Source organism: Paraglaciecola mesophila KMM 241 (assembly GCF_000315015.1).
GTDB classification, from domain to species: Bacteria; Pseudomonadota; Gammaproteobacteria; order Enterobacterales; family Alteromonadaceae; genus Paraglaciecola; species Paraglaciecola mesophila.
On the sequence record NZ_BAEP01000075.1, the window covers coordinates 57,672 to 115,342 of the forward strand.

The following is a 57,671-nucleotide window of genomic DNA, read 5'->3' on the forward strand; positions in this document are numbered from 1 at the left end:
ACTGATGCAGGAAAGGCAATAGCCGATACATGCGAGGTAGGGGCACTAATGTGAGATTCGTTGATATTACCATCGTCTGTGTAAAGCGCTTGAACCGTTATTGGAAAACCAATTTGTTCATCAGTGAGTGTCAATGTTGATGAGTTCGCGTCCGCAATGGCTACGCCGTCAGCATACCAATAATAAGTGATTGCGCTTGAGATCCCGTCGGGATCATTTACAGATGCACTTAAGGTTTCACCAGATAAGGCTGTGCCTGACAGTGAAATAGAGCCCAACGTGTTGGGGTTATTGTTCGAGTCTGTACCACAGCCTGTTATCGCCGCTGCAATCGCACAAAGTGCAAATGTTTTAAGCTTCATGATGGCTCTATTCTCCGTGTTATTGGTTTTTAGTTGTGCCTTTGTAGTTACCAAAGAGTGGTTCATTGGATTACCAAAAGTTATTTTATTAATACCAAATTGTTAACCTGTTGGTTATATAAACACATTCATGAAACATCTTTCAATGGTTAGATGATAATTATTTACATTTAATTTACATTTTAGGTCGAATTGCTTTCGAGTATTTTTTGTCACGGTAAGTGACGCCTTATTGAAAATGTGAGACGTGATTTCTCAGCTCAAAAATGAGCAGTATTTACGACGGCTAGTGAAGCGCTCTCAATGGAAGATATAACAGAGATGTCAGACGATGAGGCTGTAGGTCTGATATTAAAAATAAACACCAGAAGCGTTGATAATTGACGGATTCGTGGCGCGTAGGGCCACCATTTCTACTGAAGATTAATCTCGATAGCCAGGATGTTGATTTTTGAGATGATAAAATGTGGCTTGAACATAGTCTCTTGGATCGCCACCGTTGTTTTGATTGTAAACACCGGCTTTGAAATACATATATTGATTACTTTTACCATAACCACTGTCAGTCATATCAAACGTCTTCGTTATATTCGGCTTTGATTGGCGTATCAGCGTGACAAACAGCACATTATTCTCGACACTGATTTTATAGCTAAATTTTTCGTTCAATCTGATGCCATCAGTAGGGTCTGGCAATGTATGTGAGCGAGAGCCAATAAGGTTTACCCAAGTGTCATCACCATCATTCTCTTCGTGAGCGAAGTAAATTGAGCCGAATTGATTGTTAGGTAACTTGCGATAATACAGTCTAATAGGCTCATCATCAGTAGCATGTATTTGACCTATAATGACCCGGCCTACCATCTTTTCATCACCCGTAATCGAAACACGATTAACCGCTAATGTTGCTTCTAAATTGCCTTCAACGGCAGCTGCTTTTCCTTTAACAGAGCCGTGAGCACCGGCAAAAACCCAATTGTTCTTGGTAATGCCTTGGGTTTTAACGCGCATGTTGCCACGCCTAAGCATTTCGCGAAGTTCGGTGCGAGCGTACTTGGTATTTTTGGACGTTTTTGCTCCCACATTGGGGCAGGCGAATACCATGCCGCCATCATCTGCGGTGTAGAAAAGGGGTTTTAATTCGAAACCACTACTTAGAGGTTTCTCATAGATGGTGTCTGCTTTTAGGTCTTTATTTAGATCTGTCGGTAGGGTTAAGCTCCAATCTAACAAGTCAAAATTATCGCTGGGAGGCTTGTCTGCGCCGAGACGGTTTGCCTCACCTAATAACATGCCATCGGGGAGTGAGCTATGTGATTCAGGTAACGTACTCGGAGAATCGCTCACCTCAGCCATGGCTGTTGCCGAACAAATGACAACAGTGATGAGTAAGAGAAGTTGAATTGTGTATAAAATACTTTTTAGGGTTGATCTCATATCTCTTCTCGTCGGATTTTATTAGTCAATTGTTTCAAGTAAATTGTCTCGAATAGATTATATTGACTCAGCGATAAAGTAGGTTGTTCCGCTCAACTTTTCAGGTCTGATTCGGTTAATTCTATGTCAAACACCTATGCAAAATCGCCATTGCAATTATTCTTAATGTGAACAAAATGTTGTGGGTAAGTCAATGTTGTGCTTTCCAATTATAGGTAATTGGTTTGTTGTATTGGTCTTACCGTGAGTTTTCATTCTCTTCGTTACAGCATGGCTCACGGTACAAAATTTATTATCGAGCCACTTAATTCAAGAAAGCTTTACAAACATCACATTGGTATATTGCATTGCGTTATCCCACTGGTTTTACTCATAAATTTCGCGCGATAAGCTGAACACGTCGAAAGGTGCTTCTGAAAAGAAAGGGATGAATTAGGCGATAATATGCGTACGATAACCATCGGAAATGACAAGTAAAAGGTAATACTTTGCACGAAATACTCTGGCTTCTAAGTATTTGGTGATGATGCTGGGAGCCTTGACAGCGTCGACTTTTTAAAAAATAAAGATATAACCAACACATTTTGAATTACTTGACTAAAGTTTAAGGGTGAATGACTGTAAATCATTGATAATAAGAAGTTAAAACCTTTAAAACCGCACCCATAGAGATACCAATGAAAATCTCAAGCAAACTCATGCTTATCGTTATGTTGACCATTTTCGAAATCACGCTCACGTTGTTTTCGATACTTGAGATCTCCAAAGGGGCAAAGTTTCACCAGCTCAACTCCTTGCATCTCAAGTATACAGTTCAATTTTCAACGCATATTTCGAAGTTGGAAAAAGACCAAATTGAAGAAAAAGAAAGTGACATTGAGCAGTTACGTATTGCAGTCAAAAACGTTCGGCAGCAACCCATTGAGTGCTTAGATACCGTGGACTTTGTTAATGGTTTCATAATGCGTCAAATAGGTACCTTCCACGCAGTAAAAATATGTGAAAAAGACATCAATGACGCCAATTTTGCATTGAGCGTTATAGATAATTACGCTCAAGGTTCGATTGACCGAGAGAGGTTTATTGCTGATTTAAAAGAAGTTAGCCAGAGATTTAATCAAAACTCTTCTGATTTTGAGAAGCCTGTTGCAGATACCGTTTCGTTTATTATGCGCACCATGGTCCCTTTTGTAATCTGTCTTTCCTTGTTTAATATCCTTTTTATCACCTATATGTCGAAAACGATTTCTTCGTCTATTCGAAATACGATCAAACTGCTAAGACGCTCTGACGATACGCAAATACTGTTTGAGCAGATTGAAAAACGCACAACCGGAGAGCTAAAAACGCTATTAAAGGTCGCTAAAAAACGTATCGCTAATGAAATGCTGACTGCCCAGATTAATCAGAAGCTCGAACGCCTAGTAGAAGAGCGCACCACCAGCCTGCTAAGAGCAAATGAAGAGTTAGCGCAATTTGCCTATCGGGCTTCCCACGATCTCAAAGCGCCATTAACCTCCTCAAAGATGCTGACCCAGTTTATTGTCGAAGACATAGAGAACGGCAACTATGCCAATGCCATCATAGATACCAATAAAATTCATGATCAAATGGAGCGCCTCGAGACCTTGGTAATAGGTATTTTATCGTTGACGTCAGCCGATGCAGAGAATGGTCACTTCTCTGATATCTCATTGGATGCGATTATCGAATCAATAGAACAGAGACTTTTTGGGCCTGAAAATATCTCAAGGGGATTTATTCAATTAACTGATGCCACGACTCAGCCACTAATCAGTGACGAAGTGCGTATTACGCAAATATTAGAAAATTTGATAACAAATGCTTGGAAGTATCGAGATGAATCTAAAGCGACCACGCCGTATGTAAAGGTCTCTGCTATAGAATTACATGACGCATTTCAATTGAGCGTTGAAGATAACGGCTTAGGTATTCCAAATGATCGAAAAGATGAAACCTTTCAGATGTTTAAACGTTTTCACCCCAAGGTAAGTTCCGGTTCGGGCTTGGGTTTAGCGATTGTTAAGAAACATGTGGATATTTTAAAAGGCACCATAGTCGTAGATTCATCGCCCCGTGGTACTTCTTTTATGATCACATTGCCAAAACAGGTGTAGATATGAAATCAGTTAAAGTACTTATCGTAGATGACAGTGAACTAGACAGGTATATTTTGCGCCGTCAGTTAAAGGTGCTAGGTGTTGATAAAGTGGAAGAAAAAGATGATGGCTCAACTGCTTTGGATTACCTGCGAGATTACGAAAGGAATATAAGGTTACACCCCGACAAATATCCGCCCATTGTAATCTTTTTAGATATAAATATGCCTAAAGTAAACGGGTTCGATTTTTTGAAAGAGTTTGCCATTCTTCGTACACAGTTAGCGATATTGTCTTGTGTAGTCGTGATGTATTCATCTTCCGAGCGCCGAGAAGACAAAGAGCGGGCGTTAAAATATGAGTTCGTGCAACGTTATTTAGTCAAGGGAGAATTAAACGAAGAGGTGCTTGATGAAACCATTCAAGCGCTCGGCTAATGATGCCAAATAGCTGAGAAGGAAGGCAAATGTTAGAGATTGAACACTACATAGGAAGACCTAGTTTGGCTGCAGAAGATGGTGAATGGCAGCTGAATTTAGCCCCCTCCTTGCAAGTCAACCTCAACAATATTTGCGAACTTGTTTTACTCACACTTGAGCCACGCTATTGCCGATTGGCATGTCATTATCAGAATATCAATATCTCAGTCGCCAAAAGCGGAATTGCCACAGCGCAAATGCTCGCGGATACTCATTCTTTTCGTCAATCACTGTATTATCGTGGTCAGTTAAGCACCATAGAAATAACAGATGCGAATTGGGTGTGTATAGGCGACGATTATCATCGCGTAAGTATACCTATTGTTCTTAGTGACGCTCGTGGTGGCGAAGTACCCTTTGGTTATTTAGAGCTTTATTACAGCCAAAAACATGAATTTCTGCCCAAAGATATATCGACCCTAAATGTGTTAGTGCGAGACATTACGAGTCATCTAGAGCAGCACCAGCATACTATTAAACTTGACCAAGCACGCGAACTTGACCAGCTTGTTTCTGAATATAATAAAGATTGGATCTACGTCAAGGATGCCAAGTTTAGGTTCATTTACGCTAATCAGGCGTTCATGTCACTTTTCCCTAAAGATAAGCAGCAAGATGTTATCGGCAATACCAATGTAAAAGAGCCTAGTGGCCAAGAGGCCCAAGAACTGCTTGCGCAGGATGAAGCAGCGTTCAAAGATGGCCAATACGTTAGTACCCAAGACGTGTACACATCAGCAGGCCAAAGGATGGTATATGAAACAGTAAAGAGACGATTTTACAACACCAGCGGCAAACCCCATATATTATGCATTTGCAGAGATATCACTGAGCGGGAAAACCTGATTCGGCAGTTAAAACATGCAAATGACGATTTAGACGATTTCACCCATATCGCTTCTCATGACTTAAAAGCGCCTTTAAATGCCATTCGTCGACTTCTAGGATGGATTGAGGAAGATTGCCACAACATTTTGCCAACTGAATCGCAAGAGAATCTTCGCCTAGTCGTCCATCGTGCGAATAGAATGTACCAGTTATTAGAAGATTTACTTTCATTTGCCAAAATTGGTCGTAAAGATACCACGACAAAACGCATTGTATTGAAAACTCTGGTAGGGGATTTAACACCACTACTAGACGCCCCAAAAGAGTTCACTATCAATGTGGCGCCTGCAGAACTAACAGTCGCGCTCGTTCCCTTTAAAACGATCATGCTAAATTTGCTAGGCAACGCGGTAAAGCACAACGACAAAACCAGCCCACAAATCAATGTTGGCTTTCGCGAAATACAATATTTCTACGTGATAAGTATTGAAGATAATGGCCCAGGAATAGATCCAAAAAACTTTGAGCGCATCTTTCAGTTGTTTCAAACACTGAAATCCAGAGATGAAGTTGAAGGCAGTGGGATAGGACTCTCTGTTGTACTTAAGCACCTAAATCAATATGGTGGCAGAATAGAAGTTGACTCTGATGGCGAAAATGGAACTACATTTACTGTGTATTGGCCTAAACCTAAACATGGAGCACAGCAGGGATGAGCACATTTTTCAGTAATGCAAGACTTGATGCATCCTTTGAGGGCGGCGTATGAAGGTGCTCATTGTTGACGATGATGCTGTAGATAGGCGTGTGGTAAGAAGAACGCTTGGCGCGTCCGGTGACTCTTATCATGAAGTTCAAGAAGCGAGTTCTGTTGCCGAAGGGCTTGAGCTACTTGATGGCAATCAGTTTGATGTCATCTTGCTTGATTGTCGTATGCCTGACGTGGATGGTATTGAAATGGTGACTGACATGCATGCTAAGCCAGATATGGGTAACACCGCGGTAGTCATGATAAGCGCCTCAGACGACACTAATTTAGCGCTGCGGTGCATCGAGGCTGGCGCTCAAGACTTCATACCTAAAAATGAGATCACGTTAGCCAAGTTAGAACGGGCCATTCTGCATGCAAATAAGCGCTTCGAGATCGAACAGCGCATGCACATGAGTTATTTAGAAGTAAAAAAAATGGCCGAAATGGACCCCCTGACAGGCCTATCAAATCGCTACCATTTTGAAGAAATGTTGAAAGTCATGATCGCCAATAATAAGCGCGATGGCAGCAATGTAGCCCTTTTAGCATTGGACTTGGATAATTTTAAACACGTAAACGACACCATGGGGCACGAAGCTGGTGACAGTGTCCTTAAGCAGTCTGTAAAGAGAATCCGCAGTTGCTTACGCAATAATGAAGGATTCGCGCGCTTAGGGGGGGATGAGTTTGCCATCATTTTAGGAAATATAACCCATGTGGCGGATGCAAGCAGTGTCTGTAATCGCGTGCTCAATTCGTTCAAGTTGCCGTTTAATATTCAGGGAAAAGAGGTTATCTGCGGTGTAAGCATAGGCGTTGCGCTATGCCCGGTAGATTCGAGTGATTCACAAGCACTATTAAGATGTGCCGATATTGCGATGTACCGAGCGAAACAAAATGGCAAAAACGGCATTAGTTTTTACGAGCCACACTATCAAACTGAATTTAATCAGCGTTTCATCATCCATAACGCTTTGAACAATGTGCTTAAAAACGACTCATTTAGACTATTCTATCAACCCATTTTCTGTGCAAAAAACGGCAAACTCTTAGGCTTTGAAGCGCTTATTCGCTGGCCAGAAGCAGAAGTTTTTTACACCCCAGATGTGTTCATCCCGGTTGCAGAGCAAAGTAAATTGATTGATGGAATTGGCCAATGGGTCATCGAGACGGCTATGAACCAACTTGCACTGTGGCACCAACAGTTCGATGCTAACCTGACCATGTCTATCAATATCTCACCGGTACAATTGCAAAATGAGAGACTACTCAGCGAGTGTCAGCGCGCCCTTGACGCCAATAATGTGTCAGCAAGTAAAATCATATTAGAGATAACTGAAACTGCATTGATTAAAGATAACAGTATGGTTACGCACTCTTTGCGTGTGTTGTCCAAATACGGCTTCAAAATCGCACTGGATGATTTCGGAATGGGATTCTCGTCGGTAGCGCACTTAATGGACTACCCAATTGATATCGTCAAATTGGATAAGAGCATGCAGGCGACGACGCAAGTTTCAGATAAGCGCTTAAGAGTATTCGAGGCGTTGGCACTGATGCTTAAAACCTTGGATTTTATTGTGGTTGCTGAGGGAGTAGAAACAAAGAGCCAAATGAGTTTATGCCAAAAATTCGAATTAGACAGGTTACAAGGATACTTGCTGGGCATGCCAATGGACGCCACTAAAACAGATGTATTTCTGGCTCAGCAGTATCAGATATAGCGCAAATAAGATAAACACGCTTTGATTTTTTAAAAAACGTTTAGCGCATTTTTCAGTGTCTTTATCTGACCAAGTATATCCTTATTTATAATTATAACTTGTTGTTACCTATCAATTTGTTGGAAAGTTCACCCGCTTGAGTTAGTCTAAAGTATTATCTTAGTAGTATTGATGTATTTATGTTCAAAAACGGAATGATCTGGGTTGTACTATCCGTCTTGTTTAGTGCTGGGCTGCAGGGAAGTGAAAAGCCATTTTTTAGTTTTACCGCTGCAGATTTTAGCAAGCAGCTATCTCAGAAAACAGTTCGCCAAGTGTATCAAGACAGCACTGGTTATTTGTGGTTCGTTACACAAGAAGGCTTAAGTCGATACGACGGCTATCAGTTGCTTAATTTCTCTCATGATCCAAGTCAATCAAACTCCATAAGTTCTGATAACGTTCGAACGATTGTTGAAGACAAACAAAAGCGCCTATGGATTGCGACAGATGGTGGCGGGTTGAATTTATTTAATCCAGCAGACCATACTTTTACGCTATTGCGAGAAGGAGGTAATAGGCTTGAATCGCCCATGTCTGATAAAATTCGAAGTCTATATCTAGCCCAAGGAGGAGATATTTGGCTTGGTTACAATAACGGTAACTTCAGTCGGTTTGATCCTGAGAATAATAAATTCACGCATTTTGAAACCCGCAGTTTACTTTCTAGCATAAAACAAGATGCATTTATTACATCAATTACAGAAGATGCTGGAAATATTTATTTAGCGACTGATGGAAATGGCTTGTTAATATTGGGGAAAAGTGACTACTTACTTTCTCATATTCACTCAGAAAGTGAAAAGCCTCTCTTTAGTAATCGGCTGACAAATGCATACGTTGATTCTGCGCAACGTCTCTGGCTTGCGAGTTATGACGCAGGTGTTAGTCAATTAGATTTCGTAAGGAATACATACATATCCTGGCACCACGACGATAGCAGAGAAAGTAGCATCGCCTCTAATTTAGTCCACACCATATTTCAAGATCAGCAACATCGGATTTGGTTAGGAACAGAGGAGGGCCTTAGCTTATGGAATGCTCAAAATAAATTTACTAATTTCAGTGAAAAAAGTGGGGTCAGCAATAACAAGGTACTGTCCATTTTGCAGGATCCCTCAGGTTTGATGTGGATTGGCACATATGGTGGGATAACCAAAGGTATCGAAGTACCATTCGAGTTAATCGATAAAGGTTTAGCGAGTAATACCGTTCTGGGATTTGCTGAAACGCATTCATCTTCCGGCATTAGATCTATATGGGTTGCGAGTTATAAAGGATTATCACAATTAAATAGTGATGGGGTCGTTATGCAAGTGCTTAATACTGAAAGCTCACCACCCCTTAAAGACCCTCGCATAATGACAGTTAGGGGCGATAACAATATTTTGTGGTTTGGCACCCGTGGCAGTGGTTTGGGACGGCTTAATGTTGATACTCAAAAATTAGAATATTTTCAACATGATCCGAAAGATCCGAATAGCATCAGTTTTGATGGTATCTCGAGTATATTACCTGATAAACAGGGGAACCTGTGGGTTGGTACATTTGGCGGTGGGTTGAATTTTTTGCCCGCCAATAGTAAGGGATTTAAACATTTTCGCTATGAAGCTAACAATTCAAATACTCTAAATAGCGATCGCGTGGTAGCGCTCTGGCGACTACAAGACGGTATGTTAGTTGTAGGCACAGTGTCCGGTTTGAATGTGTTTGACCCTGTTACATCTACTTTTAAGCGTATTGAACATCAACAAGATAAGCTGGAAAGCTTATCTGCTCCAACGGCGTGGGCTTTTTATCAAGACCATGATGAAAACCTCTGGGTTGGTAGCCAAGGAGGCGGCTTAAATCAATGGCGCAAAGAGGATGTCAGTGCATTAAAAAATCGCTTTACTCATTTTGATAAGCGCAGCGGTCTACCAAGTAGTCACATTTATTCGATTCAAGGTGATGAAAGTGGATCGTTATGGCTAAGCAGTACCGCCGGTATTACGCGTTTTAATCCAAACAACGGCACTATGCGTCACTTCGATTCATCCCAAGGTATAGAGGACAGCGAGTTTAATTTTGGCGCAGGTTTTACCGATAGTCAGGGCATCATGTATTTTGGTGGTAACTCGGGTCTCGTCCGCTTTCATCCAAATGAAATAAAGGAAAGTAAAAAAGTGCCCCCGGTGGTGTTAGTTAGAATAAAGAAGCTGAATGAAAAAATAGGCGTTGATGTAAGGTACCAAGAGCAGAATGAAATCGTTTTACATTATCTGGATTACTATATTTCTTTCGAATTTGCTGCGTTAGATTTTAATGCGCCTGAGCTCAACCAATATCGCTATAAGTTAGAGGGCTTAGATCCTAAATGGGTCGAATTAGATCATAGCCGCCAAGCAACCTTTACTAATTTACCAGCCGGTCAGTACGAGCTTAAAGTACAAGCCAGTAACCATTTAGGTTTGTGGAATTCACACGGAGTGTCTTTGCCAATCACAGTGTTACCACCACCTTGGAAGACAACGTGGGCCTACTGTTTTTATACATTCTTATGCATTGTTATTTTATTAAACGCCATGCGCAGATACCGTTTGAAACGATTACGACGAGCTCAGCATCTTATTGATTTAGAGGATAAAGTGAAAGAGCGTACCGCTGATCTTAGATTAGCCAATGATAAATTGGAGCAGATTAGTTTCACCGACCCGCTTACTGGACTTAAAAACCGCCGTTACTTGAGCCAAAACCTAACCGCAGATATAGATTTCGTGCTCGCAAGATATGAAGAACATCTGGCTACCGGTGCAGCACAAGCGATGAAAGATACTGACTTAGTCTTCTTTTTAGTCGACTTAGATCACTTTAAACACGTCAACGATCAATATGGTCACAGTGCTGGTGATAGCGTTTTGGTCGAAGTGAAATCAATTTTAGAAAGTGTATTTCGCGAGACTGACTATTTGCTGCGCTGGGGTGGTGAGGAATTTCTTATTGTTGCGCGCTTTGTCAACCGAAGCAGGGCGGTCATACTGGCCGAACGTTTACGTCGTTCGATTCAAGAGCACTCATTCAAGGTCGAAAAAGACATTGTACTAAATGTCACCTGTTCAATTGGTTTCAGCGTGTTTCCATTGCTGTCGAGCAATCCTACTTCACTTAATTGGGAGCGCACGATTGATGTAGCTGACGTGTGTTTATATGCCGCTAAAAAGTCAAACAGAAACACGTGGATAGGCTTTACTGACTTGACGTGCGATGAACAGGACGTGTTTAGTGCTGTAATCGATAAGACTGAATCGTTGATCAGTTCGGGGCAACTAATGCTAGCGAGTTCTATTGATGAAGTGGATAAAATTCAGTGGCGATGAACCTAATTATTTCATAAATATTCTCCCGCTTTTTTCCTCAATTTTGGGGGTATAGTAAATGCCATATATCCCTTAGTGGTGCAAAGTGTAAACTCACTTCCGTTTCTTTTCGTCCCTATTACTTGCTTACACAACCTTTACTCGGCTTTTTAATTTAGTGATATTGACTGCCAGCCAACTATCTTTCCCGTAGCTTCAAGTTGATTTGAAATAAGTGAATGCAACCATAAGTCTAATTGCTATCATTTTATTCATTCATTAATTTCACTCTAATGCATTCATAATTTTCATTTAAAAATAAAAGTCAACAATATCAGTTATATATAAAATGGCACGCAGGTTGCAATCACATAGTTGCAGCGATAGTGCTAACTAAATTGACTTCAAATTCGACGAGTGGATTTGAAAAGGAATATATAATGAAACCAAAATTCAACAAGCAGAGAGCATTACTTCTAGCGGGTCTAGTCTGTTTTAGTTCTGTCTCGAGTGCAGGCCTGGAAGTCAGTAGCTTAGTTAAAGACATCAAATCTACCGTCGTGCCTGGTTCGTTAGGTGTCTCAGAGCTCGTTAACACAGTGGATAGCTTAGTGGGCCTGAATAATGAAGTGATTATTCAAGGGGCTGAAGTGAGTGTCTTAATTGACGTGATTAACACCCTTGGTGGTGTAATAACCCATGAGCTACCACTCATTAACGGCATTGGCGTTCGAGTAAGCGACGCACAGCTTGTTTTGCTTAATCAGTTGACTGACATTATCACTATCAAAAAGAACGAAGCCGTCTATACATCTAGTGCATTAGATCACTGTTTGGTGTATGGAAGTCACGTCGCAGAGCTAACCAATAGAAGTATTCGCTGGAACTTGTACAACGCCCGTGACATGGAAGCGAATATGCAAAGCATGTCTTTTAAATGGCCTGAAGAGCTAGGGCATATCTACTCAGTTAAAGTGAACGGGGCCACTGTTTATTGGCGGTTGTACAGCAAACAGACTGGTGAATTGTCGATAAATATTAAACGACTAAAACGTTTCGCTAAACTAGATTCGTTTGAAGGTGTGACGGTCGAAGTGTCTTTCGCCAATAAAGGCGTGCAAAGTTATCAACAACGAGATTTTTCTTTAGATGTTCAATTCAAAGAAGGTTGCGATCGCAGCCTAGTAAAAGGGTATGACACCCAAGCAAATGAAGGCGACAGCAATAGTTATTATGTTAATAACATTGGCGCTGACGAGCTACATGATCGCGGTATTACTGGTAAGGACGTAACAGTAGCTGTGATTGATAGTGGTTTGTGGGGCGCCCATAGTGCATTAGGAAATGATACGGCGAACAATACCCGTATCAAAGCGGCATATGATGCATTAGAAGATACCGAAGTGAGCCTGAGTAACCTCACTGATGAAAACAGTCACGGCACCCATATTACCGGTATTATTGCCAATAGTGACCGTGCAGTGGTGGACGGCCAAATGCGTAGTTACTATCAAGGTGTTGCACCAGATGCAAACCTCGTGGTGGTAAAAGCCTTTTACGAAGATGGCCATAGCACGTATTTAGACGCATTACGCGGCCTTCAATACATAGCGGATAACCACGAAGCATTGAATATTCGCGTGGTAAACCTTTCTTTTGGTGCGCCGCCTCGCTCAAATTATTGGGATGACCCCATTAACCAAGCGGTGATGGCGTTATGGGAAAAAGACGTTATTGTGGTGACATCAGCGGGCAATACTGGTCCAAGTGCAATGACCATAGGCGTACCCGCTAATGTGCCTTACGTGATAAGTGTCGGTGCAATCAGTGATAATTACACTCAAGACAATGCCAATGATGACACTCTATTGTCATTCTCTTCACAGGGCCCAACGCATGAGGCATTTATAAAACCTGATATGGTGGCACCTGGCGGACATATGTTTAGCCTGGCGAATGAAGACATGTATGTGCCTGCTAAATATCCGCAATATATGGTGGGTAAAGACCGCTTCATCATGTCGGGTACGTCTCAAGCTTCAGGTGTGGTCAGTGGCGTAGTCGCGTTGATGTTGCAAAACGATCCAAGTCTCAGTGCGAATGATGTGAAATGTCGTTTGATGACTAGCACCACTATGGCCCAAGTGAATGGCAAGCTGGCTTACAGCCCATTCCAACAAGGCTCAGGCAGCGTAAATGCGATTAAAGCTGTTGAGTCGAATGAGTCAGGTTGTGCCAATAATGGCATGGACATAGCGGCAGATTTGAGCGGTGAGCAACATTATATGGGAGCAGCTCGAAAAGATGATGAGGGCAACTACTACATTCAAGGTTTCGAGTTTGAAGTGTGGGAAGAAGCCTTCATGTGGGAAGAGGCCTTCATGTGGGAAGAAGCCTTCATGTGGGAAGAAGCCTTCATGTGGGAAGAAGCCTTCATGTGGGAAGAAGCCTTCATGTGGGAGGAAGCCTTCATGTGGGAAGAGGCCTTCATGTGGGAAGAAGCCTTCATGTGGGAAGAAGCGCATATGAACCAAGAGAACTTTATGTTGCAAGAATAACGAATTAATACCCTAAAGGTACCCATTTAGCCCCTTGTCACTGCCTGCCTAGGTTCGTAGCGACAAGGGGCTTTTTTATTTTTAGTGATTAAACATCTTTCTGAACAAAGGAAATTTCCAGAGCTTAATTAGAGGGATAATAGCTGGTTATGAAGTTATGAAGTTATGGGAGGTTGCCAAGTTGCTGTATCTGTTGGCAATTCTACTGCGATGGGGTAGTCTGTTTTAATAAAAAATAATAAGTCGCTGCACACATATGGTCATGAGTAAGGTATTTGGCGTTCTGTTTCTCCTCACGTTCGCCATGGGTATTCACGCTGCTGAAAACCCTAATTTCAGCTTTACATCGGCTGAATTAAACCAAGAACTAACGCAAAAAACCGTACGCCAAATTTACCAGGACAGTACTGGGTATCTGTGGATCGTGACGCAAGAAGGCCTCAGTCGATACGATGGTTACCAACTCATTAGCTTTGTGCATGACCCTAGGCAACCGAAATCCCTCAGTTCAGATAATGTACGCGCAATCTTAGAAGATGAGCAGCAAAGACTATGGATTGCCACTGATGGCGGGGGGCTGAATCTTTTTGATTCTGCCAAACAGACCTTCACCATTTGGCAAGATACTGAAGGTTCTGATTCGTCACCATTATCAAATAGACAGCAATCTCTTTATCACGACGCAGAAAATTATATCTGGATAGGTTATCGCAACGGTAACTTTAGTCGCTTTAACCCCCAAGATATGACATTTGAACATTTTGACACCCGTGCTCTGTTGCCTGAATTAGACAAAGATGCCGCGGTCACGTCGCTAGTAGAAGATGGTAACTGCATTTGGTTGGCCACCGACGGCAATGGCCTGCTCAAACTAGACAAAAAGACCAGAACCCTAACGCGTGTTCATACAGGCTCAAGCGACCCGTTGTTCAGCGACAAATTAACGCAGGTTTTCATCGATGTTCAGCAGCGCCTGTGGATAGCCAGTCACGATGCTGGGGTGAGCATGTTGGACCCTCAGCGCACACAATTTACAACATGGCAGCACGAAAACGAGCAGGCAAGTAGCCTTGCGGCAAATTTAGTACACAGTATTTATCAGGATAAGCGTCAGCGAGTGTGGCTGGGCACAGAGTCTGGTGCAAGCTTGTGGAATGGGCGTGACAAATTTACTACCTACACCACCGAAAACGGACTGAACGACAATAAGGTTCTGTCGATATTGCAAGACCCTTCAGGATTAATGTGGTTTGGAACGTTCAACGGAATCAGCAAAAATATAGAAGTTCCCTTTGAACATATTACCAAAGGCTTAGCCAACAATGTGGTACTGGGATTTGCTGAGACGCAGTCATCAAAAGGCGAGCGCGCCATTTGGGTGGCGACTTATGGTGGTTTAACACGGTTAAATGCCCAGGGTGAAGTACAAGAAGTTATCAATAAAGACAGTACGCCAGCGTTACTTGATGCCAGAGTGATGACAGTGCGTGGTGATAACAACATGCTGTGGTTTGGTACCCGAGGTGGAGGGCTAGGACGCCTCAATGTCGATACTCAGAAAATCGATTACTATATGCACGACCCTCAAAACAAGAAAAGCCTGAGTTTCAATGGTGTTACCAGTGTTTTTCCAGACAGCGCGGGCAATATTTGGGTCGGGACGTTTGGCGGCGGGCTTAATTACTTAGCGGCGGGCAGTTCAGAATTCGTGCACTATCGCTACGACGAAAATAACCCTCGCAGCCTGAACAGCGATCGTGTTCTTGCCATTTATCAACTTTTGGACGGAACCATAGTCGTCGGCACCGTAGCTGGCATAAATATGCTTGATCCGATCTCGCTGAATTTTGACCATATCGAGCACCAACCGGACGATTTCGATAGTTTATCTGCACCTATGGCGTGGGCTTTTTACCAGGATTCAAAAGCACAACTTTGGGTCGGAACTCAAGGCGGCGGCTTAAACAAGTGGTCGGCGAGTGATATCGCTCAGTTGCGAAACCACTTTACCCGTTTTGACGGTTTTAGTGGATTACCAAGTAGTCATATTTACGCCATTTTGAATGATAAAAATGACAACTTGTGGTTGAGCAGCACGGCGGGTTTAACGCGGTTGAACCCAGAAAGTGGCAAGGTTCGCCATTTCGACACCTCACAAGGGCTCAAAAATAGCGAGTTTAATTTCGGCGCAGGATTTAAAGACAGCCAAGGCGTAATGTACTTTGGCGGTAATGAAGGCGTAGTGCGTTTTCACCCTGATGATATAAAAGACAACGATGTTGTGCCGCCTGTGGTATTGGTGCGCATTAAAAAGCTCAATGAACAAGTCTGGTTCGATGTGCCTTACCAGCGTCTTCAGAATTTGGAGTTAGACTACACTGACTATTTCATTTCATTCGAATTTGCCGCTTTAGATTACAACGCGCCTGGCCTAAACCAATATAGATACAAGTTAGAGGGCCTCGATCCTAGTTGGATTGAGCTTGAGCACAGGCGCTTGGCGACCTTTACCAATTTGCCCCCAGGTGAATACGTTTTAAAAGTACAGGCGAGCAACAACCAAGGCTTGTGGAATACCCAAGGGGTTGAACTGCCCATATCCGTTTTACCTCCCCCGTGGAAAACACTATGGGCTTATAGTGTGTATTGCTTAATAGCGTTGATGATTATTCTTAATGTTATCTGGCGCTATCGTAGAAAACGCCAGATGGAAATACAGCAACTCATAGAGCTAGAAGAAAAAGTTGCCGAGCGCACCAAAGAATTGAGTCATGCAAATACCCAGCTTGAGCAAGCAGTAATTGAAACTGAAAAAGCTCGCAGACTCGCTGAACAAGCCAGTAAAGAGAAGAGTGACTTTTTAGCCATCATGAGTCACGAAATACGTACACCCATGAATGGGGTATTAGGCATGACCGAGGTCTTGTTGAGCTCAGATTTAAAACCTAAGCAGCAACACTTTGCTCAATTGGTGTACCGCTCTGGCAGATTATTATTAGATTTACTTAATAACATTTTGGACTTTTCAAAGTTAGAGGCAGGTAAAGCCACGTTGGAATCAGTGCCAATTGACTTAGAAGCCCTAATAGAGGAAGTGTGCGACTTATTTAGTGAGGCCGCGTACAACAAAGGCCTCAATATTAACGCCATTTTATCTCCTGAGCCATTGCCACAAGTTTACGGGGATCCTGCGCGCTTGCGCCAGATCATCGCCAATTTAACCAGTAACGCGATTAAGTTTACCGAAAGGGGCGAAGTCAATGTCAGTGTTAGGCGAGTGGCCTGCCATGATACCGAACATGAAGAGAGCGATAACGAGCACAGTGGATTTGTCTTTTGTGTGCAGGATACCGGCATTGGCATGGCGCCTGATCGTCAGCAAAAAGTTTTTGAAATGTTCACGCAAGCAGATGCGTCTACCACGCGTAAGTATGGGGGAACAGGCCTAGGTTTGGCCATCTGTAAGCAACTTACTGCACTTATGGGAGGGCAAATAGGCGTTCAATCCAATATAGGTGAAGGCAGTCGCTTCAGTGTTGCAATTGATTTGCCGCTTACTGGCACCTCGCTAAACCAACCTACACCGATAATAGCGTGCCCGACTGTGTATTTGGTTAATTTAAACAGTGGGTTGGGGCATGCGATAGAAACCATGTTAACTAAATTAGATATTAACTTGGTACATGTGCAACGGGTTAAATCTGAACTTGCCTCCGCCAAGCAGGGCTTATGGATCAGCCAAAGTGAATACCAGTCGTCTATCCAAGAAGCGGGTATACCTTTGAATAATTGGATTTGCTTAGTACCCACTTCCCAGTGGCAGGAGAACGACGAGCGCAACGTTTTGCCCCTTCCGGTGCATTTTAGAGGCTTGCATAAGAGTTTAAATAGAGCGCTGGGCATTGAGAACATCCCGTCAAGTCGAGCTGATGAAGGGCATCGTAATCATCAGCATTTTTCCGCTAATATTTTAGTGGCAGAAGACAGTTTGACCAATCAAGAAGTCGCTAAAAGTATGCTAGGGCTATTGGGCTGTGAAGCCTGGTTAGCTGACAATGGCGCAGAAGCAGTAGAGCAAGTGAAGTTGCAACAACCTGATTTGGTGTTGATGGATTGCCAAATGCCGGTGATGGACGGTTACGCTGCGACTAGGGCTATTCGCCAGGACTGGCCAGATATTCCTATTATCGCGCTGACTGCAGGCATGGGGGACAACCTTAAGCAACAGTGCTTGGACTCAGGCATGAACGATGTCATGCCGAAACCGTATTCGTTACAAGAATTAGAGCAAACCCTATCGCGCTTCTTGGTATCGCCTACTGCTAAAAAAGGGCTAACCCCGAATGAAGACTCACCTCGCGAAGCACAAAAAGAAACCGATGATACCCAAGCGCAGCTGACGCTTTTGGATATGTCGACAGTGGATACCTTACTCAATATCTCTCGAGATACAGGTAATCCCGTATTTGCGAAAGTACTTGATGCATTTACCCAAGAGGCTGAAAAACTGGTCAAGCAGTTAACGCACGTATCGCAAGCGACGCCGATAGATTTAGCCGCTACTGGGGAAATTGCCCATGCCCTTAAATCGATGTCAGGTAACTCTGGCGCAAAAGCCTTATACGAATTGTGTAGGGAGTTAGAGGAGAAAGTAAAGAATAATGAAGTACAGGAAGTGCTTTCGTTAGCTGAGCGTATTCAAGCTACCTTTATCATCAGCTGCGAAAAATTGGAGACGTTTAGACATGTCGATTGAAGGAAAAGTTAAGATTTTAGTCAGTGACGATGATCTCACGGCACGGATCTTAATGAAGGAAACACTCGCCAGTGACAGCATAGAAGTGCTGGAAGCCGAAAATGGTGAGCGCGCGATAGAGCAATTCGAACAACATAACCCTGCCTTGCTGTTACTCGATGTTTCCATGCCTAAAATGAACGGTTTTGAAGTCTGTGATTACATTCGTAAGCATAAAAATGGTAAGCATATTCCCATCATTATGGTGACGGGCTCAGATGATATTGATTCAATCCATAAATCTTATGCAGTGGGCGCCACAGACTTTATAGCAAAACCGATTAAATGGCCCATTTTAGGAGAGCGAGTTAAGTATATTTTACGAGCGAGTCAAGCGTTCGCAGACTTAGTCACTCAGCAACAAGAACTCCATCAGTTAGCGTTTTATGACTCTTTGACCGGTTTACCGAATCGTCAATATTTGATGCAAGATTTAAAACGCTTTTTAGCTATGGCTAAGCGCAACGATTATCAAGCCGCTATGTTGTTCATCGATTTAGACCGATTTAAACGCATCAACGACACTATGGGTCACAGTTACGGTGACAAGCTGTTACGCAAGGTCGCACATCGCTTACAAGCCAATTTACGGGACAGTGATACCTTTGCGCGCGTCTCCACTGAGCAAACCATTGAAGCCCCTCAATTATCTAGCTTTGGCGGTGACGAATTTACTATTTTTCTTAGTCGCTTAAATGATCCAAACGAAGCGATGCTGGTGGCGGAGCGCGTTATTCGCAGTTTCAGCACACCGTTTCAGTTAGAGCAATACGAAGTGGTGGTTACGCCCAGCATTGGTATTTCCATGTTTCCCAATGACGGCGAAGATGCCGAAATGCTGCTGAAAAATGCCGATACCGCCATGTACTTTGCTAAGCAGTCTGGTCGCTGTTGTTATAAGTTTTATCAAGACTCCATGAATTCCAAAGCTGCGGCGCGTTTGCAACTTGAACAAGACCTGCGCCAAGCGCTAAAAAGTAACGAAATCGTACCCTTTTATCAGCCGCAAGTGTGTGCCAAAAGCGGGCGCATTGTCGGGGTAGAGGCGCTTGTTCGTTGGTTACCATTAAAGGGGGGGATTATTCCGCCAGATGAGTTTATTCCTATTGCTGAGGAAACAGGGCTTATCAATGAACTGGGCAGATTAGTGCTTGAGCAGGGTTGTTATCAAGCCAAGCAGTGGCTAGATTCAGGTCATTCAGTGCGCATGGCCATCAACGTGTCTGCGCATCAATTTAGGCAGCACGATTTTACTCAAACAGTGGCGCAGGTTTTAGAGCAGAGTCAGCTTCCGCCTTCATTATTGGAATTGGAGTTGACAGAATCGGTGATCATGAGTGATGCCGAGGAAAACATTGCCCGATTGGTTGAGCTTAAATCCCTTGGAGTTTCTCTCGCTGTAGACGACTTCGGAACAGGATATTCGTCGTTAAGTTACCTCAAGCGTTTTCCGATCGATATTCTAAAAATTGATCGCTCTTTTATGTGTGATGTGAATTCCGCCCCAGATGATGTCGCTATAGTCGAGGCCATTTTAGCCTTGGCTGAGAGCTTAAAGCTCGGGGTTATCGCCGAAGGGATTGAGTACACGAGCCAAATTGCCATTCTTAAAAGTAGCAACGAATTACTGCTACAGGGGTATCTATTTTCACGGCCTGTGGCGGCAGAATATATTGGGCCACTGCTCAGCCAAAACTTTACGCATCTGATGGCAGAATTATGATTAAAATGTCTCCTGCCTTTGCCCATTTAGCGGACGAATTTGAGCGTATTCTATTGTATGTGGATAAGCCGAATACAGCCCACATTAGAGAGCTGGAAAAACACACCGCCAACAGTGAATTTATGTTTGATGTTGCGCCCCTGAGCCAAGCGGTGAATGCGATTAAGGGTTCTCAACAGGCACCCTTGCTAGTTGCGTGCGATAGTGAAGAACATGCAATCGCATTAACCGACAAATACGAGCTGCTTGAACAACAAGTCTATTGGTTGACTGGCGACACATCTGCCTTGCGAGATAACCAACCCATTCCTGGGCATAAATTCGTAGATTGGCGAGCAAGCGGTGTATTAGCCATGATGCTCTCATTATTGAGGCAGCAGTCCAGTATTAGCCAAGATAAGGTGTATGTTGAACATAAATTGAATTTGTTGTCAGATTGTTTGGGGGACCTGTCGCTAACCTTGAATGCCAAGGGGGAAATCAAAGACATCAACCCTGAGTTACTGTCGATGCTGGGAACCAAAGGACTATCAGCCATAGGGCAAAACTGGCTTAGCAGTTTACATATCCCCTCTAGTACTGCGAAAAAGCGCATGCAGCATATATTGTCTGACTTAGGGCTTACGCACTCCATGACGCGTTTACCGCCTTTTCCCATTCAGTTAGATAAAACGGTATTGATGGTTGATGGATTTGTAGGGCCGCTACCTGATAACGAAACGCTACTCATTTTACGCCAAGTAGCGCAGTGGCAAAGCCAAGAATGGGTTGCTCAGCTCAGTGAGCAGAGTACCCCAGTGACCTTGTTGTTGATTAACCCTGATGAATTTGCCCAGCTTAACCGCACACACGGTCGTGACGTGGGTGATCAGGTGCTTAAAGAGGTAATGCAATGTATCTCGGTAGTATTAAGAGGCAATGATTTTGCCAGCCGTTACAGTGGGGCAGTGTTTGCCGCGCATTTACCAGAAACAAACGAGAAACAGGGCCAGATCCTCGCCACCCGTATGCTTCAAACGCTGCGCTCTACGTCATTCACAAGTAAAAAGCTGAAACTGGAATTTAGTTTAGGCCTTGCTTCACTTGATTCAGAAGAACAACTAGGTGAGCAATCACCGCTTGAATTGTTTCGCCGAGCGAATGCTGCGCTGCAAGCGGCGCGTAGCATAGGGGGCGGCAAGCTTGTGAGTTGGCAGCCTCAATTTGATGCGAATATTTTGGCTAATCTTGACCGCATGAGCGGCAAATTTTCACAAGCACCCAATGACGATTTCAGATTGATGAACTTGCAATGGGATATTATTCATCTTATCGGTAGTACTCATTCCTTACAGGCTTTCTCTACCCAAGTGTGCCAATTGCTAGCCGGAGGTTTACAAAGCAAATTTGCAGGCTTGTACACGCAGCAAGGCGATGCATTATCGTGTTTGGCCAGTAGCACAACCATTGCAGACATTGAGGTTAAGCGTATACACCAATGGGTTAATCGCAACGTAACGAGCACCTCTTCAGGCACACGATTAGCGCAACCAATCACTGAATTATCTGATTTTCACTGTACGATTATTCCATTAGAAACCAGAGACCAATGCTTAGGATTTTTAGTGGTGTGCTGGTCGCCCCAAGGGAAGGACAACGCACAAAAATGCGCTGAGCAGTTAGAACAAGTGACTCCTAACTTGGCGGCTGCTATTGACCGTATTATGCTACTTGAGCAAGATCAAAATCGCCGCTCTGTAGCAGGTAAAGAACCATCCCCAGAGCACGAATTGCTGTTTGAATCAGCAGCAATGCGTACCCTAATGCAACAAGTACAACTCGTCGCTCCCACTGACGCGTCCGTACTAATCATCGGGGAGTCTGGAACAGGCAAAGAGGTGATTGCACAGCAGTTGCACAATCACAGCCTGCACCCTGATAAGCCGTTTATCACGGTAGATTGCTCAACCATAGTTGAGCACTTAATTGAAAGTGAGCTGTTTGGTCACAGAAAAGGTGCCTTCACTGGGGCGACAACTGACCAACCTGGCAAGATTGCCCAAGCGGATGGCGGTACCCTTTTCTTGGACGAAGTGGGTGAGCTACCTCTGGACATTCAATCAAAATTACTGCGTTTTGTTCAGGAAAAAACCTTTGTTGCGGTAGGTGACCAACGCATTAGAAAGGTTGATGTGCGCTTAGTATTGGCCACAAATCGCAATTTGCCAGACGAAGTAGCGCAAGGGCGCTTTAGAGCAGACCTTTATTATCGTATTAATGTATTTACCCTTAACTTGCCAACACTAAACGACAGAGGGGATGATCCTCTGCTCTTGTGTCGACATTTTTTGCGGAAATTCAGCCAACAATACAATAAAGATATTTTGGATTTCTCTGCTGCTGCAATAGATAAGCTTAATGCATATACATGGCCAGGCAACGTGCGAGAGTTACGTAATTGTATGATGCGTGCTGTCATACTTTGCGCCGGTGATTACGTTGAGGCTGAGCATTTAATTTTGCAGGAACAGGGTGACGACGTCTCGTTAAAAAGCAGTGCTAGTTCACCTGCGCAGATGCCAGATTTACTCACAGCGGGGACTAAACCTAATAGGGTAAAATTAGAGCGGGTTTCGGCGCTCCTGACGCAAGCAATTGCCATTGCATGTCAACAAAATCAGCTGTTCTCAATCAGTGGTTGGTTGGAAAAGCAGTGGTTAAATCAATGCGTGGTGAAGTGGGGCAGTCTTTATCAGGTCGCTTTGCAGCTTGAACAATCAGAATCTACCATCAGGCGGCGCTATGCCAAGCTGAACAAACAGGATTTTGCTCATCTCGATCTCGCTGAGTTAACTCTGCAGTGCAGTCGAGTTTTTACCGAGATACTTGAACATAAGCCACACAGTGCATCGTGGCCAGCAATTGAATCTTCACTGCAGCAATTGGTGTTACAGCAAGATTTGAGTCAACAACACAAAGCTAAACTGCTAGACGTCACTCAGCCCACGTTACGCAAAATCATTCAGCAAATCCAAACGGCTGTGTGATCTTAAGTGAAGTGATCTGAAATGGAAGCGAAGTGCAACCATGGCATACCTATGGGCATTGCGCTTTTATAACAAAGCGCTCGCACATGCTCATCGGTCACGTGCATATAGTATGGCTAGGCGCCGTGAACTTACTACATCAGGCCTTTCAAATAATTCTCGGCGTGAAATTTGCTAAGCACTTCTTATTGAAAACCAGCTAACGAATAACAGACAGCCACGTAGAGTTGCTTAGGGGATCGTATTCTGACATTCGTTAGTCGCTACACGCTATTTAGTGCGTGCCAGCACCCCGTCGATGTTCATTCTATGCTCGGTCAATACACACAATACCTACTTAACATCCTTAAATGGAATGCCGAGTGTATCTGCTTGGCTACACGCTCAAGAGGAGTGAAAAGCATGATCAGCCTGCGGGAGATCAAATTTTTAGTTAGCGGCTGCTTAAGTGCGTTTGCTGCGATTTTGTTGTTTACGGCTGTGACTACAGCAGCTCAGGCAGCGCAAAGCTCTAGCGAGGCGTCGACAGCAAGATTAACTGCCCAACTAATCGACGGTGAAAGTTTGTCTGCTTATAAAGCCATTGCTGTGAAAGGTCAGGGGCCTGAAGGTGGCACAGTCGATGTTAAACTGCTCAAAAACGGTACGACCGTTACTATGGCCAGAGCGCAAATAACCTCCCAAGGTCAGTGGCAAGTATCACTAGCTCAGCAACCTCCTGGGGGGCCTTATCAGTTTCTTATTAGCGACGGTGAGCAGACCCATTATTTGCATGACATATACGTGGGTAATGCTGAGCCTAATATGCGAAATCCAAAGGGGGACATTATTCTCTCCACTCGCTTAAACGATGATATGTTGCTTCAACCCGGTGAAAAAATTAGCGTTGGTGGCCTTGCCGAGCCAGGGCGAACCGTTGATATAAAGCTGATTAAGGAGCAAGAGACCTACACGATGGCTAGAGTGCAAGCAGGCAGTACTGGTCTGTGGCATGTGACTATGCCGGGGCAGAAAGCTGGCGGCCCATTTAAGTTGACTGTTACTGATAGCACACACTTTAAGACAGTAAATGGTATTATTATTGGTCATGCAGATGTAAAGAAAGCCACTCCTGTTAAGCCAGACGTTGCCGTGGCCAAGGCAAGTGCGAAAAACAAAGCTATTTCAAGAGCTATTCCAAAAGCTATGATAGATAAAGAGCCAACTCAGGCGATTGAAAATGTGTCGCTAGCCAATGCAAGTCCCAAACGGGCACCCACTGCAACCGTGCCAGATGTGGCATTAGTGAAAGAACCCAAGCGCCCAGTAGAGCCAATTCAATCAGTAGAAAGGGGTAAAGAAAAAGCCCAACCTGCTTCACCTTCAACCTCACGTTCAACTCCGCCTTCAACTTCACCTGTGAAAAGTGAATGGCTGCAACCTCAGTTTGATGATTCCCAGTGGCCGCTCATGAATCTAGCGTCTATGGAAGGGGCTGCTAAAGGTGAAACCCTTATTGCGCGAAAGCACGTGCACTTCGCGATTGACCCTGAAGTGGTGAGCTTAAGTGTTGGAAAGGCAAATCAAATCAAGCAAATTTACATCAATGGGCAGGCCTTAAATAACCAAGATTGGCAATACAACCCACTGAAGATTGCCGTGCCCAGTGAGCTATTTCGCTCAGGCGACAATGTCATCGCCTTGGTGTCACACCAACAATGGGACAACACTCAGTTTATTGGAAAATCTGCTCGCTTTAACCTCAGTATTGACCAATTCAACCTAGAACTATCAAGCAACTGGAGCATATTTCAAGCGGGTGAATAAACTGAGTTATACCTCAACTAAAGTGCCATTTTGATCATCGCAGGAAGACATCGTCGGCGCTTATGGCTCAATTCCCCTTTGGTTGTGTTTCGCCTCAAACAACACTTCTAATTCCTCAAGCTCTTACGAGAGCAAGAGATGCATCACCGATACTTGAGCTTTATCAAGTTTTCATTGAAAGTCTTTCTCTTTGTAGCGGGTTTTTCAATTTAGCAATGAAAGATAGTATTTCATCACTGACTTAGGCGGGCCTGTTGCGACAATTTGAAGTGACAGACGCTGCCTTTAAAACCAATGAAATAATTGAATATAAAGGACATGCCCATGCTCACTTTGATCGTAAAATTTGAAGTAAAGCCCGAACAACTTGAAACGTTCAAACAGGTTTTAAACGACAATAAACTAGGTTCAGTGAATGAACCGGGTATGCTGGAAATGCGCTTCTTCGAGGGCAAGGATTCACCAACGACTATTTTCGCCTATGAGCGTTGGGCAAGTGCTGAAGCGCACCAAGCGCATGTGAATCAGCCATACGCCAAAACCTTATTGCAACTAGCTGAAACGGCTCTGGCTTCTCCTCTTGAGGTAATGAACCTAAAGGATACCGCAGCAGCTCCGTTGCATGAAAACAACCCCAAGCAAGTGCAACCACAAGATGAGGTATTCAGTATTTTCTTCATCTTTAAAATTAAACAAGAGTTTCGCGCTCAATTGCTACAGCAATTCACGTCGCATGTTCAGTGCACCCGAAGCGAAGAGCCGGGTAATCTTGTGTTTGACTTATACACCGTCGAAGGGCAAGACGATACGCTGGTAATTTATGAGCATTGGCGCACTGAGTCTGACCTGTGGGACATTCATTTTCATCAGCCCTATGCCATTGAAACGGGCAAAGTGTTAGAGCAAGCAATAGTGGGCGACATGAAACAGTACATGAACTTCGTCAACGAGTTTTAAGTCAACTGCTATAGACGTAAATCTCTGACAAATTTGCAAAATTGTGTGTGACTTCCTATTGGCCATAGCCGAGTTATTTAACTCTCTATGGTCTTTTTTGTGCTTGATTTTTATACCATGAAAATTGGACTAGGCCTTCGGGCTCTGATATAAAAAGCTTACGGATCAGTGAGCTAGGTACCTGCGATGGGTAGGCTAGGGATCATGCAAAGCCGATTATTTAAATAGGGATATTATGCACTTACAAACGCGAATTGTGGTTGCCTTGGTATTTTTGGGCATATTGAATGCCCACGCCCAAGATGCTTCACCAAGTCAACAATCAAGCGAGTCTCAGGTTTTAACCGAACAGGCTCAACAAGAGCTAGATCAACAAGCGCTAACACCCCAAGAAATAGAACAACGAGAATATGTAAAGTGGGCCAATGAGTTATGGGACTCTATGGAGCCGCAAACAGGTAATATATCGTTACCTGGCGATGTCGCAGAGCTAAACGTGCCAGATGAGTTTTATTTTTTAAACGCCGCTGATTCACGTAGAGTATTAGAAGACATATGGGGAAATCCACCAGGCAGTGCTGAGACCATGTTAGGGATGCTTTTTCCGGCAGGCGCGACTCCGTTTGAAACCAGCTCTTGGGGGGTCACTGTTGAATATGAGCAAGACGGCTATGTTACCGACGACGATGCCGACGACATCAATTACGATGACTTGCTGACTCAAATGAAAGAAGATACCTCACTCAACAGTGAAGAGCGCGTTGCACAAGGTTACGACGCTATATCATCGGTAGGCTGGGCTGCGAAGCCCTACTACGATAAAGCGTCGAATAAGTTGCACTGGGCAAAAGAGATTAAATTTGGTGATGCGCCGGTTAATACGCTTAATTACAATATTCGGGTATTAGGCCGAAAGGGAGTTCTAGTACTGAATTTTATTGCGGGCATGGATCAATTACCGCTGATTAATCAAAACCTGAATAGTGTGCTGGCTATCGCTGACTTTAAAGAGGGGTCGAAATACGCTGACTTTAACCCAGATATAGACGATGTAGCAGCATATGGGATTGGTGCGCTGGTTGCTGGCAAAGTGCTTGCGAAAACGGGGCTAATTGCAGCAGCATTGATATTTTTGAAAAAGTTTGGAGTGATCATCGTTCTGGCGATAGGCGCTTTTGCTCGAAAACTTTACAAGGGTAGAAAAACCAAGGCCCCAGACAGCAGTGGAACATGAACTGCCAATATTGCTAATAGAAGAGCAACAAACAAAAACGCTGCCATTTGGCAGCGTTTTTCGTTTATACCTTTGTGGGTAAAAAATCTTGGTAAATTCTCTACGAAAAAGACAAACGATATTCGGTCACAGAATAATGTTCTTCATTGGCCTTAAGCGTGGCGCTGGGGAAATGACTTTGATTAGGTGAATCTGGGTAGAACTGAGTTTCAAAGCAATATGCTTGTTTACCTTGATACTCTGTTGCGCCTTTTCCAATGGGCTCTGAGCCAACGTAATTTGCGGTGTACAGCTGCATGCCAGGCATAGTGGTCAGAACACTCATAGTACGTCCACTTTTTGGCTCGAAAGCCTTAGCGACCAGCTCTGGCGCATTCATCTTGGCTTGATAAGCATCTAAGCACCAGTTGTGATCAAAGCCATTACCAAGTTTTATCTGCTCATGGCTGGACTGCAATGGGCTCTTAAGTGTCGTCATTTCACGTAAGTCAAACGGCGTGTTATTAACATCAGCCAACTCCCCCGTGGGGATAGCGTGCTCATCGGTTGGAGTGTAATGACTGGCCAAAATTTGTACTTGATGATCTTCAATGGAGCCGCTGTTATGACCCGCTAAGTTAAAATAACTATGTTGGGTGGGATTGAACACCGTGTCTTGCGATGCTTTTGCGCGGTAGGTTATTTTCAAACCCGTTTCACCCAAAGTGTAAGTCACATAGATTTCTAATCGACCGGGAAAGCCTTGATCGCCATCTTCACTGACAAGCGTTAGCATCAAGGAGGCCTCAGCGTCATTATCTAGCGTTTGCGCTTGCCAAACTCGGCGATTAAACCCGTCAAATCCACCGTGTAAGCTGTTACCACCTTGATTCACATCTAACTGATAATTAACATCATTCAACGAGAAGTGGCCTTTGGCGATACGATTCGCGTAGCGCCCAACGAGTGCACCTACGTAAGCTTGGTCAGCGATATAATCTTCCAGAGTATCGAAGCCAAGCACGATATCCACTGGTGCCTGAGACTCACCTGCTAAGGGTGTATCTACTGCGGGCACTAACCAGCGACGAATAATGCCGCCTAAATCAAGAATGTCCACTTGCATCCCAGCGTTGTTACGCAGACTGTACTCAGTGACTTTCTGTCCGTCAGGCAGCGTTCCAAAAAGGCGATGTTTGATCATTTCGTATAACCTAAGGTACTTTGCACTGCGTTTTCCCAGCCTGCGATTAATTTTCTGCGCTGAGAAGATGGCATTTTAGCGTCAAAGCTGTTTTCTACTTCGTTCATACTGGCTAGCTGTTCACATGACTCGTAAATACCCGCTTTAAGCCCGGCAAGGTAAGCCGCCCCTAGGGCCGTGGTTTCCATAATTTTGGGGCGCTCTACTGTGACATCTAAAATGCCAGCCAAGAACTGACATAGCCAATTGTTGCCAACCATACCGCCATCAACGCGAATTTTATCCAGCGATACGCCATCTTCTGCCATGGCATGCAGTAAGTCAGATGTTTGATAACACACTGACTCAAGGGCCGCGCGAACAAAGTGAGCATTAGTGGTACCACGAGTCAGGCCGAATACTGCCCCGCGAGCGTCTGGTGCCCAGTGCGGCGCGCCTAAACCTGCAAAAGCGGGCACCATATACACACCGTGATCGTCATCCAGTGATTTTGCTAAAGCTTCGGTTTCTGATGCACTTTTAATTACCCCTAGACCATCACGCAACCACTGAATGGCAGCGCCAGCGATAAAAATTGAGCCTTCAAGGGCGTAATGGGTTTCACCTTTTATGGTGTAAGCCACGGTCGTAAGAAGTTTGTTTTTAGAGTTAAAGGCTTTGGTACCAGTGTTTAGCATCACAAAGCAACCCGTACCATAGGTGCTCTTAATCGCGCCTTCATTGAAGCAACATTGACCTATGCTGGCGGCCTGTTGGTCGCCTGCAACACCTAGGATCGGCAAAGAAAAACCGAATAAATCTTCGGTAGTATGGCCAAAGTCATCTGCGCATTCTTTGACCTCGGGTAGCACTGATTTAGGGACGTTAAACACTTCTAGTAGTTTCGGATCCCACGCCATGTCATGAATATTGAATAAGTTGGTGCGACTGGCGTTGGTGACATCTGTGGCGTGCATTTGCCCATCTGTTAAACGCCAGATCAAAAAAGAATCAATCGTGCCAAAGGCCAAATCTCCAGCATCAGCCTTTTCACGTGCCCCTTCGACGTTGTCCAAAATCCATGCGACTTTCGAGGCAGAAAAATAAGGGTCGAGCAATAGGCCCGTGCGTGAGTTGACTACGTCGAATAGGCCTTTATCCTGCATTTCTCGACAGGTTTTTGCGGTGCGTCTGTCCTGCCAGACGATGGCATTGTAAATAGCTTGGCCGGTGTTTCTATCCCACACAACGGTGGTTTCGCGCTGGTTCGTTACACCAATGGCAGCAATACGAGCCCCTTTTGCTATTGCTTCTGAAATAGCCTGGCGACATACCACAATAGTGGATGTCCAGATATCTTCTGGATTATGTTCCACCCACCCATCATTTGGGTAATGCTGAGTAAATTCTTGTTGGGCTACGGCAATAATGCTTGAGTCGGGCGCAAAAATAATGGCTCGTGTTGAAGTAGTGCCTTGGTCAATAGCTAATATACAATCTTTGATCCGCATCGCAATTCCGGTCCTTTTACAGGTTAACTTTGTTGAGATTTTCTGTTCTTTTCATCGTCTAGCGCTTTATTGAGAAGAGTTTTTGCTTCTAACAAGAGGCTACGCATTTGGTTCTCAGCGGACTGATGATCACCCGCTAAAATATAATCTAGGATCTCTTGATGATCCTCCACACTTGCACGGTCTACACCTTTGTGGCGGTTGGTAATACGAATACTGAAACGTAGCGCAACCTCAATGGTATGGCGCATATTCCAGAAAAAGCGATTTCCGCTGGCTTCTAAAATGCCAACATGAAAAGCAATATCAGCATCGAGGTGATCGTCTTCTCCCCTTGCTGCTGCTTCCATACGCTCAATGGCTGCTTTCAGGGTTTGACGGTTTTCATCCGTTAAGTTTTGCGCCGCCAACCCTGCAGCTGCAGGCTCAATGGCTAAGCGCATATCGGCGAATTCTGAAATAATCGGCAATGAGCCTTTTCGATCCAGTAGCCAATTCAAAATATCAGGGTCTGACAAGTTCCACTGTGACTCTGGTAACACTATGGTACCGCGTCGAGGACGGGCATCCAGCATGCCTTTTGCGGTCAGCATTTTAACGGCTTCACGCAATACGGTGCGACTTGCATCAAACGATTCGCACAGCGCAGCTTCTGCCATAAGAGGCTCGCCTTGGGGGTACTCACCTAAAGCAATTGCCTTGCCCAACGATTGCACTATGTGACGGGTAAAATTCCCGCTAAACATTCTACTTGCCATTATTTTTTCCGCGTTTCATTGTTATTTTAATTAATGAGCTGACAGTGCCAGTTTCGCCGAGGTGGTGTTATTGCCGCCGAGGCACTGTACATATTGGCTCCGCTATTCCCTTAAACGGTGTGTGATAAATCATTACCGCCCCATTGTTTCTATAGATTTCATCATCCTCACGGGACAGCCCCTCACGTGCGGATGTAATAATTAGATGATCAAGGTCTGGGCCGCCAAAGCTTACGCATGACGGCTGTTGGCAATCAACGGGTAGGGTGAAATCTAATTTTCCTGATGGGGAGTATCGTTTTACACAAGCGCTTCCCCACTGAGCATTCCAAAGGTAACCCTGATTGTCAATGCACGAGCCATCTGGAAATGCGTTACCTGTCGTAGCAAAAAAATTCTCCAATTGACTTGGCGTGCCCTGTATATGCTCAAAATCACTGCGCCACACTTGTTGCTTAGCTGAATCAGCGAAATACATTGTGTTACTGTCGGGGCTGAATGCCAGCCCATTGGCGATGGAAATGCCTTCCAACATAATGCGCGCTTGGCCATTGGTGTCTAGGCGGTAAAGTTTGGCTTGTTGGTCCCTTGGAAGTGTGGAGACATCCACATTGTCATCTTCGATTACTGAGCCGGCCCAAAAACGCCCTTGGCGGTCAACTTTGCCATCATTCATACGTGTGTAAGGTAAATCAGTTTCCACTTTGCTAAGCCATTGGAGCTCTTGTTTAAACGGATTAAAAAATGCAAAACCCGTTTCAAACGCAGCTATGAACCAATCTGGTTCTGGCGTTAAGCCAAAAGAACATAACCTTTCAGGGCAGGGGTATTGAGTAACCTTGTTGTCAAAATCCCAGCGATAGAATTGTTTGCCTAGTATATCTGTCCAAAACGCACATTGTTGTCTGGTGTCCCAAATGACGCCTTCGCCCAATTCGTTTTTCACAGCTAAGCAGCGATATAAGCTCACGTCTTTTGACCGATTTACTTGTTTCACGTTACGTTTGCTCGCTTGAAGTATCAGCGGCGAGGTCGCGCCATTTTACTGAAGCTAAGGTTTGCAAGCCTAATAAGGTCGCATCTTCATTACTAAAATGTTCAGTGCTGATCCCTATATACTCTAGCGCTTCGACATACAAAGCACAGATATGATCCGAGCCAATGACGGCTACATGCGAGAAAATATCAAAATCTTGCATCGCCGCTTTTACATCTGACCCAATCAGTAAGCCTGACAAATAGCCGGCAGCTTCTGCGTTGGTGCGTTTATCGATAATTTGATACGCCCGAGTAGCAAACAAGGTATGCAGCAAGTTACTCGATTGATGCATGCCAACCCGTAATCCATTGGTAAAACTGCTTTTGCACCAGCTGGGCACAGAAGCAGGGCTAAGCAACACACTGTGTTGACTCAGCACTTCATAGAGTTCTCCCACTGGACTGGTCACAAAAGAAGTGATGCTTTCATCTTCACATAATGCCCATTTGGTATGGGTACCGGGCAAACAAATTAAGCGTTTATCGGTAGTGCTAGGTAACTGAGACAAAAAGCCGAATACTTGGGTTTCTTCACCGCGCATAATATCAGGCAGGTGATGGCGGTTCTGACAAGACACACCAGGTAAAATGGTGATGTTTAAACCGCGAGCTGAAAAATTTTTACTCAACGCCAGTAGGTTATTTTTATCTGTGGGACAAGGAACATAACTGGTTTGTTTCCAGCCTGTGTCAGAGCCTACGGCACCAATCAAAAATACCGGTACATTTCCGTATAATTCTATCCAAGGTTGGCATAGCTCAAAAAAACGAGACTCAGGGTTATTAATGTATTTAATTCCCATGCCCTTGGTGCGCGCCAAAACGGTGAGTTCTTGTTGATGAAAGCGGCACAGGTAAAGACGGCACACGCTTGTGCCCCAATCACCCAAAATAATAATATCAGACTGCATATTCATCACGTTCGCCCTGCGTCAATAATAAACTGCTGGCCAGTAATCATTGCGCTGTCCTCTGCTGCTAAAAACAGCGCCATATTCGCCACATGTATGGGTTCTAGACTGCCGCGCAGGGCGACGGATTTTTGCCATTCTTTATCTGCTTCTGGCGTCAACCAAAGAGCGAGCTGACGGTCAGTGGCAACCCAGCCAGGTAAAATAGTGTTGACCCGGATACCATATTCGCCATATTGATTCGCCAAGGATTTACTCAAACCATTTAACGCCGATTTAGCCGCGACGTAGCCGGGCATTTGTTTTGGTCCAATCAGCACATTAATAGAGCTCATATTGATAATATTGCCATTACGTTTGTCGCGCATTAAGCGAATAGCACTTTGACAAGCAAAAAATGTCGAGTCGAGGTTAACGGCCATACAGTCGCGCCAACCCTGCTGATCAATATCAAGGGGGGAGTGGCGTGTGTCATTGGCGACATTGTTAATTAACACGTCTAACCGCCCGTGACTGTGTCCAATTGAGTTTATAAAGGCTTGTAGTTCATCTATATGCGTTGTATCTAACTTTTTAAAAATAGGGGCTGCACCCAGCTCTTCATGCAATTTGCTGCACAGTGCTTGAGCGGCCTCTTCTTGCACATCAACGAAAAGAACTCGGGCTTGTTGGCGCATAAACGCTTCTACCATAACCGCGCCGATACCTGTAGCACCGCCGGTTATCAGAATAACTTTGCCTTTCAGGCTTGGGTAAGTTGCGTAATTGGACATAACTAACTCATTGATATTGATAGGGCTGTCATTATAAGCAAACACGTGGTTCAATCGCCAACGCAGAACAGTTTCTTGTGTACATATATATTATAATATTATTTATTTTCAAATTTAACTCATTTTATTTACATATTTCCCCCTTTTTATGTGTGGCTTCCTTGCTTGACTGATTAAAAATCCCCCGTTTTATCTGCCTTTGCATGCTGGTAGCGAGATTTATTTGCCTTTGGTGATGCCAAAAAGCGTCACTTTTAGTAAATCCTTTCACATATCAGTCACTTCAACCAACGCCTTGATTTCTCTGGCTTGGGGCAACGTCAAATTGCCTGTTTTATCCCTTGACATGATGGACGTGAGGTACCTAAACTGTGCATCGTGGGTAAAAGTGGCAAAAAGTGGATCAAAAACTCATTTTTAGTGAGAAATGGTTCTAAATCAGTAACAAATTATAAAAGGCTAGGGAAATGTTCCGCGGCGCTAACGCAATCAATCTTGATGTAAAAGGACGGGTAACGATACCAACGAAGTATCGTCAGTCTTTGCTGGATGATTGTCAGGGGCAACTGGTGTGTACGATTGACACCCAGCAACCTTGCTTGCTGCTTTACCCACTTCCTGAATGGGAAGAAATTGAGCTGAAACTTTCGCGCCTGTCCAGTATGAATCCTCACGAGCGCAGATTACAGCGTTTACTGCTCGGTTATGCAACCGAAGGGGAAATGGATAAGAGCGGTCGCTTTTTATTGACGGCGCCGCTGCGAGAGCATGCCCATTTAGATAAACAAATTATGTTGGTAGGCCAATTGAACAAATTCGAAATTTGGGATCACAGTGTTTGGCAACAACAAATACAACAAGATGTTGCGACTGAGCAAGAAGCAGCCTTTGAATTAACTGAGCGCTTGCAGGATTTCTCACTCTAATGACTACGCAACCATCACACCTATCTGTACTACTGCAAGAATCCATTGACGGTTTAGCAATTAAACCTGATGGCATTTACCTGGATGCCACATTCGGGCGCGGTGGTCACACTAAGCAGATCTTGTCTCAGTTATCGTCAAACGGTCGCGTGATTGCACTTGACCGTGACCCGTCAGCGATAGAAGCGGCAAAAGTGCTGGCGAATGACGCACGTTTTAGTATTCATCATTGTAACTTTTCAGAAATGGAAGACGTACTTACTTCCCTAGAACTGCACGGTAAGGTAGACGGAATATTGATGGACTTGGGCGTGTCTTCGCCTCAGCTAGATGAGCCAGAGCGGGGCTTTAGTTTTATGCGTGAAGGGCCATTAGACATGCGTATGAATCCGACCAAAGGGCAAAGTGCTGCCCAGTGGTTAGCCCATGCTGAAGAGCAAGACATTGCACAAGTCATCAAAGAATTCGGTGAAGAAAAATTCGGTAAGCGTATTGCCCACGGTATTGTTAACGCACGTCAAGAAACACCAATAACCACCACTGCGCAATTGGCTGAAATTATTGATTTGGCGGTACCCGTTAAAGACAAGTTTAAGCATCCGGCGACCCGCAGTTTTCAAGGTATTCGTATCTATATCAACAGTGAATTAGATGAAATTCGCACGGGCTTGAAAGCCGCGTTAAATAGCCTGAATTCTGGTGGCCGCTTGTCTGTGATCAGCTTTCACTCGTTGGAAGACAGATTAGTAAAACGTTTTATTCGAGAGCAAAGCCGCGGTCTTCAAGTTCCCCATGGTTTACCCATTATGCAGGCTGAAATAGATTCTCATAAAGCCATGAAAGCCATTGGCAAAGCGATAAAACCCTCAAGTGAAGAATTGTCTCGAAATGTCCGTGCCCGTAGTTCGGTTCTCAGGGTTGCCGAAAAACTATGAGTACCCAAGAAACTAACTTCAAACTCGTCGGCTTTTTGCTTGCTGACCTAGCCCGCCATCCCGTGCGGGTTTTGTTGTTTTTGTCACTGTTAGTTAGCGCCGGTGCCGTTATCTTAAGTGCACATCATAATCGCCAAGCGTCGATTGCGCTTGAGCGCTTGATGCAAAACAAAGATCAGCTAGATGTTGAATGGCGAAATCTGATCTTGGAGCAAAGTGCGTTAACTGAACATAATCGTATTGAGAACTTGGTGTCTAAGCAATTAGGCATGCGCCGCCCGCAAGCCGATGAAGAAGTGGTGGTGAGAATAAAATGAGCCGAGTCAGCACCAACAAAAAACGTAATCAACAAGCGAAGCAAAATGTCGCACCTACTGCTTTGCAGTGGCGCTATTTGCTCGTAATTGGCGTGATTATGTTGGTGTTTGTTGGCTTATCAGCTCGGGCAGTATATATCCAAGTTATTGACCCTGACTTGCTTATTCAGCAAGGGGACAACCGCACATTACGCACTCAAAATATGCCGGTACACCGAGGTTTAATAACCGATAGAAACGGCCAAAATTTAGCGGTAAGTGTGCCAGTAAGGGCCATTTGGGCAGACCCGAAAACTATCGTTGAAAACGGCTCATTGAATGACAAGCGCCGCTGGCAGGCTTTAGCAGACGTGTTAGGGCAGGATTACACCAAGCTCGTTTCACGAGTGAAAAATCCGAAAAAACGCTTTGTGTACATTCAACGTCAAGTTTCGCCTGCGATGGCTGATTATGTGGACCAGCTTTCCATAAGTGGTGTGTATTTGCGAGATGAGTCTCGCCGTTATTACCCAACAGGGGAAGTGTCGGCGCAGTTGATTGGATTCACCAATGTTGACGATCAGGGCATCGAGGGCATTGAAAAGTTATATAACGAATGGCTGAAGGGGTCACCCGGCAGTCGTAAAATTCGTCGTGATGGCAAAGGCCGTCAGGTGGAAATTTTAGAGCAAGAAGCCGGTGAAGAGCCAAAAGATATTCAGCTAACAATTGACCAGCGCATTCAGGCTTTTGCCTATAAAGAATTGAAAAAAGCCGTGCAGTATTACAAAGCCACTTCCGCTTCAGCTGTAGTGGTTGATGTGCAAACAGGCGAAATATTGGCCATGGTTAATAACCCGTCTTATAACCCGAATAACCGTAGCGGCGTTTCTGGCCACAGAATTCGTAATCGCGCGATTACAGATGCCTTCGAGCCGGGTTCATCAATTAAGCCTATAGCGGTACTTAGCGCATTGGAATTTGGCTCAGTAGAAATGGACAGTGTTATTGATACCTCTCCCGGTTGGATGCGCGTAGGCGGCAGCATGGTGCGAGATTCTCGCAACTACGGCGAATTGGATTTAACCGGGATTATTCGTAAATCGAGTAATATGGGCACCTCAAAGTTGGCTTTATCTGTGCCAAAGCAATTCTTGATAGATCAGTATTACAACATGGGGTTAATGAGCGATACCGGCTCGAACCTTATTGGTGAAAGTAGCGGTATATTTCACGATCGCAGCCGTTGGTCAGAGTTTGAATTATCGACGTTATCATTTGGCTATGGCCTGTCCGTGACCACGGCTCAATTAGCCAGAATGTATAGCGTATTGGGCAGTGGCGGCATTAAACGCCCACTTAGCATGATAAAGAGTGAGCAAAAAGCGCCTGAAGAGCGAGTACTCAGCGAAGATATCGCCCATGAAGTACTGACCATGATGGAAAGCGTTGTCAATGAAGGCGGCTCAGGCACGAAAGCCCGTGTTCCTGGTTATCGCGTAGCAGGCAAAACGGGCACCAGTCGCAAAGCGGTCGCCGGTGGTTACGGCGAAGAGTATGTGAGTATTTTTGCGGGTGTAGCGCCTGTATCTGACCCGCAGCTTGCGGTAGTGGTGCTGATCAACGAACCTCGCGGTGATTTATATTATGCGGGTGATACCGCAGCGCCGGTGTTCTCAAAAATCATGTCTAATAGCTTGCAAATGTTAAACGTACCCCCTGATGACAAATCAGTGTCCTCATTGGCCTCAATTACGGGGGCGTCTAATGCTGGATAGCAAACAAGTGCAAACTAACCAAGCTCAATTAGAGCAAGCTCAAGTAAAGACGGCGCGGAGCATACAACCGCTATTGTTAGAATTTGGTATTCAAACTGCAGATATCACGATTGAATCTTTGGTGCTAGATAGCCGTGATGTGGCTATTCACAGTGCATTTATTGCGCTAAAAGGTCATGTGCGTGACGGGCGAGATTTTATTCCCCAAGCGATTAGCCTAGGCGCAAAAGTCATTATTGCCGAGTGTGAAACCCAAGCAGAGCATGGGCATACGAGCATGCGCGAACAATCGTTAATCATCAGCTTCTATGACTTATCCGCTCAGTTATCAGCACTTGCGGCTGCATTTTATGATTACCCAGCCCAGTCCTTACAAGTGATTGGTGTTACGGGCACCAACGGCAAAACATCAACAGTACAATTAACCAGTCAATTGGCAGCGCTACTGAATAAGCGCGCCGCGTCAATTGGCACATTGGGCTCAGGTGTGATTGACCAAGCAGGGACATGCGCATCACATAATGACACTGCGAACACCACGCCAGACGCCATTAGCATGCACAAATTGATGGCGCAATTTGCACAAGACCAGGTTAAACAAGTCGCCCTTGAAGTGTCTTCTCATGCATTAGTACAACAACGCGTTGCTGCGCTTAAAACAGATGTGGCTGTGTTTACGAACCTAACACGAGACCACCTTGATTATCACGGCACTATGCAAGCCTATGCGCAAGCAAAACGCGAGTTGTTGAAGCAACCTGAGCTTAGATATGCGGTACTCAACGGAAATGAAATTGAGAGCAAGCACTGGCTGGCGCAGTTACCTTCAACGGTAACGCCTGTTATTTACGGGGTCGCTGACGAAAGCTTAATGTTGACTGACTCTGAGCATCAATGTCTAGCCAAGGATGTAGTGTATTCGAACCAAGGGTGCCGGTTTAGATTGCTGAGCTCATGGGGGGAATGTGAGATTCAATTATCTCTACTAGGGCGCTTTAATATTTTTAACGCACTGGCTGCAATAGCGAGTCAGTTATGCCTAGGTGAATCGCTAAATGATATTGCTAAGCTTGCGCATTTGTTGGTGCCGGTCACCGGTCGCATGGAGCGTTTTGGTGGGGATAACTCGCCTACCGTGGTGGTAGATTACGCCCATACACCAGATGCCTTAAAGCAAGCCTTAGCGGCGCTTCGTCAACATAGTGAAGGGCGTTTGTTGGTTATTTTTGGTTGCGGTGGCGACAGAGACAAAGGTAAACGCTCTCTAATGGGAGAGGTTGCTGAAACTTACGCAGATGAAGTGATCATTACCAATGACAACAGTCGTTCAGAAGAGCCTACAGCGATTGCAGACGATATTTTAAGTGGCTGTGTACACCCTGAGAAAATTCAGGTGGTACTCGATCGCAAGGCAGCTATTGCACAGGCTGTATCGAACGCTACAGCGAATGACATCATTTTAGTGGCAGGTAAAGGTCACGAAGATTACCAAATTATTGGCAACCAAAAGGTTGCTTACGACGAGCGTGAATACGTACAACAAATGTTTGAGAGGAACATCACATGATCCCGGTTTCATTGGCGTGGATTGCGCAGCAAGTGCAGGGCGAAATTATTCGCAGCGAAAAGAGTATTGCTGAAGACGCCATAATTCAGGGTGTCAGCACTGACACGCGTCATATAAATTCAGATGATTTATTTATTGCCTTAAGCGGGCCCAATTTCGATGGCCATAAATTCATCGAACAGGCCCAGACAAGTGGGGCAATAGCGGTAGTTGTTAGCCGTCAAGTTGATACACCGTTAGCCCAAATATTGGTTAGCGATACCAAAGCGGCTCTGGGTCTATTAGGACAGGCAGTAAAGCGTGAGGTAGCACCAAAAACGGTGGCTATAACAGGTAGCAGTGGTAAAACCACAGTCAAAGAAATGGTTGCTGCTATTTTATCTCGGCGCGGCAAAGTACTCGCCACTAAGGGCAACTTCAACAACGATATTGGAGTGCCTCTTACCTTGTTGCGTCTTGAAGCTCAGCATGAGTTTGCTGTGGTGGAGTTAGGTGCTAACCATCTTGGGGAAATTGCTTACACCACTGAGTTAGTCAAACCTGATGTGGCTACGATCGTTAATGCTGCTGCCGCCCACCTTGAAGGATTTGGTAGCTTATTAGGTGTGGCACGCGCCAAAAGTGAGATTTTCAAAGGCCTGGGCAAAGATGGTTTAGCCATTTTCAACGCCGACAGCCAATTCTATGCGTTCTGGCACGGTAAGTATGAACATCTACGTAATCAGCGTTTCTCGACCAAAGGTGAAGCCGATTATTACGCTCAGGATGTTGTTCTTGGTTTAAACGGTTGTGCAGATTTTCTCATGGTTACGCCGATCGGTAAGGTGTCTATCACTTTGCCTTTGCCGGGTATTCATAACGTTAGTAATACCCTTGTCTCTGCCGCATTAGCGATAGAGGTAGGCGCTAACTTACAGGACGTGCAAGCAGGTCTGCAGTATATGGCGCAAGTTAGTGGCCGCTTACAAGTTAAGCAGCTAACTGGTCAGGTCAAAGTACTTGATGACACATACAACGCCAACGTGGCCTCTGTAAACGCAGCCATTGACTTACTTGGCAGCTTCGCTGGGCGCAAAATTTTAGTGCTAGGCGATATGGCTGAGCTAGGGGAGCGGGCACGCTTTTATCATCAACAAGTAGGGGAATATGCCAAGGAAAAGGGCATAGACGACCTGTATACCCTTGGCGTACTCAGTCAAAGCGCCAGCGATGTGTATCACAAAAGCGGATACCATTTTAGTGATAAAGACAAATTAGTCGCGGCATTAGCCGAGCATTTAGCAACGGAGAAACGAGATATCAGCATTCTAGTAAAGGGCTCCCGTAGTGCGCGTATGGAGTTGGTAGTGGAAGCTTTGGAGGCATCCCCCGTGGGAAAGTTTGAACGCTTTAGGGAGCTAATGGCATGCTGATGTTACTGGCCGATTGGCTACAACAGTTTGAGCCAAGCTTTAGGGTCTTCTCGTATCTGACGCTTCGTGCCATTTTGAGCACGCTAACGGCCCTGTTGATTGCCGTGTTAATTGGGCCGCGCATGATCCGTTGGTTGCAAACCATGCAAATTGGCCAAACGGTGCGTGATGACGGCCCTCAATCCCATCTGGCCAAATCAGGCACGCCTACTATGGGCGGCTTACTGATTTTGGCGGCGATTGTGGTCAGTGTTTTGTTATGGGCTGACTTAACCAATCGCTATGTTTGGGTGACCTTAAGTGTCGTCGTCGGTTACGGTATTATCGGCTTTATTGATGACTATCGAAAGGTCGTGCGTAAAGACCCAAAAGGCTTGATTGCGCGCTGGAAGTATTTTTGGCAATCCGTTATTGCTATTGGTGTCGCCTTGTATTTATACGCCAGCCAGCAAGACCCGGCTGAAACCGCCTTGCTCGTACCTTTTTTCAAAGATGTGATGCCGCAAATGGGCTTGTTCTTCATTGTAATGACTTATTTTGTGATTGTCGGCACCAGTAATGCGGTCAATCTAACTGACGGTTTAGATGGCTTAGCTATCGTGCCTACTGTTCTAGTGGCTGGTGCATTCGCGATTTTTGCTTACACCACAGGCAACATTAACTTTTCCGCTTACCTGAATATTCCGTATTTACCCTTAACCAGTGAACTGGTGATTGTATGCACAGCCATTGTCGGTGCAGGCCTTGGCTTTTTGTGGTTCAACACTTACCCAGCCATGGTGTTCATGGGCGATGTTGGCTCACTGGCACTTGGCGGCACGCTAGGGATCATCGCTGTGTTAGTGCGTCAAGAAATCGTGCTGGTGATCATGGGCGGCGTATTTGTGGTGGAAACGCTCTCGGTTATTTTGCAGGTGGGCTCATTTAAATTGCGCGGCCAAAGGATTTTCAGAATGGCGCCAATTCACCACCACTATGAATTAAAAGGCTGGCCAGAGCCTCGCGTTATCGTGCGATTCTGGATCATCTCCATCATTTTAGTCTTGGTTGGCCTAGCCACCTTGAAATTACGTTAAAGGATATTGCGTTAAATGGCTGCTAATCCATTAGCAAATAAAAATATCATCGTTGTTGGACTCGGTTTGACCGGTTTGTCCTGCGTGACGTTTTTAGTTGCTAAAGGTGCCAATGTGAGCGCAGTGGATACCCGTGAAGATTTGGGTGTCAGCGTATCTGTTCCCGTGTTTCTCGGTGAACTGGATAGCGCCCGTTTGTGCGCAGCAGACATGCTGGTGGTCAGCCCAGGTTTGAGTTTGAAAACACCGGCCATAAATGCTGCCATTGACGCGGGCGTTCAGGTGATTGGTGATATCGAACTGTTCGCCATGTTCAACAATACACCGGTGTTAGCGGTTACCGGCTCAAATGGTAAATCCACGGTGGCAACACTTGCCTATGAGATGTGTTTAGCGGCAAGTAAGAAAGCGCTATTAGGGGGGAATATTGGTATTCCTGCCCTGGAGTTGTTGGAAAAAGACGCAGACATTATTGTTTTAGAGTTGTCTAGCTTTCAGCTGGAAACCACCTATACCTTGCGCCCTCACGTGGCTTGTATGTTAAACCTCAGCGATGATCATTTGGACCGCCACGGAGATATGCTGAGCTATCAGCGCGCAAAACTGCGGATTTATCGCGATGCACGTTTCAGCGTGTGCAACCGTGACGACGCTGCTACATGGCCTATGACGATTAATCCTGATGTTATGTTTGGTTTGAGTAGCAGCGAACGTGGCCTGAGCTGGAATAAAGACAGCGCGCATATCTTACTGGACGGCAAATACTTCCTTGATAGCCATGCCTGCATGTTGGTAGGCGAGCACAATATGCTCAATATTCAAGCAGCCACTGCCATGACGATGTTGGCGGGTATAGACCATAGTGCAATTAAGCGTGCAGCAACCACCTTTGCCGGTTTGGCACATCGCTGTCAAACCGTGGCGGTGAGTAATCATGTGCGTTGGATAAATGACTCCAAAGCGACCAACGTTGGCGCCACTATTGCCGCCATTGATGGCCTAGCACCGACCTGTACAGGCAAATTGATCCTTATCGCGGGTGGCGACGGTAAAGGGGCTGATTTCTCACCACTTGAGGAGCGCTTTAACACGCAAGTCAGTGAGTTAATTACCCTAGGCAAAGATGGCCCTAAGTTGGCTGAATTAAAAGCAAACAGCCATCAGGTAGCAACCTTAGACGATGCCGTGCAATTAGCTGCTACGTTAGCAAAAGGTGACGCAACTGTGTTGCTGTCACCAGCTTGTGCTAGCTTGGATATGTTTAAAAACTATCAGCAACGCGGGGACTTATTCGTAAAAGCGGTAAACACCCTTGTGGCAAAGCAAGGAGGCCAGCGATGAACACATCGACTTTCGCGACGCCTCTTCGCGCTATGTTTGCTCAGCGTCATGATGCTGCCCCAGCTGTGGTGCGTCCTTACGATGTGAGTTTAATTTTATTGGCGCTGTCGTTAATGGCGATTGGCTTGGTTATTGTGACGTCTGCATCTATGCCGGTGGCGTCTCGCTTGTTTGACAATCCTTTTCATTTTGCTATCCGCCATGGCATCTATATCGTATTGGCGATTGGTGCGGCCTTGACCGTGATGCAGATCCCGATGCAGTGGTGGCGTACCAGCAATGCTTGGTTATTGCTGTTAGGTCTGGTGTTATTGATTGCCGTCTTATTAGTTGGGCGCAGTGTTAATGGCAGCACCCGATGGTTAGTGATAGGCCCAATTACTATTCAAGCTGCTGAGCCCGCCAAGCTGTTCTTTTTCTGTTATTTAGCGGGCTATTTGGTCAGACGTTACGAAGAGGTGACTGAAAACATCAAGGGCTTTGCCAAGCCATTAGTGGTGTTCTTTGCCTTTGCCGTATTGTTACTACTTCAACCTGATTTAGGTACCGTGGTGGTCATGCTATGCACCACCATTGGGTTGCTGTTTTTGGCGGGTGCTAAACTGTGGCAGTTCTTTGGCTTGGCGTTTACCGGCGGCGCAGCAGTGACCTTCTTGATCATGTTCGAAGAATATCGCATGAAGCGAATTACCTCGTTTTTAGATCCTTGGGCCGACCCATTTGGTAGCGGTTATCAGTTAACCCAGTCCCTGATGGCGTATGGACGCGGCGATGTATTTGGCCAAGGCCTAGGTAACAGTTTACAAAAGTTAGAATATCTACCTGAAGCACACACCGATTTTATTATGGCTATCTTAGCAGAAGAGCTTGGTTTTGCTGGGGTGTTAACGGTGCTGGCACTTATGTTATGCATAGTGCTCAAAGCCATGAAAATGGGTAGCAAAGCACTGCAAAATGAACGTCCGTTTGATGCCTATCTTGCGTACTCCATTGGTATTTGGTTTAGCTTTCAAACCGCTGTTAACGTTGGCGCGAGTGCAGGTATTCTGCCCACTAAAGGGCTCACGTTCCCGCTATTGAGTTATGGCGGCTCTAGTTTGATTATTATGGCCGCAGCAGTGGGTTTATTGGTGCGTATCGATTTTGAAATGCGGGTTGAAGGTATTCAAGCCATCGATCGAGGTGGCAAAGCGAAAGCGGCTAAATCGAGTAGTAGAAAAAACAAACCGAAAACAGCCAGTAGTGCAGGTAAGAAAAAAGTCTCGACTGTGCTCGACGATGTGGCTTACGCCGTGGTCGATGACGTGCAAGACGCAGAACAAGATATCGACTCTATAATGGATGACTTTGCCCAAGACGAATCTACGCAAACACCAAGTCATCAAACCAAACGTGCTAGCAAAAGCACTAGTAACCCCCCCCGTGGCAACGACGAAGAGCAGGAGGGTGGCTATGTCTAATCCTATTGTATCTGATTCTGCTATGGCGAATACCTTGCTTGTGATGGCTGGTGGCACAGGCGGTCATGTGTTTCCTGGTTTAGCTGTGGCACAGGCTCTCAAAGAACAGAACTGGCATATCCATTGGCTTGGCACCGCACAGCGAATGGAAGCAGAGTTAGTACCCAAGGCTGGCTTTGAAATCAGTTTTATTGATATCGCCGGTGTGCGTGGCAATGGGGTGGTGCGCTTGCTAACTGCGCCTTTCAAAATCATCAAAGCGGTTATTCAAGCAAGGCGCGTTATCAAAGAGGTTAAGCCCGATGTCGTCATCGGTATGGGCGGTTTTGCAAGTGGTCCTGGCGGCTTAGCCGCTTGGTTAATGGGCAAACCCTTAGTATTGCATGAGCAAAACGCTGCGCCGGGTATGACCAATAGATTACTCGCCCGGATTGCCAATAAAGTACTGACGGGATTTGCTGGCACATTCGATGCGCAAAAAGCAGCAGAGAGTCAGGGGCATGACGTGAGTGATTCCGCAAAATACCAGTGGGTAGGGAATCCAGTGCGCGCGGGCTTTGCCGCTATTACGCCTAAGCAAGTATCCGGTACTAGCCGCGCTACAAATATCCTTATTCTCGGTGGAAGCTTAGGGGCTAAAGCGTTGAATGAGAATGTACCTCTAGCGTTAGCGAAGCAGAATGAAATCAAAGTACGTCACCAATGCGGCAAAGGCCATTTAGACTCAGTAACCCAGTTGTACCAAAATCAGTTAGGCAACAACGGTGATTGGCAGGTGGATGAATTTGTAGAGGATATGCCACAGGCCTACCAATGGGCTGATTTGGTGATATGCCGTGCCGGCGCTTTGACCGTGGCTGAAGTAGCGGCATCCGGTGTGGCAGCTATTTTCGTGCCTTTGCCCCACGCTGTGGACGATCATCAAACCAAAAATGCGCAAACATTAGTCGAGCATGAAGCAGGCTATTTGTTGGCGCAAAATGAATTAGTACAAGGCGGGTTAAACTCATTGTTAGAAGCCTGTCTTGCAAAACCAAACATGCTAGTGGAAATGGGTCATAAGGCCCGCAAGTTAGCGAAATTAGATGCAGTACAACGAGTCACTCATTGCTGCCAGTTGTTAGTGGAGAAAGCGCAATGATCGCACCCGATAAAGTTCATTACCATGTGCCAGAGATGCGCCGAATTAAAAATATTCACTTTGTGGGTATAGGCGGTGCTGGTATGGGTGGTATCGCCGAAGTGTTATTGAACGAAGGTTACCAGGTATCCGGCTCGGACCGTCAAGCCAATGGAATGACTGATCGCTTGTCAGGCCTTGGCGCGACTATTTTCTTTGGTCATCAAGCGAGTAATGTTGAGAGTGCCAATGTGGTAGTGGTGTCCAGTGCTATCGACCCAACTAACCCAGAGGTAAACGCCGCCAACGAAATGCGTATTCCGGTTATTCGCCGAGCAGAAATGCTGGCGGAATTAATGCGTTTTAGACACGGCATTGCCATCGCGGGAACGCACGGCAAGACAACGACTACTAGCTTGATAGCGACCATCTTTGCTCAAGCAGAACTTGACCCCACCTTTGTTATTGGTGGCCTGCTTAATAGTGCAGGTACCAATGCTAGATTAGGCTCGAGTCAGTACCTGATTGCCGAGGCAGACGAAAGTGATGCTTCCTTCGTGCATCTTCAACCTATGGTGTCTGTGGTCACGAATATTGAGCCTGACCACATGGAAACTTACCAAGGTGATTTCCAGAAGATGCAAGACACCTACATTGACTTTCTTCACAATCTACCTTTTTACGGTTTAGCCGTGTTGTGTATTGACGATCCGGTGATCACGCAATTGCTCCCCCGCATAAAACGTAAATACCTGACCTATGGCTACAGCGAAGTAGCGGATGTGCGTGCGACTAATGTTAAGCACACATTTAATCAAAGTGAATTCACTTTAAAGCGCAAAGATCATCAAGACATACAAGTTGTGGTCAATGCACCAGGTAAGCACAACGTACTTAACGCTCTTGCTGCTATTGCCGTGGCGACTGATGAAAATATTGAAGATGCTGCGATCACAGCCGCGTTAGCTAATTTCTCAGGCATTGGCCGTCGTTTTGAAATGTTGGGTGAGTTTGCCACAGGTGAGGGCGACGTGCTGCTGGTTGATGATTACGGTCATCACCCTACGGAAGTTGAAGCGACTATAGCGGTAGCACGTAATAATTGGCCTGACAGACGGCTCGTTATGGCTTATCAGCCTCATCGATATTCACGTACCCGTGATCTGTACGAAGATTTTGTGCGCGTACTATCACAAGTAGACGTGTTGTTGCTCCTTGATGTGTATTCCGCTGGTGAAGAAAAAATAGAGGGGGCGGACAGTAAATCCCTATGCCGTTCTATGCGTCAACGTGGCCAGCTTGAACCCATTTATGTAGCAGACAAAAACGAATTACCTAAGTTATTGGCAGACAACCTAAAAGACCAAGATATTTTGTTGACCCAAGGGGCAGGCAATATTGGCCAAATTGCGAAAGAGCTACAAGAAATGAAACTAGACATGGGCGCGCTGCGTGCCGGGTGGTCAAAGTGACATTAGCGAACGCAACACACACTAGCGCTATAGACGTTGCACGCTTTGGAAAGGTAGCTGTGATGTTTGGCGGGCGCTCTGCTGAGCGTGAAGTATCCCTGCGCTCGGGGCAAGCTGTGCTTAGCGCATTGCTCAGCGCAGGTGTAAACGCCCATGGCTTTGATCCTGCCGAGTCTGAGCTACATCAACTTGTGGAGCAGAAATTTGATCGCGTGTTGATCATGCTTCATGGCCGTGGCGGTGAAGACGGCTCGCTCCAAGGTGCGTTACAGCAAATGAACATGCCTTATACCGGTACGGGCGTCTTAGGTTCTGCCTTATGCATGGATAAAATACGCAGTAAACAGGTGTGGCAGAGTCTGGGGCTCCCAACAGCCAATTATGAAATTGCTGATAAAAGAGACTTTAATGCCGCGAACTGCAGCGATATAATGTCCCGCTTAGGAGATCTGGTTATGGTCAAGCCTGCTCAGGAAGGTTCGAGTATCGGTATGGCCAAAGTGTCAAATGCGCAACAACTCGCCGCAGCGATCCAACAGGCTTTTGAATATGACGATAAAGTGTTGTTGGAGCAATTCATCCAAGGTTCAGAGTACACCGTTAGCCTATTAAATGGCGAAGCGCTGCCTTCGATCAGTATGTCGACCCCACGAGACTTTTATGACTATGAGGCTAAGTACCAGTCCAATACGACTGAGTATTTTTGTCCTAGCGGTTTGTCTGAGGAACAAGAAAGCGCGTTAGCGCGTCTTGCTTTGGACGCGTTCGATGCGGTCGCAGGCTCTGGTTGGGGAAGAATAGATTTTATGCAAGATATGCTGGGTCAATTTTATCTGTTAGAAGCGAATACAGTACCGGGGATGACGGAAAAGAGTTTAGTGCCTTTAGCGGCCAAGCAAGCAGGGTTGAGCTTTGCGCAACTTTCCTTAGCTGTATTGGCAACGGCGGGTTAATTGATATGACCAGCGAAGCGAACGTCACAGCGGAGCAACCCAACTACCGATTTATCGGGGGAATGATGTTCTTGCTGTTATTGCTAGCTGGCATTGTATACGGCGCTTGGGCCATAAAAGTATGGGCCGAGGATGAGCAAAAAGCGCCGGTGCGCGATATTGCCTTGTCGGGTGATTTACGCTTTGTTAAGCAAAGCGAGATCCAGAGCCTAATACGTAAAACACAGCCGGGCAGTTTTTTTGAACTAGACGTAGAGCAAGCGCACCAAGATATTGAAAATTTGCCATGGGTTTACCGCGCATCAATTCGTAAACGCTGGCCAAATAGTTTGAAAATTTACGTGCTGGAACAAACCCCAGCAGCGAAATGGAACAACGATTTGGTGTTGAATCAATATGGTGACGTATTTGCTGGGGATCTCGCCAAGGGCGTGACGCCGCCTCAGCTACCAAGTTTATTTGGGCCAGGCGGCAGCGAACATACCGCCCTTGAAGGGTACAACTCTATGCAAGCGTTATTGGCAAGTGCAGGTATGAGCATTGATGAATTGTTTTTAAGTGAGCGTTTCGCTTGGCATTTGCGCTTAGTCAATGGCATCAACCTGAATTTAGGACGCAACGAATACATAGCGAGATTACAACGTTTTATCGACTTGTATCCCTTGCTAAAGAAGAATGAAAGAGCCGTAGATTATGTTGATTTACGCTATGACACAGGTTTAGCCGTGGGATGGAAGTCCCCTGAGCAACCTACACAAGAGAGCTAATGAAAGTGAGAGCAGCACGATATGTCTAAAGTTACAGATAGAAAGCTAATTGTAGGCTTAGACATTGGTACCAGCATGGTAAAAGCCGTCGTCGGTGAGCTACTTGACGATGGTGGGATCAGCGTTATTGGTGTCGGTAGTCATCCATCAAAAGGGATGGATAAAGGTGGCGTAAACGATTTGAACTTAGTGGTTCAGTCGGTACAGCGTGCCATGAGCGAAATGGAATTAATGGCTGATTGCCGGGTGTCGTCAGTGTTTATGTCGATCTCTGGGCGTCATGTGCAGTGCCAAAATGAAAGTGGCATGGTCCCCATTAATAACAAAGAAGTGACCCAAGAAGACGTTGATAATGTGATCCATGCCGCCCGCTCGGTGCCTATCGCCGCTGAGCGTCGTTTGCTTCACGTATTGCCACAAGAATTTACGATTGACGTACAAGAAGGGATAAAAAATCCAATTGGCATGTCAGGGGTACGCATGGAAGCTCAAGCGCACATTATTACTTGCGCTGACGACATGGCTAAAAACTTAGTGAAATGTGTAGAGCGTTGTGACTTGACGACAGACCAGTTGATTTTTTCATCGCTAGCTTCGAGTTACGCAGTACTAACCGATGATGAAAAAGAGTTAGGGGTGTGCGTGGTTGATATCGGTGGTGGCACCATCGATATTGTGATTTACACAGATGGCGCCATCAGGCATACCGCTGTCGTTCCTGCTGCAGGTAATCAAATTACCAGTGATATTGCGAAAATATTCCGCACGCCTATCAGTCATGCAGAAGATATTAAAATTAACTATGCCTGCGCCCTAAAAGACATGGTCAGCATGGAAGAGAACATTGAAGTACATAGCGTAGGTGGTAGGCCGTCTCGCGCTATGTCTCGCCATACCTTGGCAGAGGTTATTGAACCAAGGTATCAAGAGCTGTTCGAATTGGTGCAGAAAGAAATACGTAATAGTGGCTTTGAAGAGCAGATAGCCGCAGGGATCGTGTTAACAGGCGGTACTGCCAAGATGGAAGGGGCCATTGAGTTCGCCGAAGAAATTTTTCAAATGCCTGTACGTGTGGGTGAGCCGTTATCTATTAAAGGTTTGTCGGAATACGTGGAAGACCCAACATTTGCTACAGCGATTGGGTTGCTTCAGTACGGAAAAGAACACATTACGGCCAAAACAGCGGCCAAAACGAAAGCGTCAGAAGGCGTTTGGGAACGAATTCAAAGTTGGTTTAAGGGCGAGTTTTAAACCTGCTTTTAAATGAACTTAAAAAACTATAGGCCGCAAACTATTTTGTTTGCATGTCTTAGCGCAAAAACCGGAGAGTAAATATGTTTGAATTAATGGATAGTCATAGCGAAGAAGCCGTCATTAAAGTTATTGGTGTCGGTGGGGGTGGCGGTAACGCTATCGAACACATGGTTGCACAGTGTATTGAAGGTGTTGAATTCATCGCCATCAACACCGACGCGCAAGTTTTACGTAGCTCAGCGGCTAACGTGACTCTGCAAATCGGTTCTGGTGTTACCAAAGGGTTAGGTGCAGGTGCGAACCCTAACATAGGCCGCGAAGCGGCCGAAGAAGACCGCGAAACTATTCGCCAAGCGCTTGAAGGTGCCGATATGGTATTCATCACCGCGGGTATGGGTGGTGGTACCGGTACTGGTGCCGCACCTGAAGTGGCTAAAATCGCTAAAGAGTTAGGTATTTTGACTGTAGCGGTTGTCACTAAGCCTTTTCCTTTTGAAGGCCGTAAGCGTACTGATTTCGCTGAACAAGGTATTGAAGAGTTATCTAAATACGTTGATTCGCTGATCACAATCCCGAACGAAAAATTACTGAAAGTTATGGGTAAAGGTACTCCTTTGCTGCAAGCGTTCAGTGCTGCGAATGACATTTTAAGTGGGGCGGTACAAGGTATTGCTGAGCTTATTACGCGCCCTGGTTTGATCAACGTGGATTTCGCCGACGTAAGAACCGTTATGTCAGAAATGGGTACGGCCATGATGGGTAGTGGCAGTGCTTCTGGTGAAGATCGCGCTGAGGAAGCTTCAGAAGGTGCAATTGCTTGTCCATTACTAGAAGACATCGATTTGTCTGGCGCCCGTGGTATTTTGGTTAACATCACGGCTGGCCCTGACTTCTCAATTGATGAATTCGAAATCGTGGGTAATGCTGTTAAGGCGTTCGCATCTGAAAACGCCACTGTGGTTGTGGGCACGGTTATCGACATGGAAATGTCTGATGAGCTGCGCGTAACTGTTGTTGCCACAGGTATTGGTGCAGAGCGTAAGCCTGACATCTCTTTGGTATCAAACCGCACTTCAGCGCGCGTACCGAGTGAGCAGCAAGAAGTTCGCATTCAAGCTAACGGTACTGACAATGTGCAAACCAGTGTGACCACTGAAAGTAGCCGTACTGTGGTTAATGAAGAAAGAACTGACTCAGGTAATGATCTTGAATATTTAGATATTCCTGCGTTTTTACGCAAGCAAGCTGATTAAAAACGGGTCTATGAATTATTAGACTAATGCGTTGTCTTATCACTTCAGATCAAACGACAGATTATCCTGTTGTATGGTCTTGAAAAGAGTGAATATGACACTATTTTGACAATAGACGCATTAATTCATATAATACGTGCCGCTTTTTATTAGGTTAACTAGAGCCAAGAAATAAAATGATTAAACAACGTACCATTAAACAATCTGTTCAAGAGACTGGAATTGGTCTGCACAAAGGTGACAAGGTCACTATGACTCTCCGGCCTGCGCCGGCGAATACAGGTATTGTATTTCGCCGCGTTGACCTTGAGCCTCATGCGGATATTCCAGCTCGCGCCGAAGCGGTGGGTGACACGATGTTGTGTACGTGTATAACCAACGCTGACGGTGTGTCTATTTCCACCGTTGAGCACTTGGCTTCAGCGCTTGCTGGCTTAGGTATCGACAATATTATTGTTGAAGTTGATAGTGACGAATTGCCAATCATGGACGGTAGCGCTAGCCCGTTCATTTTCTTATTGCAATCTGTTGGTATTGAGGAGCTTAACGCACCTAAGCAATTCATTAAGATCAAAAAATCGATCAAAGTCAAAGACGGCGACAAGTGGGCTGAGTTGCGCCCTCACGATGGTTTCCGTGTAGATTTTCGCATTGACTTTGATCACCCTGCGATCAGTCAGACTCGTCAACACATGGTGTTAGACTTTGACTCATCTTCTTATGTTGATGAAGTGAGTCGTGCTCGCACGTTTGGTTTTATGAAAGATCTAGAATACATGAACGCCAACAACCTTGCGCTTGGTGGCAGCATGGCGAACGCCGTGGCTTTAGATGAATACCGCGTGCTTAACCCAGAAGGGTTGCGTTACAGCGATGAGTTCTTAAAGCATAAAATTCTAGATGCTATTGGTGATTTATATTTAGGTGGTCACAGTATTATCGGTGAGTTAGTTGCCTATAAAACGGGGCATGGCCTGAATAACAAATTGCTTAATGCATTGTTACAGAACCAAGCTTGCTGGGAATTTGTCAGCTATGATAATAGCGAAGAGTTACCTATTAGATTCGCATCACCTATTCTAGCGAACTAAATTGTATTACGACTAAAATGCCGCTTTAAGCGGCATTTTTTGTTTAAGACGAATTGATTTTGTATATCAAGAACCCTTTGTTAAACTGCATCTCATAAGAGATGTAAAGCATCCAAACTTTTGGGAAATCGTTCAATAATGAGTCTGACACTACTGTATCGCAGTAAAAAATCACGTTTTATTTATCGGCCTACTAAGCGCCAGATATTGCCGTGCTTTATTGCCATATGCGGTTTATTTCTTATTTCCAGTCGCTCTACAGATTTACCCAATGAAAATTTGGCACGGTTGTCGTTAGCGCAATCTGGGTTGCAACAACAACAGACTCAGCTAGACGACCTTAAAGCCAGCACTGAGCAACGCTTAGCGGCTGTGCTGCAAAAATTAGCTGAAGCGGAAAGCCGCTTAGTTAAAGTGAATGCATTAGGTGCAAGGCTAGTAGAGCAGGCTCAGTTAAACCCTGATGAATTTAGTTTTTCAGTGAGCGGCGAAGAAGCGCAAGTATTACCTGATACGCCAGTTAATCTGAGCCAATATAATATGGTTTCCCGTATCGAAATCATGCTGGATGAGTTAGCAGATAAAGAGAAGCAATTGGGCGCGCTTGAATCTATCTTCATGAGTCACCATATAACCGAAGAAAGCGCGTTGGCAGGCCGCCCGATTGAAGCAGGTTGGTTATCGTCTTATTACGGTATCAGAACCGACCCATTTTCCGGTAAACCTACCATGCACAAAGGGTTAGATTTCGCCGGTGCAGAAGGAGAGCCTGTAATAGCAACGGGCGCAGGCATAGTAACGTGGGCGGCAACGCGATATGGTTACGGTGAATTAGTAGAAATTGACCATGGTAATGGCTTGGTCACACGATACGGGCACAATAAGTCCGTAAAGGTAAAAATGGGTGATGTAGTGACCAAAGGTCAATCAATCGCTTTGATGGGTAATACTGGTCGTTCTACCGGTGCTCATGTACATTATGAAGTTATAAAACAAGGGCAACCACAAGATCCATTACCCTTTGTATATCGCAACTAGCTGTTAAAGCGTCTGCTTAAGCAAGGGTAGTCTGTTTGATATCGCCCAACGAAACATTTTTCGTTATTTATTGGCAATCGGCTCTTTAAAAGCGATTTGTCTTACTTTAGTCATGATTTTTATGCCTTTGAGGCTGTAAGGTCATTCATTTATTAGATTGGAAGCTGTAAATCCATGTTTTCGAGTATTCTGACCAAGGTTTTTGGTAGCCGTAATGACCGAACTTTAAAAAAATTAAATAAAATTACTGAGCAAGTTAACCAGTTAGAAGCAGAGTATGAGGCGCTCAGTGATGAGCAACTCAAAGCTAAGACAGGCGAGTTTCAAAAGCGTTTGCAAGACGGTGAAGACACAGACAATTTACTGCCTGAAGCGTTCGCTGTTGTACGTGAAGCCAGTAAGCGCGTGTTTTCAATGCGTCATTTCGATGTGCAAATGCTTGGTGGTCAAGTGTTGCACACAGGTCAAATCGCTGAAATGCGTACCGGTGAAGGTAAAACTCTTACCTCTACGCTACCTGCCTACTTAAACGCGTTAAGTGGTAAAGGTGTGCACGTGATTACCGTTAACGATTACTTGGCGAGTCGCGATGCTGAGGGCAGTCGCCCTTTATTTGAATTCTTAGGGTTAAGCGTTGGCTGTAATATCCCTGGCATGAACCATGCTCAGAAAAAAGAAGCGTACGCTGCTGATATTACCTACGGTACCAATAATGAATTCGGTTTTGATTACCTGCGTGACAACATGGCCTTTAGCCCTGGTGACCGTGTTCAGCGCGAACTGCATTATGCGATCATTGATGAAGTAGATTCAATCCTTATCGATGAAGCCAGAACGCCGCTGATTATTTCCGGTCAAGCGGAAGACAGCTCTGAGCTGTATCGTAAAATTAATACCATTATTCCTCAGCTTGAACAGCAAGAAAAAGAAGACGAAGAAGGGAAAAACGGCGACGGTGACTACACCATCGATGAAAAAGGTAAGCAGGTACATTTGACCGAAAAAGGTCAGATTCATGTTGAGGAAATCCTTAAAACCAGCGGTATTCTCGGGGAAGATGAATCTCTCTTTGCTGCGGCCAATATTTCTTTACTGCACCATGTGAATGCGGCATTACGTGCGCATAAATTGTTTAGCCGTGACGTTGATTACATCGTCAAAGGTGATGACGTGGTTATCGTTGATGAGCACACTGGCCGCACAATGGAAGGTCGTCGTTGGTCTGAAGGTTTACACCAGGCAGTAGAAGCCAAAGAAGGTGTAAATATTCAGAACGAGAACCAAACACTCGCATCAATCACATTCCAAAATTACTTTCGTTTGTACGACAAGCTTGCCGGTATGACAGGTACAGCGGATACTGAAGCGTTTGAATTCCAAAGCATTTACGGCTTAGATACCGTGGTTATTCCAACGAACAAACCTATGGTCCGTAAAGACAAAGCCGATTTAATATACTTAACCGCCCAAGAGAAATACGAAGCGATAGTTGAAGATATTAAAGATTGCGTTAAGCGTGGTCAGCCGACGTTAGTCGGTACCGTATCTATCGAAAACTCTGAGCTTATTTCCAATATATTGAAAAAAGCAAAAATTCCTCACAAGGTATTGAACGCGAAATTCCATGAGCAGGAAGCTGACATCGTTGCTCAAGCGGGTAAACCCAGTGCCGTGACGATTGCTACTAACATGGCTGGTCGTGGTACGGATATCGTCCTTGGCGGTAACTGGCAGGTAGCCGTGGAGGGCATTAACGATCCTAAGCCTGGCACTGTGGAAAAAATCAAAGAGCAATGGCAGAAAGATCACGATGCAGTAATTGAGGCCGGTGGTTTACACATCATTGGCACAGAGCGTCACGAATCTCGCCGTATCGATAACCAACTTCGTGGTCGTTCAGGCCGTCAAGGCGATGCGGGCTCTTCGCGTTTTTACTTGTCACTTGATGATGCCTTAATGCGTATCTTTGCCTCTGAAAAAATGGGCAATATGATGAAGCGTTTAGGGATGGAGCGCGGTGAAGCCATTGAGCATCCTTGGGTAACCCGCGCAATCGAAAACGCGCAACGCAAAGTGGAAGGTCGTAACTTCGACATGCGTAAGCAGTTACTCGAGTTTGATGATGTAGCAAACGATCAACGTAAAGTCATCTACGAGCAGCGTAATGAGTTACTTGATGAAGGCGATATTTATTCAACCATCGAAGCCATTCGCATCGATGTAGTCGATAGTATTATCAGCCAATACATTCCGCCGCAATCACTGAGTGAAATGTGGAATGTCAGCGGATTAGAAGAGCACTTCAAAAGTGAGTTTTTATTGGATATTCCATTACAAAAATGGATCGATGAAGACGACAAACTATACGAAGAGAAAATTCGCGAGCGCATTTTAGAAGAAGTGAATAACGCTTATAAAGCGAAAGAAGAAATCGTTGGCCCAGACGTGCTCCGCCAGTTTGAAAAAGCGGTGATGTTGCAAAACTTGGACAGCCATTGGAAAGAGCATTTGGCGGCAATGGATCACTTACGCCAAGGTATTCATTTGCGCGGCTATGCTCAAAAGAATCCGAAGCAAGAATATAAGCGCGAATCTTTCGAACTGTTCACTGAAATGCTAGAAGCATTAAAAGTAGAAGTGGTTACAGTGTTAAGTAAAGTGCAAGTGAAAGCAGAATCTGATGTGGAAGCCGTTGAAGAACAGCGTCGCCAAGCGGACGAACAACCTAAGCAGTACGAACATGAAACTGCGAGTGCGACACAGGCGCCTGAAGAAGCACCAGAAGCAGCACCTACTGCACGTCCGGGGAATGCACTGCGCGATGGCCCCAAGGTAGGTCGCAATGATCCGTGCCCATGTGGTTCAGGTCTTAAATATAAACAATGCCATGGTAAATTAAGTTAGTTACTAGGTTTTTAGCTTAATGTCATAAGCAGTAAGAGCGGGCTATTCCTTCAGGAGCAGCCCGTTTTTTTTAAATAAAAATGAGGTATAACGGTGAAAGTGATTGATGTAGCGGTTGGGGTAATAAAACGCGAACAAGAGATATATATCAGCAAGCGAGCGGCCGACCTGCATCAAGGTGGTAAATGGGAATTCCCTGGTGGCAAGCAAGAAAGTGGTGAGACCTCAGCTCAAGCGCTAACCCGAGAGCTAAAAGAAGAAGTCGGTATTCAAGTTATCCATATACAAGACTACATGTTAATAGAGCACGATTATGGTGACAAATGCGTTCGCCTACATATTCAACTCGTCGATAAATTTAGCGGCGAGCCAACACATTTAGAAGGGCAAATAAGTCGCTGGGTGAACATTGCCCAATTGACCGATTTTGACTTTCCCGCTGCTAATGTCGCTATCGTTGCCAAGCTGCAGCAGGAATTCCTGTAGCGTGTTTTATTTAGCTAATCATAGTTGCTCTGTGTTCCTGCTTTAAGCGACTGATTTCATCTTGCGCTGATCGTAGTTCCCGCTCCATTTGCCGGCGAGAATCGATCATTTCATTGGCGATGGTGGCGAGATATTTAAACTCTGAGAAGCCCATGTTTTTCTCATCCATATGCTGGTATTCGCGCTTACAACGATAGAAAAACATCACAAAATTACTAAACGCCCGTTGCAACGTCAAAAAGCTACGCACCAGCAGAACGAGTAACACCACAGAGGTGCTAAGCATGATCATAATGCTCGTCATTTCTACACGCTGCTGAGCCTCATCTACTTGCTGCTGTAGCTGCTGATCTAAGCTATTAAAATTTTGCTCTACTAAATGCGCTTGATTACGAAAGCGCCCCTGAAGCCCGCTGTTATGATCTAGCCCTATATGGCGATAGGCATCCACTAATTGCATGAATTGTTGCTGATATCGAGTCAGCAGAGGCATAAGCTGGGCGTACATGGTTGCGGGCTGGGTTTCGATTCGTTGCCTTAGGGAAGAGTAAAGGTTCAGTTCTTTATCTACATAGCCCATGTCTTTGCGCAGCAGAAAATCTTTTTCAGCTCTGCGTATTTGTAACAGCAATTGGTGCATGTAGTGCAAATTTGCTTGGTCTATTTCGGCTTCTAAGGCGTGAGTAGCTTCTCTAAAGGCGCCTTGGTATCCGTTGTTTTCATCAAGCCCCATAGCCACTCGCATTTCTACTAGGGTGTTAAATTGTTGCTGATACAAAGGTAGGCTAGTTTGTAATTGGGTAAAGATGGCTTGATTCGCCGCAGATTGCTCATCTGCTGTCTGTATCGCGACTAACTTAGTGAGGAATTGATCCGCTTGCTGATTAAATTTATCCACATAGGTACGATCGAGGCGCAGTAAAAAGTCTTTTTCGTATCTTCTTAATTGTAAAAAATCTTGGCCTAAGCGTAGAAGAGACTTATTTTTCTCATTTAAATCAACGAGTTTTTGTGTGTAGTAAATTTGACTCCCTACCAATAGCAGCATGCCTAATACACACACTGTAATAATTAACACGAGGCGAGTTTTTATCGAATCTAAATGAATGGACACAACGAGATACTACAGTTGACTGAATTATCCGGACAGTTTGCCATTGTTATATGACGATTTTGTGTACACTAGGCTGTCAATTTAAAGTATGCGAGCCGCTA

At 45.1% G+C, this 57,671-nt stretch carries 40 protein-coding genes (1 of these 40 only partly in view); 31 read left to right on the top strand and 9 right to left on the bottom strand.

Translation table 11 applies throughout. The annotated features are described in order from the left end of the window. Positions 1-362, bottom strand: partial view of a poly(beta-D-mannuronate) lyase gene (locus GMES_RS18160; RefSeq protein ID WP_006994237.1) — the 5' end (the start) only. The gene continues 2,353 nt to the left of window position 1, outside the view; 362 of the gene's 2,715 nt are visible here — the first part of the coding sequence; its start codon is at positions 360-362; its stop codon lies beyond the left edge, outside the window. 423 nt (positions 363-785) lie between these two features. Further along, a complete protein-coding gene (locus GMES_RS18165; RefSeq protein WP_226990338.1) occupies positions 786-1,799 on the bottom strand; it encodes a polysaccharide lyase family 7 protein in 1,014 nt (337 codons plus the stop codon). Positions 1,800-2,476: 677 nt separating this feature from the next. Between GMES_RS18165 and GMES_RS18170 the strand changes: the two genes are divergently transcribed. The 12 genes from GMES_RS18170 to GMES_RS18225 all read left to right on the top strand — a co-directional run bounded on the left by GMES_RS18170 (position 2,477) and on the right by GMES_RS18225 (position 27,174). Further along, on the top strand, positions 2,477-3,937 hold the full coding sequence (locus GMES_RS18170; RefSeq protein WP_039987775.1) for a sensor histidine kinase: 1,461 nt from the start codon (positions 2,477-2,479) through the stop codon (positions 3,935-3,937). A 2-nt stretch (positions 3,938-3,939) separates the two neighbouring features. Further along, entirely contained in the window at positions 3,940-4,356 is a 417-nt protein-coding gene (locus GMES_RS18175) for a response regulator (RefSeq protein ID WP_006994241.1), read from the top strand. Positions 4,357-4,385: 29 nt separating this feature from the next. Then, on the top strand, positions 4,386-5,942 hold the full coding sequence (locus GMES_RS18180; RefSeq protein WP_006994242.1) for an ATP-binding protein: 1,557 nt from the start codon (positions 4,386-4,388) through the stop codon (positions 5,940-5,942). 49 nt (positions 5,943-5,991) lie between these two features. After that, complete coding sequence (locus GMES_RS18185; RefSeq protein ID WP_006994243.1) at positions 5,992-7,701, top strand: putative bifunctional diguanylate cyclase/phosphodiesterase; 1,710 nt, start codon at positions 5,992-5,994, stop codon at positions 7,699-7,701. A 179-nt stretch (positions 7,702-7,880) separates the two neighbouring features. Continuing rightward, positions 7,881-11,096 (top strand): ligand-binding sensor domain-containing protein, encoded by a 3,216-nt coding sequence (locus GMES_RS18190; RefSeq protein ID WP_039987776.1) that lies wholly within the window; start codon positions 7,881-7,883, stop codon positions 11,094-11,096. A 419-nt stretch (positions 11,097-11,515) separates the two neighbouring features. Further along, a complete protein-coding gene (locus GMES_RS18195; RefSeq protein ID WP_006994245.1) occupies positions 11,516-13,633 on the top strand; it encodes a S8 family peptidase in 2,118 nt (705 codons plus the stop codon). A 256-nt stretch (positions 13,634-13,889) separates the two neighbouring features. Further along, positions 13,890-18,389 (top strand): hybrid sensor histidine kinase/response regulator, encoded by a 4,500-nt coding sequence (locus GMES_RS18200; RefSeq protein WP_006994246.1) that lies wholly within the window; start codon positions 13,890-13,892, stop codon positions 18,387-18,389. Further along, positions 18,379-20,151: a two-component system response regulator gene (locus GMES_RS18205; RefSeq protein ID WP_006994247.1), complete on the top strand. Its 1,773-nt coding sequence runs from the start codon at positions 18,379-18,381 to the stop codon at positions 20,149-20,151. Before GMES_RS18200 ends, GMES_RS18205 begins: the two co-directional genes overlap by 11 nt. Beyond that, complete coding sequence (locus GMES_RS18210; protein ID WP_006994248.1) at positions 20,148-23,177, top strand: sigma 54-interacting transcriptional regulator; 3,030 nt, start codon at positions 20,148-20,150, stop codon at positions 23,175-23,177. Before GMES_RS18205 ends, GMES_RS18210 begins: the two co-directional genes overlap by 4 nt. A gap of 402 nt (positions 23,178-23,579) precedes the next feature. Next, on the top strand, positions 23,580-24,983 hold the full coding sequence (locus GMES_RS18215; protein ID WP_006994249.1) for a hypothetical protein: 1,404 nt from the start codon (positions 23,580-23,582) through the stop codon (positions 24,981-24,983). A 324-nt stretch (positions 24,984-25,307) separates the two neighbouring features. Continuing rightward, positions 25,308-25,940: a putative quinol monooxygenase gene (locus GMES_RS18220; RefSeq protein WP_006994250.1), complete on the top strand. Its 633-nt coding sequence runs from the start codon at positions 25,308-25,310 to the stop codon at positions 25,938-25,940. A gap of 235 nt (positions 25,941-26,175) precedes the next feature. Further along, positions 26,176-27,174: a DUF2167 domain-containing protein gene (locus GMES_RS18225; RefSeq protein ID WP_006994251.1), complete on the top strand. Its 999-nt coding sequence runs from the start codon at positions 26,176-26,178 to the stop codon at positions 27,172-27,174. A 100-nt stretch (positions 27,175-27,274) separates the two neighbouring features. Here GMES_RS18225 and GMES_RS18230 read toward each other — a convergent pair whose 3' ends face one another. The 6 genes from GMES_RS18230 to GMES_RS18255 form a co-directional block, all read right to left on the bottom strand. Continuing rightward, entirely contained in the window at positions 27,275-28,357 is a 1,083-nt protein-coding gene (locus GMES_RS18230) for an aldose epimerase family protein (protein WP_006994252.1), read from the bottom strand. Further along, entirely contained in the window at positions 28,354-29,847 is a 1,494-nt protein-coding gene (gene glpK / locus GMES_RS18235) for a glycerol kinase GlpK (RefSeq protein WP_006994253.1), read from the bottom strand. Before glpK ends, GMES_RS18230 begins: the two co-directional genes overlap by 4 nt. 23 nt (positions 29,848-29,870) lie before the next feature. After that, entirely contained in the window at positions 29,871-30,605 is a 735-nt protein-coding gene (locus GMES_RS18240) for a FadR/GntR family transcriptional regulator (RefSeq protein WP_226990339.1), read from the bottom strand. A gap of 67 nt (positions 30,606-30,672) precedes the next feature. Beyond that, a complete protein-coding gene (locus GMES_RS18245; protein ID WP_006994255.1) occupies positions 30,673-31,602 on the bottom strand; it encodes an SMP-30/gluconolactonase/LRE family protein in 930 nt (309 codons plus the stop codon). 1 nt (position 31,603) lies between these two features. After that, positions 31,604-32,560, bottom strand: coding sequence for a 2-dehydro-3-deoxygalactonokinase (locus GMES_RS18250; RefSeq protein WP_006994256.1), 957 nt, complete (start codon positions 32,558-32,560; stop codon positions 31,604-31,606). Next, a complete protein-coding gene (locus tag GMES_RS18255; RefSeq protein WP_033186142.1) occupies positions 32,560-33,327 on the bottom strand; it encodes an SDR family NAD(P)-dependent oxidoreductase in 768 nt (255 codons plus the stop codon). Before GMES_RS18255 ends, GMES_RS18250 begins: the two co-directional genes overlap by 1 nt. A gap of 467 nt (positions 33,328-33,794) precedes the next feature. Here GMES_RS18255 and mraZ point away from each other — a divergent pair, with 467 nt between their 5' ends. From mraZ to mutT, 19 genes are all read left to right on the top strand, one after another. Next, on the top strand, positions 33,795-34,253 hold the full coding sequence (mraZ, locus tag GMES_RS18260; RefSeq protein WP_006994258.1) for a division/cell wall cluster transcriptional repressor MraZ: 459 nt from the start codon (positions 33,795-33,797) through the stop codon (positions 34,251-34,253). Then, positions 34,253-35,188 (top strand): 16S rRNA (cytosine(1402)-N(4))-methyltransferase RsmH, encoded by a 936-nt coding sequence (gene rsmH / locus GMES_RS18265; protein ID WP_006994259.1) that lies wholly within the window; start codon positions 34,253-34,255, stop codon positions 35,186-35,188. Before mraZ ends, rsmH begins: the two co-directional genes overlap by 1 nt. Then, positions 35,185-35,505 carry a cell division protein FtsL gene (gene ftsL, locus GMES_RS18270; protein WP_006994260.1) on the top strand — a complete coding sequence of 107 codons (321 nt, stop codon included), beginning with the start codon at positions 35,185-35,187 and terminating at the stop codon, positions 35,503-35,505. The genes rsmH and ftsL overlap by 4 nt, the downstream gene beginning before the upstream one ends. Beyond that, a complete protein-coding gene (locus tag GMES_RS18275) occupies positions 35,502-37,262 on the top strand; it encodes a peptidoglycan glycosyltransferase FtsI (protein WP_006994261.1) in 1,761 nt (586 codons plus the stop codon). Before ftsL ends, GMES_RS18275 begins: the two co-directional genes overlap by 4 nt. Next, on the top strand, positions 37,252-38,829 hold the full coding sequence (murE, locus tag GMES_RS18280) for a UDP-N-acetylmuramoyl-L-alanyl-D-glutamate--2,6-diaminopimelate ligase (RefSeq protein ID WP_006994262.1): 1,578 nt from the start codon (positions 37,252-37,254) through the stop codon (positions 38,827-38,829). Before GMES_RS18275 ends, murE begins: the two co-directional genes overlap by 11 nt. Then, entirely contained in the window at positions 38,826-40,241 is a 1,416-nt protein-coding gene (locus tag GMES_RS18285; RefSeq protein ID WP_006994263.1) for a UDP-N-acetylmuramoyl-tripeptide--D-alanyl-D-alanine ligase, read from the top strand. The genes murE and GMES_RS18285 overlap by 4 nt, the downstream gene beginning before the upstream one ends. Next, on the top strand, positions 40,235-41,317 hold the full coding sequence (gene mraY / locus GMES_RS18290) for a phospho-N-acetylmuramoyl-pentapeptide-transferase (RefSeq protein ID WP_006994264.1): 1,083 nt from the start codon (positions 40,235-40,237) through the stop codon (positions 41,315-41,317). The genes GMES_RS18285 and mraY overlap by 7 nt, the downstream gene beginning before the upstream one ends. 15 nt (positions 41,318-41,332) lie before the next feature. Continuing rightward, positions 41,333-42,658 (top strand): UDP-N-acetylmuramoyl-L-alanine--D-glutamate ligase, encoded by a 1,326-nt coding sequence (gene murD, locus GMES_RS18295; RefSeq protein WP_006994265.1) that lies wholly within the window; start codon positions 41,333-41,335, stop codon positions 42,656-42,658. Beyond that, positions 42,655-44,118: a cell division protein FtsW gene (ftsW, locus tag GMES_RS18300; RefSeq protein ID WP_006994266.1), complete on the top strand. Its 1,464-nt coding sequence runs from the start codon at positions 42,655-42,657 to the stop codon at positions 44,116-44,118. Before murD ends, ftsW begins: the two co-directional genes overlap by 4 nt. Further along, positions 44,111-45,259 (top strand): undecaprenyldiphospho-muramoylpentapeptide beta-N-acetylglucosaminyltransferase, encoded by a 1,149-nt coding sequence (murG, locus tag GMES_RS18305; protein WP_006994267.1) that lies wholly within the window; start codon positions 44,111-44,113, stop codon positions 45,257-45,259. Before ftsW ends, murG begins: the two co-directional genes overlap by 8 nt. After that, positions 45,256-46,710, top strand: a complete 1,455-nt coding sequence (murC, locus tag GMES_RS18310; RefSeq protein WP_006994268.1) for a UDP-N-acetylmuramate--L-alanine ligase — start codon at positions 45,256-45,258, stop codon at positions 46,708-46,710. Before murG ends, murC begins: the two co-directional genes overlap by 4 nt. After that, positions 46,707-47,663 carry a D-alanine--D-alanine ligase gene (locus GMES_RS18315; RefSeq protein ID WP_039987827.1) on the top strand — a complete coding sequence of 319 codons (957 nt, stop codon included), beginning with the start codon at positions 46,707-46,709 and terminating at the stop codon, positions 47,661-47,663. Before murC ends, GMES_RS18315 begins: the two co-directional genes overlap by 4 nt. 5 nt (positions 47,664-47,668) lie before the next feature. Continuing rightward, positions 47,669-48,430, top strand: coding sequence for a cell division protein FtsQ/DivIB (locus GMES_RS18320; protein WP_006994270.1), 762 nt, complete (start codon positions 47,669-47,671; stop codon positions 48,428-48,430). A gap of 21 nt (positions 48,431-48,451) precedes the next feature. Continuing rightward, positions 48,452-49,681: a cell division protein FtsA gene (gene ftsA, locus GMES_RS18325; RefSeq protein ID WP_011576245.1), complete on the top strand. Its 1,230-nt coding sequence runs from the start codon at positions 48,452-48,454 to the stop codon at positions 49,679-49,681. Positions 49,682-49,764: 83 nt separating this feature from the next. Continuing rightward, positions 49,765-50,937: a cell division protein FtsZ gene (gene ftsZ, locus GMES_RS18330; RefSeq protein ID WP_006994272.1), complete on the top strand. Its 1,173-nt coding sequence runs from the start codon at positions 49,765-49,767 to the stop codon at positions 50,935-50,937. Between the two features lie 176 nt (positions 50,938-51,113). Further along, the gene (lpxC, locus tag GMES_RS18335; protein ID WP_006994273.1) at positions 51,114-52,028 is read left to right on the top strand and encodes a UDP-3-O-acyl-N-acetylglucosamine deacetylase; all 915 of its coding nucleotides are present in this window, start codon (positions 51,114-51,116) and stop codon (positions 52,026-52,028) included. A 138-nt stretch (positions 52,029-52,166) separates the two neighbouring features. Further along, entirely contained in the window at positions 52,167-53,066 is a 900-nt protein-coding gene (locus GMES_RS18340) for a M23 family metallopeptidase (protein ID WP_006994274.1), read from the top strand. 174 nt (positions 53,067-53,240) lie between these two features. Continuing rightward, positions 53,241-55,970 carry a preprotein translocase subunit SecA gene (secA, locus tag GMES_RS18345; RefSeq protein WP_006994275.1) on the top strand — a complete coding sequence of 910 codons (2,730 nt, stop codon included), beginning with the start codon at positions 53,241-53,243 and terminating at the stop codon, positions 55,968-55,970. A 93-nt stretch (positions 55,971-56,063) separates the two neighbouring features. Then, on the top strand, positions 56,064-56,456 hold the full coding sequence (gene mutT, locus GMES_RS18350; RefSeq protein WP_006994276.1) for an 8-oxo-dGTP diphosphatase MutT: 393 nt from the start codon (positions 56,064-56,066) through the stop codon (positions 56,454-56,456). A 10-nt stretch (positions 56,457-56,466) separates the two neighbouring features. Here the strand turns inward: mutT and GMES_RS18355 are convergent, their stop codons facing one another. Next, a complete protein-coding gene (locus GMES_RS18355) occupies positions 56,467-57,504 on the bottom strand; it encodes a hypothetical protein (protein WP_006994277.1) in 1,038 nt (345 codons plus the stop codon). Between the last annotated feature and the right edge of the window lie 167 nt (positions 57,505-57,671).

Bases quoted from the DNA above. Each gene is read 5' to 3' on its own strand.
- murC (WP_006994268.1), top strand. From the start codon at position 45,256: ATGATCGCACCCGATAAAGTTCATTACCATGTGCCAGAGATGCGCCGA.
- GMES_RS18170 (WP_039987775.1), top strand. From the start codon at position 2,477: ATGAAAATCTCAAGCAAACTCATGCTTATCGTTATGTTGACCATTTTC.
- murD (WP_006994265.1), top strand. From the start codon at position 41,333: ATGGCTGCTAATCCATTAGCAAATAAAAATATCATCGTTGTTGGACTC.
- ftsZ (WP_006994272.1), top strand. From the start codon at position 49,765: ATGTTTGAATTAATGGATAGTCATAGCGAAGAAGCCGTCATTAAAGTT.
- GMES_RS18230 (WP_006994252.1), bottom strand. From the start codon at position 28,357: ATGATCAAACATCGCCTTTTTGGAACGCTGCCTGACGGACAGAAAGTC.
- GMES_RS18220 (WP_006994250.1), top strand. From the start codon at position 25,308: ATGCTCACTTTGATCGTAAAATTTGAAGTAAAGCCCGAACAACTTGAA.
- GMES_RS18165 (WP_226990338.1), bottom strand. From the start codon at position 1,799: ATGAGATCAACCCTAAAAAGTATTTTATACACAATTCAACTTCTCTTA.
- GMES_RS18200 (WP_006994246.1), top strand. From the start codon at position 13,890: ATGGTCATGAGTAAGGTATTTGGCGTTCTGTTTCTCCTCACGTTCGCC.
- GMES_RS18320 (WP_006994270.1), top strand. From the start codon at position 47,669: ATGACCAGCGAAGCGAACGTCACAGCGGAGCAACCCAACTACCGATTT.
- GMES_RS18180 (WP_006994242.1), top strand. From the start codon at position 4,386: ATGTTAGAGATTGAACACTACATAGGAAGACCTAGTTTGGCTGCAGAA.
- glpK (WP_006994253.1), bottom strand. From the start codon at position 29,847: ATGCGGATCAAAGATTGTATATTAGCTATTGACCAAGGCACTACTTCA.
- GMES_RS18355 (WP_006994277.1), bottom strand. From the start codon at position 57,504: ATGCTGCTATTGGTAGGGAGTCAAATTTACTACACACAAAAACTCGTT.
- mraZ (WP_006994258.1), top strand. From the start codon at position 33,795: ATGTTCCGCGGCGCTAACGCAATCAATCTTGATGTAAAAGGACGGGTA.
- GMES_RS18190 (WP_039987776.1), top strand. From the start codon at position 7,881: ATGTTCAAAAACGGAATGATCTGGGTTGTACTATCCGTCTTGTTTAGT.
- secA (WP_006994275.1), top strand. From the start codon at position 53,241: ATGTTTTCGAGTATTCTGACCAAGGTTTTTGGTAGCCGTAATGACCGA.
- murG (WP_006994267.1), top strand. From the start codon at position 44,111: ATGTCTAATCCTATTGTATCTGATTCTGCTATGGCGAATACCTTGCTT.
- ftsL (WP_006994260.1), top strand. From the start codon at position 35,185: ATGAGTACCCAAGAAACTAACTTCAAACTCGTCGGCTTTTTGCTTGCT.
- mraY (WP_006994264.1), top strand. From the start codon at position 40,235: ATGCTGATGTTACTGGCCGATTGGCTACAACAGTTTGAGCCAAGCTTT.
- GMES_RS18215 (WP_006994249.1), top strand. From the start codon at position 23,580: ATGATCAGCCTGCGGGAGATCAAATTTTTAGTTAGCGGCTGCTTAAGT.
- GMES_RS18240 (WP_226990339.1), bottom strand. From the start codon at position 30,605: ATGGCAAGTAGAATGTTTAGCGGGAATTTTACCCGTCACATAGTGCAA.
- GMES_RS18175 (WP_006994241.1), top strand. From the start codon at position 3,940: ATGAAATCAGTTAAAGTACTTATCGTAGATGACAGTGAACTAGACAGG.
- GMES_RS18195 (WP_006994245.1), top strand. From the start codon at position 11,516: ATGAAACCAAAATTCAACAAGCAGAGAGCATTACTTCTAGCGGGTCTA.
- GMES_RS18185 (WP_006994243.1), top strand. From the start codon at position 5,992: ATGAAGGTGCTCATTGTTGACGATGATGCTGTAGATAGGCGTGTGGTA.
- rsmH (WP_006994259.1), top strand. From the start codon at position 34,253: ATGACTACGCAACCATCACACCTATCTGTACTACTGCAAGAATCCATT.
- GMES_RS18210 (WP_006994248.1), top strand. From the start codon at position 20,148: ATGATTAAAATGTCTCCTGCCTTTGCCCATTTAGCGGACGAATTTGAG.
- GMES_RS18250 (WP_006994256.1), bottom strand. From the start codon at position 32,560: ATGAATATGCAGTCTGATATTATTATTTTGGGTGATTGGGGCACAAGC.
- murE (WP_006994262.1), top strand. From the start codon at position 37,252: ATGCTGGATAGCAAACAAGTGCAAACTAACCAAGCTCAATTAGAGCAA.
- lpxC (WP_006994273.1), top strand. From the start codon at position 51,114: ATGATTAAACAACGTACCATTAAACAATCTGTTCAAGAGACTGGAATT.
- GMES_RS18255 (WP_033186142.1), bottom strand. From the start codon at position 33,327: ATGTCCAATTACGCAACTTACCCAAGCCTGAAAGGCAAAGTTATTCTG.
- GMES_RS18205 (WP_006994247.1), top strand. From the start codon at position 18,379: ATGTCGATTGAAGGAAAAGTTAAGATTTTAGTCAGTGACGATGATCTC.
- ftsW (WP_006994266.1), top strand. From the start codon at position 42,655: ATGAACACATCGACTTTCGCGACGCCTCTTCGCGCTATGTTTGCTCAG.
- GMES_RS18285 (WP_006994263.1), top strand. From the start codon at position 38,826: ATGATCCCGGTTTCATTGGCGTGGATTGCGCAGCAAGTGCAGGGCGAA.
- GMES_RS18340 (WP_006994274.1), top strand. From the start codon at position 52,167: ATGAGTCTGACACTACTGTATCGCAGTAAAAAATCACGTTTTATTTAT.
- ftsA (WP_011576245.1), top strand. From the start codon at position 48,452: ATGTCTAAAGTTACAGATAGAAAGCTAATTGTAGGCTTAGACATTGGT.
- GMES_RS18225 (WP_006994251.1), top strand. From the start codon at position 26,176: ATGCACTTACAAACGCGAATTGTGGTTGCCTTGGTATTTTTGGGCATA.
- GMES_RS18275 (WP_006994261.1), top strand. From the start codon at position 35,502: ATGAGCCGAGTCAGCACCAACAAAAAACGTAATCAACAAGCGAAGCAA.